Source organism: Brenneria rubrifaciens (assembly GCF_005484945.1).
Lineage (GTDB): Bacteria > Pseudomonadota > Gammaproteobacteria > Enterobacterales > Enterobacteriaceae > Brenneria > Brenneria rubrifaciens.
Genome location: NZ_CP034035.1, coordinates 3,631,871 through 3,689,541, shown reverse-complemented (window position 1 = coordinate 3,689,541; position 57,671 = coordinate 3,631,871). Strand labels below are relative to the sequence as shown.

Genomic DNA, 57,671 nt, shown 5'->3' with positions numbered 1-57,671 from the left:
ATCGCCGCACGATCACGTCCGTCCACCCAGCGGGACAAGGTCTTCATATCTTCTTTGGAGCAGGCCAAATCCATATTCTGAAACTCAGGCGGCCAGCTTTTGTCTGGCACAATAATCAGCATTCCTTTGCTGTGCAACATGTCGTGATCTTGGCCTGAGAGGTCGTCGAAACCCGTATAGCTATATTGTATAGAGAAGCATTCTGCCAGAAATTGCGCGGTGGCATCGCCTTGCTTGACGGTGGCGACCCGCTCTGGCGGCAGCGGCAGCAGGTTCTCTTTATCGTATGGCGGCTTGCCCAGCAGCAGGTCGCCGCCGCAACGTTCGAACTCGGCGCTGGTGGAGGGCGGAAGATGGAGTTTGTCATCAGCTGATGGCACCGCGCGTATGCGTTTACCGTCATAACCCCCGCTGACGGTCAATTGGTAGAGTTGCAACAGGTCTACGTCGTCAGCGGCTATTTGCCCTTCGCGCGCCAGATGCCCATATTTTTGCCTGGCCAGCGTCTGGATACGATGTTGCATAACCTCACGCGCCTCCGCCAGTGCTGCGTCGTTACGCGGGAAATGCTGTAACGCCTGCGGAGGGATAAAACAGCTATTACTTACCTGTTGGTTGTCGGGAGACCAGTTTTCGATTCTGTCGCGAATGACCGGAATACGCATCGCCACTTCCATCTTTAAGAACCCGCAGCCATCATTGGGGCACAAAGCAAGGCGTTGGCGGTTCGGGCCGAGCGGCCTAAACGGGTGTTCGGCGCCGGGAACATCAGCGAACCAGCCAGTGCGCAGCGTGCCTTCAGCCACATGGTCATGCGGTATCATCTCCAGCAGCGATCGTTGCATACGGGACCAATCTTCGCGCTGTGGCGCAAGTTTTTTTATCAGCGTCATGAGCGGGCTGCCGGGTGCGCTGTCCGAGTAGCGAATTGCGGGTAATAAGCTGGCGTCCGGATCTTTCCCCGCCAGGATATTTTTTACCTGTTTCATACGCCCGCGCGTCAGCCGACTGCCGCCGAACATATCGAACCGCCAGGGCTCCCCTTCATAATTAAACGTTCTTGCCAGCATAAACGCGCTGAGTCTTCCCGGTAGCTTAACTTCAACCAATGGAAGGCCGGTCAGCCTGGCGTACAGGGAATAGCTTTTTTCCGTATCGTTATCCGGTTTTGTGTCTTTAACCAGTTGGCCATTAACATCCACTATCTTATGGACGGTGTCGCCCACGTTTGGCGGTACTGCTCTGATTTTACCTGGCTCAGTACGCATCCCGGCAAAGGATGAGGCCAGATCAAATTGACTTGGCGGGTGACGCTGGGTGATAGGTTCCAACTCCTTGCGCATGCGTAAATCAAGTGCGCTAAGCACATCATCATCCGCTTCAATTTGTGCAATCACATTCCAACTGCTTTCCTGTAGGTCGGCCTCAACGATAGCGCGCGTTCGCTCCAAGAGTGTTTTAACCCACAGTTTTAGCTCAGCCTGACGCTCTTTTATCGTCTGATAATCACCATCAATATTGGAAGGACGCCACTGACGGCTGACCATGTTGTATGACTTAAGGAGTTGATAGAAAGTCAAGGCCGGGCAACGAGTATCACAGGCTTCACCCCTGTCCTTGTATCGTAAAACTATGCTGGGTTCCGTCTTCTGGGAACGTAGAAAACCTTGCAGCTTGCGATCAATGATCGGTTGCAATCTCAGAAATGTCTGGAGCGCCGACTGGCGAAAGCGGGTGAGTTCTTGATTGCGTAGCAGGGGCTGGAGACTGAGGCAAAGATTGCCAATTGCCTCCAGATGCTGATCGCGCAGTTGGTCTCTCTGGCAGAGCGCTTCTATACGAGTGAGGGCGATTGCGGCGAGCGGTCGCATGGTTCGCTGCAACTGGACACCGCCGAGTGACTTGAATATAACGCCTATCTGCCAAGCTTCGGCGGTGCTCAGGAGTTGCGGATGCAGCTCCAGGTGGATGGCCATATCATGCAGTACCGGTTTTATATGTGCCAGTTCATCTTCAGTGCTGCTCTGAGTTGAGCCGACCATGCGCATTAAGGCAATGCTGATCTGAGTCAAATCCATGAGATTGAAGTTTTTCCAGGCATAATTGTCTTTTCCCGGCAGCGTTGCCAAATCCCACATAATCTGCTGAACGAGCGGCTCTTTTTGCCACTTGCCCAGGTCATTGAAAATGTTTGCGAATTCTTGTGGGGTGTAGTTGCGTGATTGAGTTTCATCCTCTGTGAAATACTCAGCCAGACGGAGGGCGGCTTTATCTACCAGATCATTATCAGACCACTTGCCGATAGCGTTGAGCACGCTGCTGATGGCTTTGAAATCCATTGCGGGCACCAGTTCCTCTTCCATAACGATGCGTTCGACCAGCAGGAGGAATGCCTTTCGGATATGGGAAAGATCCAGCCATTTACTCAGCGCGTTCAGGGCGTTGGCAACCATATTTTCGGGGATGGATTGCCGTAATGGTTCATCGTTGATGATATGAGTGGCCAGCAGCAGGGCGGAGGGTTCGCTTCGCTTATCTTCGGCAAATTTGCTCAGGCCGACAAGCGTGTTGACAATCAATTTCGTCTGCGTCAATGATTGCTGCAGTGAGACATCGGTTGAGAGGCGATCGGCCAGCAGTAAGGCCGCCTCTTTGATTTGCGGCGTATTGTCCCATTTGCTCAGCGTACCCAGCGCGTTGATGACGCTGGCGATCCCTACGGGGTTCAGTGACTGTCGTAACGGTTTGTCGGCGATAAACCGTTCGATGATAGGCCGTGCCGCTGCCTGGGCTCGTGGGTTTTGCGGCCATTTGCTCATCGCATTCATCACGTTGGCGGCGTTAAGGGCGGGTAAAGTTTGCCACAGCTCGCTTTTCTGCGTGATGAGATCTCCCAACAATAAGGCGGCTTCTTTAATGCGCTCGTCATGCGGCCATTTGCTCAGTGCGGATAATATATTGGCGATAAACTGGCCTTCCATTTTTTGCCGCAATGTCCTATCCGTGGTAATGCGCTCGGTCAGTACCAGCGCTGCTTCAAAGGGGGGAGGGAGGTCGTTCCACCTACTCAGCGCATTTAATGAATTGGCCATTTCCTGGGTGGTCATTGACTGACTTATCTGCCGGTCATTTCTGATATGAATGGCAAGCTGCACGACGGCATCGTTGATCACGCTGCTTGCAGGCCATTTACTTAACGCATTGAGAGCGTTGGCGACAGATTGCGATTTCATCATTTGGCAAAATGCGACGTCTGTTACGATACGCTCGGCCACTAATTGCGTCAATTCTTCAGCCCGTGTGCTGTCGGGCCATTTACTCAATGCATTCAACAACGTGGAGACATGCCGCGTATCCATCATTTGTCGTAGGTGAGGTTGATGAATAAGGCGTTCGGCCATCAGCAAACTGGCTGCTCTGGCCTGAGAGGTATCAGCCCATTTGCTTAGCGCATTCATGCTGCCGATTAATTCCTTACAGAGCATATCCTGCCGTACTGGTTTCTCGTCAATGATACGTTCGGCCAATTTTAGAGCGGCATTTTTCATTTCACTGAATTCCGGCCATTTACTTAGCGCATTCAATGAATTGTCGATAGCTTGCGTTCTCATGGATTGTCGTAGCGGGGCATTTTGTAGAACACATACGGCGAGACTTTGCACTGTCTTTCTGGCCCTTTCGCTTTCCGGCCATTTACTGAGCGCGTTAAGAATATTGGCCACCCATTGCTCATCGACATCACTCAGAGAAACAGTATGCTTTTTAATGCCTTTGGTTAGCGTCAAAACGGCTTCTTTGGCCTCCTCACGACCCGGCCATTTGCAGAGTGCGTTAGCACAGGTGGAGATTGCAAGTTTATCCATGGCTTGTACCATGCGATTGTCTAAAATAATCCGTTCAGCCAGTTGTAAAGCCATGCCCTTGACGTCGTCATGTTCTGGCCACCGGCTTAATGCGCTCAACATGGCGGAGGTGTTGCGCGCGTGCTGTTGCAGCGATGGCGCTTGCCGGCGCATCAATTCATGTGCGGCACGCAGGGTGGCGTCCCGGCATGCTTCGCTTTGTGGGTTTCTTAAAAAACCGAATGTCATAATACAGATTTCGTGATCTTTCAGGTCTTGAAATTGCTCCTGATCTGAACGCAGGATTTGTCTGGCGACCCAGTCCAGGGCATCGATACACTCTTGGCTTTGGGTATGCTTGGCCAACTTGTTCGCCAGATGGGCGTAGTTATTGGGATGAGCATTGCTGAATAAGCCGGTATGCATCAGGTAATTGGCCGCGAGGCTGGCGCACTGACGTGTTTTCGACATCAGCAAGGGGGAATTATGCGGCGTATTGGTACTGAGTTTTTGCAGATAATTGCCGAGCAGCCTGAAGTTTATGTCTTGCCTGTCATCTGCCTGGACGAATATCAGTGCGCACCCCACGCCGTTACGTTTGGCAACAATGTTGTTAAATGCCATATCGATACATTGTTGGGCAGCATGTTGGACAGGGTAATTTTTCAGGAGAATATTTCGTTGTTGTAAACGCTGCTGTTGCAGTTCTGATCTCTCTTGCCTGCTGAGATGTTGCTCGGGAAAGTTGAGTGCTTTTCTGTGATCCACTCGAGACTCAGGGAGGGCATCGCTGTCCAGATGCTGCCGTACTGACCTACCGCTATAAGAAAACGTTGACGAGCGGCGTGAATGGCTTTCCTGGCGGGTATTGGGTTGATTTGTTCTTGTCGTGCCGCGGAAACGGCCGCTGCGCCAATTTGTGTTGTTGCGTTGCGGCTGCGAATGTGAAGATTCACCACGTTCCTGAGTATTACTAGAAGACGGCGCCATCGTCTCGTTTATCGGTTCAAAAGCATGCGGCTGTTGGCTGATGATAGAGCGATTGGGGATTCTCATGATAATTGATATTCACTGTTTTAGTTTTTAGGGCATAGGGTGGTATATCGGGAGTATCTTTTTTGAGTGGAAATATCAGGGCGGTAGTTCAATAAATTCGCTGGTTAATTTGAGCGTTGAGGGGGGGAGTGGGTTAACGATGGAAAATAATGATATTTTTTATGCCTTTTCTCCCGTCGGATCATGTTTATGGTCAGCGTATTGATTTTATGAATACCGTTTTATGTTTCCAGTTAAACAGGTGGTGTTTTAGGGGTATCCGGCGCGGTTTTATGCGCGCCGTTGCATAGCGGTGTTTCCTTACTTGAAACGAGTGATGTCATCTCGTGACAGCCCGATATCCTCTAGCCTTGTATCATCCATATTGAGTAATATCCGCCGTGTTTTCACTCTTAGCCGCCATGCTTTCCATATCCGATAAGGCAGAATAAAGATCGCACCCCATGATGATATGCCGGACGAGTGTGGTGAGCATTTTGCTTGATGTTCCATTCTTTCCCCCTTACCTGACCGTGTAGCACTATCATGCAAGGGAAAATAACTTCAATACAGATGCAAAAAATAACTTTTTCTATCATACAGATTGTGTGATATTCCATCTGAGTGGCGGTTTTTGATCTCATCTGTACTGGTTTTTTGAGTTTTTTCTCATGGGGAATGATACTGATGACACGTTATCAACATCTTGCCGCGCTGCTGGGGCAGCGAATCGAACAGGGTTTATACCGAAGCGGTGAGCGTTTGCCGTCCGTGCGTGCGTTAAGTTCGGAGCATGGCGTGAGTATCAGCACGGTACAACAGGCTTATCATCTGCTGGAAACACGCCAGCTTATTATACCGCAGCCCCGCTCGGGCTATTTCGTTGCGCCGCGCAAAGCCACGCCGCCGATCCCGGCTTTGACTCGTCCGGCTCAGCGTCCCGTTGAGATTACTCAGTGGGAGTCGGTGCTGGAACTGTTTAATGCCTGTCTCGATAACAGTGCGTTCAACTTTGGCAGCGGCACGCCGGATGTCAGTCAGTCATCGATCAAGCCCCTGTGGAAATTCATGAGCCGCTTTTGTCAGCGTCAGGATGAGCGTGTACTGAACTACGGCAATATGTATGGGGTCCGTGAGCTACGCGAACAGGTTGCGCGTCTGGCGTTGGATAGCGGCTGCCAACTGACCAGGGACGATATCGTTATTACGACGGGCTGTCAGGAAGCGCTGTTTGTCGCGGTGCGGGCGATTTGCGAATCGGGTGATATCGTTGCCGTGGAATCGCCGACGTTTCCCGGTACGTTACAACTGCTGCGTGGTTTGGGGATTAAGGTGATAGAGATCCCAACCTGCGCGATAGAGGGGATGAGTTTGGACGCGCTTAAGCTGGCGCTGGAGCAGTGGCCGATCAAGGCGGTGCTGCTGGTGCCGACTTGCAATAATCCGTTGGGGTTTTGCATGTCCGATGCGTATAAACAGGCGTTGATCACGCTGGCGCAGCAGTTTGATGTGGCGATTATTGAAGATGATGCCTATGGCGAACTGGCCTACGACTATCCGCGTCCTCGTACCGTCAAGTCATTCGATGATGATGGTCGGGTGCTGTTGTGCAGCTCTTTTTCTAAAACGATTGCGCCGGGTCTGCGGGTTGGCTGGATAGCGCCGGGACGTTATCTTGAACGGGTGTTGCACATGAAGTACGTCTGCACTGGTTATACCGTTACCCATACTCAACTGACGGTGGCCGAGTTTATCGGCCAGGGATGGTATCAGCCCCATCTGCGGCGAATGCGCATGCAGTATAAAGCGAATCTGGATGTGTTTACCTGTCAAGTGCGGGAGTATTTTCCCTGTGAGATTTGCGTGAGCCGTCCGCAAGGGGGATTTCTGATGTGGATTGAACTGCCGGAACAGTTTGATTCTTTGCGTCTTAACCGTGATGTGAGGAAGGCAGGAATTCAAATTGCAGCGGGATCGCTGTTTTCCGCTTCCGGTAAATATCGTAACTGTATGCGGCTCAATTACAGCCTGCCGTTCACGCAGGAAACGTCGCAGGGGCTACGTATTGTAGGCGAAACCGTGGCGAAAATGCTTGCTGAACGTGATGACGGCAAGTGCCGTGCGGAAAGTCCGGTTGAGCCGGGGCGAAACCCCATACCCTGAATCCCTGGCCCGTTTCAGATAGGGAAGGGCCGATACAGGTAAGGATAAAACCTGTATCGGCTAGCGTGATAGGCAGAGACGATGAGTGGCAAACGCCTCTGGCTGGCGAATCCTGAGTAATGACGGGATGTTGCCAACGAAAGATAAGGTATGCTCCGCCGCGCCAGTTGACGATGAGCAATGCTTCATACTGCGAGGCGTAATCCCGAAAGACATCTCCCTTACTACGTTTTCACGCTTTAATGCGTTCTCCTTCCCAAATAACCATCCCAATCTTTCCAGACAGGCTGTAATCCTGCCCGGATAATCGCCTGCGCAACCTCTTCCGGGCGGCGGCTATCATGCGGTGAGAATTGTTCCAGTTCGGAATGATCGTCCGCGTAGCCGCCAGGTTGAGTTTTCGAGAACGCGCTGACGTTGTTGATCGCGATAGGGATAGCGTGATCGCGAAAAAAGGGCGATTCACGGGTAGAAAGAGACAGTTCGATATCCGGCGACAGCAGTCTGAAGGCACAAATAACCTGCATAAGCTGTGCTTCATCCATCAGCGATGAGGGCTCGATACCCCCGGCACAGGGACGTAATCGCGGGAACGAAATGGAATAGCGGCTCTGCCAGTATGTTTGCTGCAAGTGCAACAGGTGCTCCGCCACCATATAGCAGTCCGTTCGCCAGCTATTGGAGAGGCCAATCAGCGCGCCCAGCCCGATCTTGTCGATCCCCGCCCGCCCGAGACGATCGGGCGTGGCCAGTCGCCAGTGAAAATCCTGTTTTTGTCCTTTCAGGTGATGCAACTGGTAGGTCGCCGGGTGATAGGTTTCCTGATAGACCATGACGCCATCCAGCCCCAGCGTTTTCAGCTCGGCATACGATTCCTGAGACAGCGGCTGCACTTCAATCATCAGTGAGCTGAAGTGCGGGCGGATAAGCGGGAAGACGCGGCGAAAATAATCCATTCCGACTTTGCGCTGGTGTTCCCCGGTGACCAGCAACAGATGATCGAACCCCATTTCCTTGATGGCTGCGCACTCACGCAGGATCTCCGCCTCATCCAGCGTTTTTCGCTTGATGCGGTTACTCATTGAGAAACCGCAGTAAGTACAGTCGTTTGAACACAGGTTGGAAAGGTAAAGCGGTACATAAAAGCTGACCGTGTTACCGAAGCGTTGACGGGTTAACTGCTGCGCGCGTTGCGCCAGCGGTTCCAGATAACGACCGGCGGCGGGAGAGAGCAGCGCCATGAAATCTTCGCGCGTCAGCCGTTGCGCACTTAGCGCGCGCTCAACCTCGCGTGAGGTTTTGCTGTTGATACGCAGCGTGAGATCGTCCCAGTCGAGCTGTTCCCAGATGTGTTGAAAATCACCGTTCATTATTTCACCTCTTCTGGTTGCTGGCACAGAAATCCGGTTAACGGGCTGGTGGCGCTGGCGGTAAACTGTTTACTACCCAGCCCGGCCTGATTAGCCAGTTCACCGGCTTGCACCGCTATTTTGAACGCCTTTGCCATGCTGACCGGATCGCGCGCCACCGCGATGGCGGTATTGACCAATACCGCATCCGCGCCCATTTCCAGCGCTTCAGTGGCGTGACTGGGGGCGCCGATGCCCGCATCAACCACAACCGGCACACGCGCCTGTTCGATGATAATGCGGAGAAAATCACGGGTCTGTAGTCCCTGGTTGGAGCCGATTGGCGCGCCCAGCGGCATCACGGCGGCGCATCCCGCTTCCTCCAGCCGTTTACAAAGCACCGGGTCGGCGCCGCAGTAGGGCAACACAACAAACCCCTCTTTGACTAAGCGCTCGGCGGCTTTGAGGGTTTCAACCGGGTCGGGGAGCAGGTACTTCATATCCGGATGGATTTCGAGCTTCACCCAATGGGTCCCCAACGCTTCACGCGCCAGACGCGCGGCGAAGATAGCCTCGTCGGCCGTTTTTGCCCCTGAGGTATTCGGCAACAGCTTGATGCCGAGTTGTCGTAACGGCGCGAGAATGCCGTCGTTGCCGCTTTTCAAATCAACGCGCTTCATGGCCATGGTCACCAGTTGTGAACCTGATGCCTGTAATGCGGCCAGCATGATGTCAGGGGCGGCAAATTTTCCGGTGCCGGTGAGCAGTCGGGATGTAAAGGTCGTGTCGGCAATGTGCAGCATGTCATCCTCCCGCGATTGCCTGAAAAAGCAAAATATTATCACCGTCCTGTACCTGATGCTGAGACCAGGCGCTGCGCGGGATAATGGTTTGGTTGATCGCGAGAGCCGTACCGGGTTGCTGACGGTTAAGTTTTGTCAGCAGGGAATCGATGGTGACAGCTTCAGCGAACTCGATCGTCTCGTCGTTGAGCGTGATTTTCATGTCGCGGCTCCGCATATCGCACAGTGGTCGGCGCGCGTCAGTTGGAGCGTGTTCCAGCTTTGCTGTTTGCCGTCAAACAGCCGCAGTTTACCGTCCAGGGCCGATGGCAGCCCTGCCAGGAGTTTGATGGCTTCCAGCGCTTGAAGCGCGCCAATGACGCCAACGACCGGGCCGAGTACGCCAGCGGTACGACAGTTGCGCTGTGGTTCGGCGGCATCAGGATACAGGCAGGCATAGCAACCGTGTTGATAGGGCGGCGTCAGCACCAGTAGCTGTCCGCTGAAGCCGACGGCGCTGCCGCTGATGAGCGGTTTGCCCGCGTCGACACAGGCGGCGTTAATTGCGTGACGGGTTTCCATATTGTCGCTGCAATCCAGAACGAGATCGGCTTTGTCGACCGCATGACGCAGCGCGCCATCAGCCAGCCTTTCCATCAGCGCGATGTACTCCGGTTGAGGATTCAATGCCTGCAATTGCTGTTGTGCCAGAACCGCTTTGGGCTTATCGGTATCGCGGGTGCGATAGAGGATCTGCCTTTGCAGGTTACTGATATGCAAAGTGTCATTGTCCGCCAGCAATAGCCTACCCACGCCCGCGGCGGCCAGATACATTGATGCCGGGGCGCCTAAACCGCCCAGTCCGACCAGCAATACGCAAGCGGATTTGAGCTTTTTCTGCCCTTCGGGACCGACATCTTCCAACAGCAGTTGACGGCTGTAGCGCAGAAACTCCCGATCGCTCAGGCTATCCTGTTCGGCTTGGTGATTATCAGGCATTTCGCGCCTCCCATTTTTCGATCGTGTCGAGCAGGGTCGCTGTAGCCTGACGCCAGTCCGCCGCCTGGGTGATTGCACTGACAACGGCAATACTGCCGACGCCGGTCGACAATACCGCCGGGACTTTATCAATGCTGATACCGCCAATGGCGACGGTGGAAAATCGCCCTTGCAGATCGGCGACGTGCCGGGCCAGTTCGGTGAGCCCCTGCGGTGAGGAGAGCATGGCTTTCGTCTGCGTTGGGAAAATGTGCCCCAGCGCAATGTATGACGGATTGACGGCGACCGCGCGCGCTAGTTCGCGATCATCGTGAGTGGAGAGACCGAGGCGCAGTCCCGCCTGTTTGATGGCCTCCAGATCGGCGGTGTCCAGATCTTCCTGTCCGAGATGAACGCCGTAGGCCTGATGCCTGATCGCCAACCGCCAGTAGTCATTGATAAACAGCCGGGCCTGATACTGACGGCCCAACGCGATCGCCTGAATCACTTCATGTTCAACCTGCTCATCGGGCCGGTTTTTGATCCGTAGCTGAATGGTTTTTACGCCGACGCCAAGTAAGCGTTCAATCCATTCCACGCTATCCACCACCGGGTAGAGACCAAGCCGCTGCACGGTCGGCGCGAAAGGCGCGGCTGTCTGAGAAGCGCTCATTTACCCTCCTCCGTTTGCAGGCTGGTGGCGCTGTGGTATAGCTCGCCGCCGCGGGAACGGAATTCCTCAGACATCTGCGCCATGCCGACCTCAATGGGCCTGGCTTCCGCTTCCTGTTTCGCGGCGTAGTCGCGCACTTCCTGCGAAATTTTCATAGAGCAGAACTTAGGCCCGCACATGGAACAGAAATGAGCGACTTTACCGGATTCTTGAGGCAGGGTTTCGTCGTGATAGGCGCGGGCGGTTTCGGGGTCCAGCGCCAGATTGAACTGGTCTTCCCAGCGGAACTCGAAACGCGCTTTCGACATGGCGTTATCGCGGATTTGCGCCCCCGGATGCCCTTTAGCAAGATCGGCGGCGTGAGCGGCGATCTTGTAGGTAATCAGTCCCTGTTTGACATCTTGTTTATTGGGTAACCCGAGGTGCTCTTTCGGGGTGACGTAACACAGCATGGCGCAGCCAAACCAGCCGATCATCGCCGCGCCGATACCGGATGTAAAATGATCGTAACCCGGTGCGATATCGGTCGTCAGCGGGCCAAGGGTATAGAACGGCGCTTCGTGGCAGTGCTCCAGTTCCTCCGTCATATTGCGGCGGATCATCTGCATCGGCACATGGCCGGGGCCTTCGATCATCACTTGTACGTCATATTCCCAGGCGATCCTGGTTAGCTCGCCCAGCGTGTGAAGTTCGGCAAATTGGGCTTCGTCGTTGGCATCCTGAATGGAGCCCGGACGCAATCCGTCTCCCAACGAAAGCGCGACGTCATAGGCGGCGCAGATTTCACAGATTTCGCGGAAGTGTTCATACAGAAAACTCTCTTTATGATGAGACAGGCACCATTTGGCCATGATGGAGCCGCCGCGCGACACGATACCGGTGAGGCGTTTGGCGGTCATGGGCACGTAGCGCAGCAGCACGCCGGCGTGGATGGTGAAATAATCGACGCCTTGTTCCGCCTGTTCCAGCAGCGTATCGCGGAACATCTCCCAGTTCAGATTTTCCGCGACGCCGTTCACTTTCTCCAGCGCCTGATAAATGGGAACGGTGCCAATCGGAACCGGGCTATTGCGCAGAATCCATTCGCGGGTTTCGTGAATATAACGGCCGGTGGAGAGATCCATCACGGTATCCGCGCCCCAGCGGGTTGACCAGACCAGTTTCTCGACTTCTTCCTCAATGGAAGACGTTACCGCGGAGTTACCGATATTGGCGTTGACCTTCACCAGAAAATTACGGCCAATGATCATCGGTTCTGATTCAGGGTGATTGATATTGGCGGGAATAATGGCCCGTCCGGCGGCGACTTCCTGTCGGACAAACTCCGGTGTGATGTTCTCTGGCAGATTCGCGCCAAAACTTTGTCCCGGATGCTGCTGGCGCAGTACGTCGCCCCGAATCCGTTCACGGCCCATATTTTCACGGATCGCGATAAACTCCATCTCCGGCGTAATGATGCCCTGACGGGCGTAATGCAACTGGGTGACGCGCTTTCCGGCTTTCGCACGCAGAGGGCGAGGCAAATGCTCGAAGCGAAGGTGATCCAGTCCGGCATCCGCCAGGCGCTGTTGGGTAAAATCAGAACTGACGCCGGGCAGTGCTTCGGTATCGTTACGCTCGGCGATCCAGGCCGCTCTGATTTTCCCCAGACCCGTCCGTACATCGGGGCGTGATGTCGGGTCACCGTAAGGGCCGGCGGTATCATAAACCGGGATAGCCTCGTTCGGTTCATATTGCGGTGTATCCTTGCCGCCGCCGACCAATGTCGGGCTCAGTTGGATTTCACGCATTGGCACACGAATATCTTCGCGTGAGCCGGTCAGATATATACGCCGCGAATTGGGGAACGCCATGCCCTCCAACGTATCTATGAATTGTTGCGCGGCAGCGCGTTGCTCACGACGACCGGTTTTGGATGATTTTGATAATGATGGTTCTGTAGACATAGCAAGTTCCTGTGAAACGTAAAGGGAAGATTGCTTGTCTGGAGCCGGAGGGAGTAATAATGGGTATCAAGTTGTCTAGACGGGCGTGTTCAAACGCAATGTCTATGGCTCAATGAGACGAATTACTCTTGTTCCCTTCGCAGGTATTAACCCGATCAGGTTCCGCGGATCCCGAATTAACGGTCTCAGCCTGTTCGCTTGAAGCACTTCCCGAATGGAAGAAACCAAAGCGTCCTAGGCACTCCGACAAGATTAGCCCGTTGTTAAACGGGCTTTAAACCCTGACACTTTATGATGATGAAACACGCATGTCAAAAAGAGTCGGGCGTATCAGCGAGAATTAATAAATTGGCGTATAACGTTATCGTCGGTCAAGACCGCATTAAGCATCGAAAATCAGCCGGATCATGGCGTCTTCCTGTGTAAAACGTTCGGCCAGAGCTTCACCAACGCTGGAGAGCGCTTGCTGAAATTCAAGGCAGTTATCTTGATCGATCAGGGTCGCCAAATAGCGGTCGTGAAATTCCATTATTTGTTGTGTATTGTTTTGCAACGCGAGCTCAAGCTGCGCCGAGCGGGCAAGTTTCTGTTCACTCAGGGTTGCCGCTTCATGCAGTATTTTTTCATAGACGTGAAAATGACCGGCCGAGAGATAATCCACCAGATTATGACAAAAGTTGTCCAGCGCCTCTTCGTCCAGACGCGAGAGTGCGTCTTTGTTGGGTTTGATGCCAACCAGATGATAGTAAGCGATCAGAAGCTGTTTGCGCGCTTGTAGCCACTGGTCGATTAACGCATTATTGCCACCAACGTATTCAGTCAGGCTTTGTAACTGGTTTAGCATGGTTGGACTCCGTGAACGATAAGGAATAACTGAAATGCTGGTTATAAATCTTATGTCATCACTCAGATGTAAAATGCCAGTGAAGTGAGAGTGGAGCAATAAAAATATGGAACAGACGTTGAAAGGTGATGAGATTGGCTGGTGGGTCGTCAGTGACGCGGGTCAGATCTGGCTTCCCGAAGGGGAGTTACCGCAGGGAACGGCGTCGTTCTGGTCATTACAGGGCGCGACCGGGCGCAAAATCGGTGAATGGCAGGATCTGCCCGTATGGTTGATCTGCCAGAGCCAAGATAAGGATATGGCTTCCGTCCGCCACCTTATCGATCAGGAGGCGGGGGTATTCCAACTGGCGGGACGCGGCGTTCAACTGGCCGAGTTTTATCGCTCCCATCGCTTTTGCGGTTACTGCGGCCATGAAATGGTCCCGAGTAAAACCGAGCTGGCGTGCCTCTGTCAACGCTGCAAGGAACGTTATTATCCGCAGATTGCGCCCTGTATCATTGTGGCGATCCGTCGCGGTGACGCGATTCTGCTGGCACAACACCATCGTCATCGGGGCAATATGTACACGGTACTGGCTGGTTTTGTCGAAGTTGGCGAAACGTTGGAGCAGACGGTGGCGCGTGAGGTAATGGAAGAGAGTCAGATTCAGATTAAGAATTTACGCTATATCAGTTCTCAACCCTGGCCTTTCCCCCACTCCCTGATGATGGCGTTCATGGCAGATTATGCGGGGGGCGATATCAGGCACGACCCGAAAGAGCTACGTGACGCCGCCTGGTTCCGGTATGATCGGCTACCGATTTTACCTCCGCCTGGAACGGTGGCCCGCCGTCTTATTGAGGATACGGTCGTGTTGTGCCGCGCCTGGCGTGAGAACGGCGGCGAATATGTAACCCCCTCACTCGGATAATCAGTAACTACAATAAGCATCATAGTGCCGAAAGGAAAATGACATGACTGATCTGAAAAATGATCGCTATTTGCGGGCGTTGCTGCGCCAGCCTGTCGACGTAACGCCAGTCTGGATGATGCGTCAGGCGGGGCGATATCTGCCAGAGTACAAAGCCACCCGCATGCAGGCTGGCGATTTCATGACGCTATGTAAAAACGCGGAGCTGGCTTGCGAAGTCACATTACAACCCCTGCGGCGTTATCCCCTTGATGCGGCTATTCTGTTTTCGGACATTCTAACCATCCCTGATGCCATGGGACTTGGGCTCTATTTTGAAGCGGGAGAAGGCCCTCGTTTTCAATTTCCGGTCACCCGCCACGCCGATATCGTCAACTTGCCCGTTCCCGATCCCGAACAAGAGTTGGGCTATGTGATGAATGCGGTACGCACCATTCGCAGCCGCCTTGCCGGAGCGGTGCCGTTGATTGGTTTTTCCGGCAGCCCCTGGACGCTGGCAACCTACATGGTTGAAGGCGGTAGCAGCAAAGCTTTTACCATCATAAAAAAAATGATGTTTGCGGAGCCGCGAACGCTGCATTTATTGCTGGATAAGCTGGCTGACAGCGTCATTCTTTATCTGAACGCTCAAATCCGGGCGGGCGCCCAGGCCCTGATGGTTTTTGATACCTGGGGCGGTGTACTGAGCGGTCGCGATTATCAGGAATTTTCCCTGCAATACATGCACAAGATCGTCGATGGACTACAGCGTGAAAACGAAGGCCGTCGTGTGCCTGTCACGCTGTTCACCAAAGGCGGCGGGCAGTGGCTGGAGGCGATAGCGGCAACCGGCTGTGAGGCTATCGGGTTGGACTGGACAAGCGAAATTGCCGATGCCCGGCGTCGGGTGGGCGATAAGGTCGCGCTACAAGGCAATATGGACCCGTCCATGTTGTATGCTCCGCCTGCTAGAATCGAACAGGAAGTGGCGTCAATTCTGGCGGAGTTTGGTCAGGGCAGCGGACATGTATTCAATCTGGGACACGGTATTCATCAGGATGTACCGCCAGAACATGCCGGCGTTTTCGTTGACGCGGTACACGCCTTGTCTCGCGCCTATCATCAGTAAATAAGCAGGAGATCCGGTGATTGATACTCAACGGTTGAAGGCCGAGCAGTTGGCCCGCGCTTCAGAGATTATTCATCAAGACGATTTGCCGTTTGAGCAGCCTGCGCTTATTGCGGGCGCGGATGTCGGTTTCGAGCAACAAGGGGCGGTGACCCGGGCCGCGATTGCAATTATGCGATATCCTTCTCTTGAACTGGTAGAGTATAAAATTGCGCGTATCAGTACGACGATGCCCTATATTCCTGGTTTTCTCTCTTTTCGCGAGTGTCCCGGACTGCTGGCTGCCTGGGGGAGTTTGGAACAGAAACCGGATTTGATTTTTGTCGATGGGCACGGGATTTCCCATCCGCGTCGTTTGGGCGTCGCCAGCCATTTCGGGTTGCTGGTTGATGTTCCTACGATTGGCGTGGCGAAAAGCCGGCTGTGCGGCCATTTTGACCCGTTGCAGGCGGCGGCGGGCAGTCAGCGGCCCCTGATGGATAAAGGCGAACAGATTGGCTGGGTATGGCGCAGCAAGGTGCGTTGTAATCCGCTATTTGTGGCCACGGGACATCGGGTCGGTATGGACAGCGCGTTGCTGTGGGTCAAACGCTGTACGCGGGGTTATCGCCTACCTGAGCCGACGCGCTGGGCTGATGCGGTGGCCTCTAACCGTCCGGCGTTTCAGCGATGGCAGCGGCTTCAATCTTTTATAGAAACTTTAGGAATTCAGGCATAGGGGGTGGCGATAATTTCAGGTACACTGCCGCCCATAGCCTTTGATGAGCATAAAAATGTTACGTAATCCCATTCATTTGCGTTTGGAAAAGCTGGGAAGCTGGCAGCATGTCACGTTTATGGCATGCCTTTGCGAACGTATGTATCCCAATTACCACGAGTTCTGCCGCCAGACAGCATTCGGTGATGCGTTGGTCTACCGCCGTATTCTCGATCTCGTTTGGGAAACGCTGGTGGTTAAAGATGCAAAGGTCAATTTTGATAATCAATTGGAAAAGCTGGAAGAGGCGATTCCGGCGTCAGACGACTTTGATATTTATGGCGTTTATCCGGCAATTGACGCCTGTATTGCGCTGGGTGAACTGATCCATTCTCGTTTAAGCGGTGAAACGTTGGAACATGCCGTCGCAATCAGTGAAGCATCAATCCGCACTGTTGCTATGCTTGAAATGACGCGCGCGGGCAAAGAGATGACGGATGAAGAACTGAACGTTTTGCCAGCCATTGAAGATGAGTGGGACATTCAGTGGGAAATTTTCCGCCTGTTGGCTGCCTGCGAAGAACGTGATATCGAATTGATTAAAGGTCTGCGTTCCGATCTGCGTGAGGCGGGAAGCAGTAATATCGGGATAAATTTGCACCAATAACGCGATAAAACGTGATTTAAGGCCTGAAATGGCGTGTCTTGAGGCTTCACATCCGCACCCTGTCTGGTCTACATTTGGGGGGCGTAAAAAAAGTGGCTATCGGTGCGTGTATGCATGAGAGTGCTATTATTGCATATCCGTCGCACTCGATGCTTAGCAAGCGATAAACACACTGTAAGGATAACTTATGAATAAGACTCAACTGATTGATGTAATTGCAGACAAAGCTGATCTGACAAAAGCACAAGCGAAAGTGGCATTAGAATCAACTCTGGCAGCGGTTACCGAGTCTCTGAAAGAAGGTGATGCAGTACAATTAGTTGGTTTTGGTACATTTAAAGTCAACCATCGTAACGAGCGCACTGGCCGCAACCCGCAAACTGGTAAAGAAATCAAAATTGCTGCCGCTAACGTGCCAGCATTTGTTGCGGGCAAAGCGCTGAAAGACGCTGTTAAGTAAGATCATGCAGGTCAAGAGTTTAAGCAGAGGGGCGATTTCGCCCCTTTTGCTTTTGCTGCGACCGCTGTGGGTTGGCGTGATAATTACCATCACCATTGCCTGTAGCAGTCGGACTGATCCGCCTTCGACGTTTGCCAGCGGTTATATCGCCGATCGCGGCGTGGTGCGTCTCTGGCGTAAAGATGACGCTCAAGATAGCACGACCTCGCTGATGACGGTCTACAGTTCGTTTCAGGGAGAGGATACCGTCATTACGCGCTATGCCTACCAGCAGGATAAGATACGGGAAATCCAGAAAACCTATCTGGGCGCGCAGAAAGATGAAATGCATATACGCTTTGCGCAAGACGGCACGGTGAGTTTTATGCAACGTCAATTGGCGAAGCGGCGGGAGCAGATCCCCGATGATGAAATTGCGTTGTATCAGTTTGATGCGAAACGGATATTGGAACTCAGTGGTGTCCTGCGGGCGGGCAACGTTCTGCTGCAACAAGGCAAATGGCAAAATGGGCAGGTCATCACCTGTGATGGCAAGCGTGTCCGCCCCGATTTTGACAGTGCGACACGTGAATGGATTGATCGGCGAAATCAGCCCGCCAATGGCACGCTAAATGTCGCATGGCTGGAAGGCCCTGAAGGTGTTCAACTGCTGCTGATGGCGGAAGAGAACGTTTGCCAGCGGGAACCGGTAGAAGTGCAGTCATAACGCTGAGTTGTTATAACCCCGAATAGTGATAATCCACTGCTGGGTTTGGGGTGATAAAAAAACCCGGATTTCTCCGGGCTTGTCGTGTATCAGGCTTGCTCACGCTCAATGGCGCGATAGCCGATGTCTTTCCGGCAAAAACTTCCTTGCCATTGAATGCCAGCCGCCAGTTCGTATGCACGTTTTTGTGCTGCTGCAACGGTATCACCCAATGCTGTCACACACAGAACGCGTCCGCCATTCGTAACAACATCCTTGCCGTTTAATTTAGTGCCCGCATGAAAAACTTTTCCGTCTTCAGCATCCTGCTGCGGCAAACCGAAAATAACGTCGCCGCTGGGGTAATCGCCAGGGTATCCGCCTGCTGCCATAACCACCCCTAATGATGGGCGATCGTCCCAGACAGAGTCTTTCTCATCCAGTTTGCCACCACAGGCCGCCAGACACAGTTCAACCAGATCTGAACGCATACGCAGCATAATAGGCTGGGTTTCCGGATCGCCAAAGCGGCAGTTAAATTCAATCACTTTAGGCTGACCATCGGCGGAAATCATCAGGCCGGCGTAAAGGAATCCGGTGTAGACATTGCCTTCGGCGGCCATCCCTTTGACCGTCGGCCAGATTACCTGATCCATCACTCGCTGATGAACGTCACCGGTCACAACCGGTGCGGGAGAATAAGCGCCCATACCACCCGTGTTTGGACCGGTATCTTTATCGCCAACTCGTTTATGATCCTGGCTGGTGGCCATCGGCAGAACATTTTCACCGTCAACCATCACAATGAAACTGGCTTCTTCACCGTCCAGAAACTCTTCCACCACGATACGATGGCCTGCGTCGCCAAACGCATTGCCTGCCAGCATATCCTGAATCGCATTTTCAGCTTCTTGCAGCGTCATCGCAACAATGACCCCCTTACCCGCAGCCAAACCATCCGCTTTGATCACGATAGGCGCGCCTTTGGCGCGCACATAGGCTAAGGCTGGTTCGACTTCGGTAAAGTTCTGGTACTCGGCTGTCGGGATTTTATGACGGGCGAGGAAATCCTTGGTAAAAGCTTTTGAGCCTTCCAATTGGGCCGCAGCTTGGGTCGGGCCAAAAATCGTCAGGCCCGCGTCACGAAATGCATCGACTACGCCAATAACCAGAGGGGCCTCAGGGCCGACAATGGTCAAGCCGATGTCGTTTGCTTGCGCAAACGCCAGCAAAGCAGGGATATCGGTCGCGGCAATATCGGCATTAATCAGTGACGGCTCCAGCGCGGTGCCGGCGTTGCCTGGCGCGACATAGACTTTATCTGCCAGCGCTGATTGCGCCGCTTTCCAGGCCAGTGCGTGTTCACGACCGCCATTGCCAATAATTAAAATATTCATATCAGTCAGCTCCAAACTTAATGACGAAAATGGCGCATGCCGGTAAAGATCATTGCGATGCCATGTTCGTTGGCGGCAGCAATAACTTCATCGTCACGGATGGAGCCACCTGGTTGGATAACGCAGGTAACGCCTATCGTTGCTGCGGCGTCAATACCATCACGAAACGGAAAAAAAGCATCGGACGCCATTGCGGAACCTTTAACTTCCAGACCTTCATCGTCTGCTTTGATACCGGCGATCTTCGCGGAATAAACGCGGCTCATCTGGCCTGCCCCTATGCCGATGGTCATATTGTCACGGGCGTAGACAATCGCATTGGATTTGACGAACTTGGCCACTTTCCAGCAGAACAGCGCGTCCCGCAATTCTTGCTCGTTGGGCTGGCGTTCGGTCACAACACGCAGTTGGGAGGCATCAACCATACCCAAGTCGCGATCCTGTACCAACAGCCCACCGTTTACACGTTTGAAGTCCAGACCGGGAATTCGTTGCTGCCATTCGCCGCAGGTAAGGACACGTATGTTTTGCTTGGCGGCGGTCACTTTTAATGCCGCTTCACTGGCTGAAGGGGCGATAATCACTTCCACAAACTGGCGGCTGATGATGGCTTGCGCGGTTGCTTCATCCAGTTCGCGGTTAAACGCGATAATGCCGCCGAAAGCCGAGGTTGGATCGGTTTTATAAGCGCGTTCGTAAGCATTAAGGATAGAGCCGCCTATCGCTACACCGCAGGGGTTGGCATGTTTCACAATCACACAGGCTGCGTCGGTAAAGGCTTTCACGCATTCCAGCGCGGCGTCGGTATCCGCGATATTGTTATAGGACAGCGCTTTGCCCTGTAATTGCTGAGAGGTTGCGACGGATGCCTCTGTCACATCCTCTTCTATATAGAAAGCCGCCTGCTGATGGCTGTTTTCCCCATAGCGCATGTCTTGTTTCTTGATGTAGTTCAGGTTCAGCGTACGGGGGAAACGGCCTGACGGCTTGTCATTCTCACCATGATAGGCAGGAACCAACGTACCGAAATAGTTGGCGATCATGCTGTCGTAGGCTGCGGTGTGTTCAAATGCTTTGATAGCCAGATCAAAGCGGGTTTCATAAGTCAGCGATCCATCGTTGGCATCAATTTCATTAATGATGGTGTGGTAATCGCTGCTCTTGACCACGATAGCCACATCTTTATGGTTCTTGGCGGCCGAACGAACCATGGTTGGGCCACCGATATCAATATTTTCGACGGCATCTTCCAGCGTACAGTTTTTGCGGGCCACCGTTTGGGCAAAGGGATAAAGGTTAACGACGACCATATCAATCGGTTTGATGTCGTGCTGCGCCATGATCGCATCATCCTGACCGCGACGCCCCAAAATGCCACCGTGGACCTTTGGGTGTAGGGTTTTAACGCGTCCATCCATCATTTCCGGGAAACCGGTATAGTCTGATACCTCTATTACCGGTATGCCTGCATCAGCCAGCAGACGCGCTGTGCCGCCGGTAGAAAGAAGCTCGACGCCACGTTGGGACAGAGCCTGAGCAAATTCGACAATGCCTGCTTTGTCAGAAACGCTGAGCAGAGCGCGGCGGATAGGACGACGTTGTTGCATGATGATTTTATCCCTTGGATTTGGGTAGTCATTAAAGAACGTTACGTGAATATCGTCTTTTTCTTCATATATTGAGCAATTATTGCGAGATAAAGAAAAAATTCAGTTAGCGTTCATAAAAATGTGGTGGTTTTTGGGCGGGAGAATTGTAGCGAAAACGTTTGCGCGATGCTCGTCTAATTTTAATTAGTATCCACTCTGTGGATAAGTTTGTGCAAAACAGGGTATAAAGCAGGGTTTTGCTGTGGAATACAGCAAACGGTCATTTTTATGCAAAATATCTATTGCGGCTGGCGCAGAAGTCCCTATAATGCGCCTCCACTGACCCGGGAACGGCGGCAACGCGGTTATCGGGAAGATAGGAAGTCGGGCATCAATCGCTTGACTTTACAGCGGAACCGCGTAGATTATGCGGCCCGCGCCGCAGGATAATGCGGCACCGCTCTTTAACAATTTAATCAGACAATCTGTGTGGGCACTCACAAGACCGTATCTCAAAGATATACCGAGTCTTGAAGAGTGACTGACAGTAAATTCATTACGAATAAACAGTTATTGATTCTTTGAGCAAAGCTATTCACTTAGCGAATCAAACCATTCTTAAATTGAAGAGTTTGATCATGGCTCAGATTGAACGCTGGCGGCAGGCCTAACACATGCAAGTCGAGCGGCAGCGGGAAGTAGCTTGCTACTTTGCCGGCGAGCGGCGGACGGGTGAGTAATGTCTGGGGATCTGCCTGATGGAGGGGGATAACCACTGGAAACGGTGGCTAATACCGCATGACGTCGCAAGACCAAAGTGGGGGACCTTCGGGCCTCACGCCATCGGATGAACCCAGATGGGATTAGCTAGTAGGCGGGGTAATGGCCCACCTAGGCGACGATCCCTAGCTGGTCTGAGAGGATGACCAGCCACACTGGAACTGAGACACGGTCCAGACTCCTACGGGAGGCAGCAGTGGGGAATATTGCACAATGGGGGAAACCCTGATGCAGCCATGCCGCGTGTGTGAAGAAGGCCTTCGGGTTGTAAAGCACTTTCAGCGGGGAGGAAGGGGAAAGGTTTAAGAGACTTTTTCATTGACGTTACCCGCAGAAGAAGCACCGGCTAACTCCGTGCCAGCAGCCGCGGTAATACGGAGGGTGCAAGCGTTAATCGGAATGACTGGGCGTAAAGCGCACGCAGGCGGTCTGTTAAGTTGGATGTGAAATCCCCGGGCTTAACCCGGGAACTGCATTCAAAACTGACAGGCTGGAGTCTCGTAGAGGGGGGTAGAATTCCAGGTGTAGCGGTGAAATGCGTAGAGATCTGGAGGAATACCGGTGGCGAAGGCGGCCCCCTGGACGAAGACTGACGCTCAGGTGCGAAAGCGTGGGGAGCAAACAGGATTAGATACCCTGGTAGTCCACGCCGTAAACGATGTCGACTTGGAGGCTGTGGTCCAGAACCGTGGCTTCCGGAGCTAACGCGTTAAGTCGACCGCCTGGGGAGTACGGCCGCAAGGTTAAAACTCAAATGAATTGACGGGGGCCCGCACAAGCGGTGGAGCATGTGGTTTAATTCGATGCAACGCGAAGAACCTTACCTACTCTTGACATCCAGAGAAGACTTCAGAGATGAGGTTGTGCCTTAGGGAGCTCTGAGACAGGTGCTGCATGGCTGTCGTCAGCTCGTGTTGTGAAATGTTGGGTTAAGTCCCGCAACGAGCGCAACCCTTATCCTTTGTTGCCAGCGATTCGGTCGGGAACTCAAAGGAGACTGCCGGTGATAAACCGGAGGAAGGTGGGGATGACGTCAAGTCATCATGGCCCTTACGAGTAGGGCTACACACGTGCTACAATGGCGCATACAAAGAGAAGCGAGCCTGCGAGGGTGAGCGGACCTCATAAAGTGCGTCGTAGTCCGGATTGGAGTCTGCAACTCGACTCCATGAAGTCGGAATCGCTAGTAATCGTAGATCAGAATGCTACGGTGAATACGTTCCCGGGCCTTGTACACACCGCCCGTCACACCATGGGAGTGGGTTGCAAAAGAAGTAGGTAGCTTAACCTTCGGGGGGGCGCTTACCACTTTGTGATTCATGACTGGGGTGAAGTCGTAACAAGGTAACCGTAGGGGAACCTGCGGTTGGATCACCTCCTTACCAGCAGAGCGGATTGAGTGAAGTGCTCACACAGATTGTCTGATGAAAATAACGAGCAAAAGCGTCAACAAAGTACGGTGTCGTGTCCCCTTCGTCTAGAGGCCCAGGACACCGCCCTTTCACGGCGGTAACAGGGGTTCGAATCCCCTAGGGGACGCCAGCGCATCCGACCATTCCGGTGAAAGCGGGGGTCTTCAGTAAGTGTTCATGCTTATCTTTTATCTTAAAACTGACTAGCGATAGTCAGGGTTTGCGATATTGCTCTTTAACAATCTGGAACAAGCTGAAAATTGAAACGATGCGGCGGCATGAGTCTTTAGCGATAAAAAGGCGGTCGCATCAGAGTCTCTCAATAATCACGGCGCGAAGAGGCTTTGAAGAATCAAAGACACCTTCGGGTTGTGAGGTTAAGCGACTAAGCGTACACGGTGGATGCCTAGGCAGTCAGAGGCGATGAAGGGCGTGCTAATCTGCGATAAGCGTCGGCAAGGCGATATGAGCCGTAATACCCGACGATACCCGAATGGGGAAACCCGGTGCACTAGTGCATCATCGTTTGATGAATCCATAGTCAAACGAGGCGAACCGGGGGAACTGAAACATCTCAGTACCCCGAGGAAAAGAAATCAACCGAGATTCCCCCAGTAGCGGCGAGCGAACGGGGAGAAGCCCAGAACCTGAATCAGTTTGTGCCTTAGTGGAAGCGTCTGGAAAGTCGCGCAACAAAGGGTGACAGCCCCGTACACGAAAAGGCACAGACGGTGAGTTCGATGAGTAGGGCGGGACACGAGACATCCTGTCTGAAGATGGGGGGACCATCCTCCAAGGCTAAATACTCCTGACTGACCGATAGTGAACCAGTACCGTGAGGGAAAGGCGAAAAGAACCCCGGCGAGGGGAGTGAAACAGAACCTGAAACCGTGTACGTACAAGCAGTGGGAGCCTCTCTTAATGGGGGGTGACTGCGTACCTTTTGTATAATGGGTCAGCGACTTATATTCTGTAGCAAGGTTAACCGAATAGGGGAGCCGCAGGGAAACCGAGTCTTAACTGGGCGTTAAGTTGCAGGGTATAGACCCGAAACCCGGTGATCTAGCCATGGGCAGGTTGAAGGTTGGGTAACACTAACTGGAGGACCGAACCGACTAATGTTGAAAAATTAGCGGATGACTTGTGGCTGGGGGTGAAAGGCCAATCAAACCGGGAGATAGCTGGTTCTCCCCGAAAGCTATTTAGGTAGCGCCTCGTGAATTCATCTTCGGGGGTAGAGCACTGTTTCGGCTAGGGGGTCATCCCGACTTACCAACCCGATGCAAACTGCGAATACCGAAGAATGTTATCACGGGAGACACACGGCGGGTGCTAACGTCCGTCGTGAAGAGGGAAACAACCCAGACCGCCAGCTAAGGTCCCAAAGTCATGGTTAAGTGGGAAACGATGTGGGAAGGCCCAGACAGCCAGGATGTTGGCTTAGAAGCAGCCATCATTTAAAGAAAGCGTAATAGCTCACTGGTCGAGTCGGCCTGCGCGGAAGATGTAACGGGGCTAAACCATGCACCGAAGCTGCGGCAGCAATAGCGATATTGTTGGGTAGGGGAGCGTTCTGTAAGCCTGCGAAGGTGGCCTGCGAGGGCTGCTGGAGGTATCAGAAGTGCGAATGCTGACATAAGTAACGATAAAGCGGGTGAAAAACCCGCTCGCCGGAAGACCAAGGGTTCCTGTCCAACGTTAATCGGGGCAGGGTGAGTCGACCCCTAAGGCGAGGCTGAAAAGCGTAGTCGATGGGAAACAGGTTAATATTCCTGTACTGGGTGTTACTGCGAAGGGGGGACGGAGAAAGCTAGGTTGGCCGGGCGACGGTAGTCCCGGTTTAAGCGTGAAGGTGGATGACCCTGGAAAATCCGGGTCGTCATTAACACTGAGGCGTGACGACGAGCCACCAAGGTGGCGAAGTAACCGATGCTACGCTTCCAGGAAAAGCCTCTAAGCACCAGGTAACACGCAATCGTACCCCAAACCGACACAGGTGGTCAGGTAGAGAATACTCAGGCGCTTGAGAGAACTCGGGTGAAGGAACTAGGCAAAATGGTGCCGTAACTTCGGGAGAAGGCACGCTGGATTTGGTGAAGTCCCTCGCGGACGGAGCTGAGACCAGTCGCAGATACCAGCTGGCTGCAACTGTTTAATAAAAACACAGCACTGTGCAAACACGAAAGTGGACGTATACGGTGTGACGCCTGCCCGGTGCCGGAAGGTTAATTGATGGGGTCAGCCGCAAGGCGAAGCTCTTGATCGAAGCCCCGGTAAACGGCGGCCGTAACTATAACGGTCCTAAGGTAGCGAAATTCCTTGTCGGGTAAGTTCCGACCTGCACGAATGGCGTAATGATGGCCAGGCTGTCTCCACCCGAGACTCAGTGAAATTGAACTCGCTGTGAAGATGCAGTGTACCCGCGGCAAGACGGAAAGACCCCGTGAACCTTTACTATAGCTTGACACTGAACCTTGAGCCTTGATGTGTAGGATAGGTGGGAGGCTGCGAAATGCGGACGCCAGTCTGCGTGGAGCCGACCTTGAAATACCACCCTTTAATGTTTGATGTTCTAACGTGGGCCCCTGAGCGGGGTCGCGGACAGTGTCTGGTGGGTAGTTTGACTGGGGCGGTCTCCTCCCAAAGCGTAACGGAGGAGCACGAAGGTCAGCTAATCCTGGTCGGACATCAGGAGGTTAGTGCAAAGGCATAAGCTGGCTTGACTGCGAGAGTGACGGCTCGAGCAGGTGCGAAAGCAGGTCTTAGTGATCCGGTGGTTCTGAATGGAAGGGCCATCGCTCAACGGATAAAAGGTACTCCGGGGATAACAGGCTGATACCGCCCAAGAGTTCATATCGACGGCGGTGTTTGGCACCTCGATGTCGGCTCATCACATCCTGGGGCTGAAGTAGGTCCCAAGGGTATGGCTGTTCGCCATTTAAAGTGGTACGCGAGCTGGGTTTAGAACGTCGTGAGACAGTTCGGTCCCTATCTGCCGTGGGCGTTGGAAGACTGAGAGGGGTTGCTCCTAGTACGAGAGGACCGGAGTGAACGCACCGCTGGTGTACGGGTTGTGATGCCAATTGCATTGCCCGGTAGCTAAGTGCGGAAGAGATAACCGCTGAAAGCATCTAAGCGGGAAACTTGCCTCGAGATGAGTCTTCCCTGGGACTTTAGGTCCCCATAAGGGCCGTTGAAGACGACGACGTGGATAGGCTGGATGTGTAAGCGTAGCGATACGTTGAGCTGACCAGTACTAATGACCCGAGAGGCTTAACCTTACAACGCCGAAGGTGTTTTGAGAGAGAAGAGATAGTCAGCTTGTTCCGTGATAGGTTCTGGTGGTTGTGCGAGAGGAAAGGCGCATGACGGTCGGGACGGAAAAGAATTTGCCTGGCGGCGATAGCGCGGTGGTCCCACCTGACCCCATGCCGAACTCAGCAGTGAAACGCCGTAGCGCCGATGGTAGTGTGGGGTCTCCCCATGTGAGAGTAGGGAACTGCCAGGCATCAAATCAAGCGGTAAACCAGAGTTGTTCTGGTGTATTAAGAAATTCGGTGGAGCGGTAGTTCAGTCGGTTAGAATACCTGCCTGTCACGCAGGGGGTCGCGGGTTCGAGTCCCGTCCGTTCCGCCACTTACCTATTCCGGGATGTTCCTATACATCTCTGGATGAATGAAAACCGTATCGCTGTCAAAGGCATACGGTTTTTTTTCGTCTCTGTGATACCCCCGGCATAGCGCTGAGGGATCCCCATAAATCAGCGCTAATAAACCAACACCATATTTCGGTAGGTTTTGGCGAGGTCGTTAAGAACGGTGCTTAGCACCGTTCTCCTTAGTATTAGCGGGGAGTGTCGTAAGACATTCTCCGCTAATGTCAGATACGAGATTACCCGCCGCGATTTAATGCTATTGGCCTGGTATCTCAGATGTAATCCTTTATTTTCAACATGATAGCCTATCAGCCACAAGACTATTGTGCTTAGTGATGCCCGCAGGCTTAGGACCAGAAGACGCCCTGCTGAACGGCTATAGCTGGCACGTAAACCGAACCCAAAACGCTCACTTTTTTCATCCCGGAAGTTTTGTTCTATCTGCATCCGACGGCTGTATAATTTCATGACTTCACGTGGCTTAAAGTCATCCGCGCTACTGAATATCAGCCAGGGTTTTTTTGCCGCTTTTTGGGCATCCCGAACCTGAGATTTACGATGGATCCGACACCGGGAATGTTTATGTTTACGCTTCCGGGATGGTTTTTTGTGAAGATAAAAGTGTCCGTTACAGCGTGCATATTCTGTACGCCCCAGAGTACCAGACCCGAGATATACCGGCCGTGTGCCTGATTTAATAAGAGAATGTCTTTCTTCTTTTATATCAGTGATATCATGCCAGCATTCACCGGTTTTCTGGAGCCTGAACTTTACCCTGCCCCGGATACGGCCAATAAAATCCCAGCCCAGCCATTTTACATGGCTGAACCAGGCATTCTGAAAGCCAGCATCAGTGACGATAAGTACTCTGGACTTCGGGTTTACTGCTTCGGCAAGCGCATCACGAAACGCTTTTTGTAGTGATGTGATGGACGCCCCTTCCTAAAGTAGTCAGTGCCATACTTTTACTGACTTCATTAATCTGGGAGTAACATCACATGAACACGATCAGAGTTGTTGGTATCGATATTGCCAAATCTGTTTTTCAGGTCTGTGTCTGGATGAATGATGGTTCTGTTGCCTGGAACAGAAAAATATCGCGTCAGAAATTGCTGGATACGCTCCGCCGGTTTGAACCGGGTACGCTAATCGCGATGGAGGCCTGTTCAACCTCTCATTACTGGGGTCGAACCCTCAGTGCTATGGGATTCAGCGTAAGGGTTATCCCCGCCCAGCATGTAAAAGCCTTTGTCAGAAGCCAGAAGAACGATGCAAACGATGCGCTGGCGATTTGTGAAACAGCATGCCGCCCGGGCATCCACTTTGTTCCGGTCAAAACCACGGAGCAGCAGGATATCAAAGCGCTGCGCAATACCCGCCAATTTATGGTTGAGCAGAGAACCGGGCTGGCTAACCAGATTCGTTCTCTGCTCGCTGAATATGACTTCACCATTCCTGTCGGGATCCAGTGTCTTCAGCAGCAACTGCCTGAACTTATTGAAGAGGCATCCAATGGCTTAACTTTCACGCTTCGCCGTTTACTTTCTTCATTGCAGGAAGATATGCAGGCATTAAATGAACGAATTGCCAGTCTGGACAGCGAAATTGCAGGGTTGTCATCACAACAAATCGCATACCGTCATTTATTAACAATCCCGGGTGTAGGTCCGCTGATTGCAGCAGCGTTTCTCAGCGAAGTTGATGCCGTAGTTCTCCAGTGGGCGGGAGTTATCGGCGTGGTGTGGCCTGGTTCCTCGCCAGCACAGTTCGGGCGGAAAACAGCGGCTATCTTCCGTGACGAAAAATGGAAACCGAAGTCTGAGAACTCTCATTATCCATGGTGCCCGGGCAGTAATGCGATGTGCAAAAAAGCGTGATGACAATCTGGGGCGATGGTTGCAAAAACTTGAAGCCCGCCGTGGATTTCTGAAAACAACTGTCGCGCTGGCAAATAAACTGACCAGGATTATATGGCGCGTACTTTTTGACTTGGTTGATTTTAATATGAATAAGGCATTTTCCATGAATTAACCCAATACGAGACTGACAGAAAAAATGTACCACTGAGTTTGCAGGCACTGATGAGAAAACGGCTACCGTCCCTGTAACAGCCTGAAGTTGACCTGGGTAACCAAATACCGGTGTAGTGATTAGGAAACAGGGCTCGGATAACATCATGGCGCAGGTCATTGAACCTACTGACGACGCCGGATATATGGTCGCAAACCGCATCGAACCAGTACTTGCATCACCCGGGGCGTCCATATATGGTCAACTAAAACTGACCACGGGTTTAGAGTTTTTCCAGAACCGATTTTCCGATTCGTTTGGGGGTAATCCACCGTTATAGTCGTGTGGTCTGATCGTACTGTAATATCCCACGATATAATCCGTTATAGATCGGGCTGCTTCGCTGAAGTTCTCGTACCCCATTACCGGCACCCATTCATTTTTCAGACTTCTGAAGAAGCGTTCCATCGGACTGTTATCCCAGCAGTTTCCGCGCCGACTCATACTCTGCTTTATCCGGTAACGCCACAGTAGCTGACGGAACTGAACCGTACCGAGTTTCCTGGAGACTAAACTCTCAGTGGAAGGCGATCCTAAATAAAATCAAAATCAGCAAACCGTTATCCGCCAGAGCTACGTGAATGAACCGCCCCGGTTTTCTTGGAGAGGGTTAAAGCAGGACGCTCAGGCTGCCAGATTGTTACATTTTCTGGAAGCATAATATGCTTTCTCGGCTTCCACTGGTGGTATGTGACCGATGCGTTCGAGCAACCGTCGATTGTTGTACCAGTCCACCCACGCCAGCGTTGCCAACTCCACTTCTGCCTGATTTTTCCAGCTTTTACGGTGTATGCAGCTTTGTAAAGGCCGTTGATACTCTCGGCCAGAGCATTATCGTAGGAGTCCACCAAAGTTGATTGGGGCACTCTGCCACGAACTGACGGTTTACCCGCTCTGCTGCCGCCGCTGTTTTGCGGCTGATCGTAGTCCTGATGACCTTGCCACGGAGTACGCCCCGCAGGCCCATCATTTTCATCAGACGCTCCACCGTACATCGTGCAACGCTGAAGCCCTCGCGGAGCAACTTTTCGTGCCCCGTAAACACGGTAATTTTCTTCATAAACGCGTTTTATCTCCAGGCTGATCTGAGCATCACGCTTTTCTCGTTAGCGACATTTTTCGGGGTGCTGCCGGCGTTGCTGATGCCAGTAATATGTCGACGGGGCAATATCTAGCTCGCGACATACCGGCCCGACCCCGTGCGTACCACTCAGAAGTTCCATAAGTGGCATTATTTTTTCCAGTGGCGGTCGAGCTCCGCCTGCGCAAAATAAGCAGAGGCCTGACGCAATATGTCATTGCTTCGGCGGAGTTCCCGATTTTCACGCTCCAGTTCTTTTAAACGCCAGCGTTCATCAACAGTCAGTCTCCCATATCGTCAAAATTTCTGGGGGAAACATCGCCATGGGTATCAGTTCTGTGCTGTCGCAGTCAGGCCCGCAAGGTATCGTAATGACAGCCAATTTTTGATGAGATGGCGCGAATGGCATCCGGCTCGGAGTCATATTCAGCGCGGTGTTCAAGAATCATCCTGACGGCACGTTCACGTAGCTCTGGCGGATAACGGTTTGCTGATTTTGATTTTATTTAGGATCGCCTTCCACTGAGAGTTTAGTCTCCAGAAAACCCGGTACGGTTCATTCCTTTTATCTGGCAGGGTCAAGCGCAGCAAGCCGATGCATAGCGAAACGGTTAATAAGGCGTTGCATCGCATGGGCCTAGGAGGAGAACTGGTATCACACGGTTTTCGGACGCTGGGCAGTAGTACGACGATGAGAGTCTGGGCTTTCGGCGGATGTGATTGAAGTTGTGTTGGCGCACTCCGTTACCAACCAGACGCGGGTTGCCTATAATCGCTCAACCTATCTGACGCAGCGCGTTGAAGTTATGGCGTGGTGGGGGGCAAAAAGTTGATGAGTCGGTACGGTCGGTAATGCTATAGCGATATTTATCCAGTTAGGGCGATCCGTTGTTGATATGGATCGCCTTTTATTTTCGAAGACAATATTTTCTTGATGCGGCAGTGTCAGCAACACTGATACAAGACCGAAAACCAGTCGGTTGAGTGTTGTCATATTTCCCCCATTGGAACGCTGGCTGTGGTAGATAGTGGGGAGAGGCTAAAATGCATCTTTAAACAACCACAACAAAGAGGGTGAGGTTTTCGGATGTCGATTCATTATTGTCTTTGTCCTTTTAACAAAAATGAAATGATATTTTGGCGATTTGATCATTTGGCCATGACTGGGTAATGACCGCTATCGACTGCGTTAGGTTGATTTTAATTCTCTATTTTAAAAGATTATTTTTTTATTTCTCTTACTTAACGACAGGCATGCATTGAAAGTCTGCTATAAAATCCCTATAACAGAAGAATACCTCTGCTTAAGTTGTTGCATTGGCATACTGAATTTATAGCAGGCGAGGCGTGCGAAAAAAAACCTATGCGATGAGATATGTTGCTGGCCAACCAGCAGAGCGTATCTTCCCACCCCGGAAAATGTTTCCTCTGGAACAGGCGCTACAAACCGGTCCGTTGCTGCTGGAACATGATGTTTTGCGTGTAATGGTGTGGAACATCTTCAAGCAGCAAAAGATGAACTGGCTTTCTGTTTTGCAGAATTTTGGTAGAAATACCCAGTTGGTTCTATTGCAGGAGGCACAGAGCACGCCAGAACTTATCCGTTTTGCAACGTCTAACTATCTTTCTACCGATCAGGTCCCCGCTGTTGTTTTGCCACAACATCCCTCTGGGGTGATGACGTTATCGGCTGCTCAGCCTATATATTGCTGCCCGCTTCGTGAAAGAGAACCGTTACTGCGCTTATCTAAGTCCGCGCTAGTGACTGTGTATTTGTTGCATGATGGCCGACAACTGATGGTTATCAATATTCATGCAGTAAATTTCAGTTTCGGTGTTGAAGTCTACAGTAAACAGCTAGAGGCTATTGGCGAGCAGCTTACGCATCATCGAGGCCCGGTTATTATGGCGGGGGATTTTAATGCCTGGAGCCAACCTCGCAGTAATGCACTTTATCGCTTTGCTAAACGTATGACATTGCAAGAAGTCGGTTTTGTTGACGATCATCGTCGCAAAGCGTTTGGGCGGCCTCTGGACTTTGTGTTCTATCGTGAGTTGGACGTTGTTCAATCTTCAATACTGGTGACGCAGGCATCAGATCATAATCCTTTGCTGGTCGAATTTCAGCTTGGATGATTTGCTGATAAGTAGCGAAAAAAAACCGCCTAAAAAAAGCGGTTTTTGTGCACGATTTAAGAGTCAGGCTTTGTGCCATTGCTGATATAAAGCGTCAGTCTGTCACCTGGCTGAATATTGGCATTCTTGTTGACAACCGTATTCCAGCGCATGACATCCTCAATATTTACACCGTGGCGCTTGGCAATGCTGGCAAGTGAATCACCTTTACGTACCTGATAGGTGATTGAATCGCCTTTATTGCTGCTGCTGACGCTGTTGTTAGACACTGTTGCAATTTGCAGCGTCTGGCCAATCTTGAGTGTGCTTGCGCTACGTAGATTATTCCAGCTTTGCAAATCCTTGGTGCTCACATTCAGCCGTGCCGCAATTGCCGATAGCGTATCGCCGGAACGAACCTTATACTGCGATCCTGACGTTGACTGCGCCAAGCGGGTTGGCTGGATCGCGGCGATGTCACCATCAGCCAGCGAAACTTTCAACTGCTCGACATGCGCTTTCGGAACCATTATGTAATGCGGGCCATTTGGCGCGGTTACACCGCGTTTGTAGCCCGGATTGTAGCTCTTTAGCGTGGTCAACGACAGCCCAGCCATTTCTGCGGCCTGCGTCAATTGCATTTGTTGGCCAACGTCTACTCTGGCCAATGCGCGGCTTTCGTTAGGTTGGGGCAGGTTAACGCCGTATTTTTTGCTATTCTTAAGAATATCGCTCAGAGCCAGCATTTTTGGAACATAGACTGATGTTTCCCGTGGTAACGCCAATGCCCAGAAATCGGTTGATTTACCTTTTGCTCTATTCGCTCTAATCGCCTGTATAACGCGGCCTTCACCACTGTTATAGGCAGCGACCGTCAATAGCCAGTTACCGTCGAACATGGTGTTAAGACGCTGCATTATATCCAGTGCTGCGGTAGTGGAAGCAACAACGTCACGACGTCCGTCATACCATTGGTTTTGTTTCAAACCATAATTACGCCCCGTGCCAGGAATTATCTGCCATAGCCCTGCGGCGTTGGCGGATGATGTGGCGTGAGGGTTAAAAGCGCTCTCCACTATGGGTAGCAGTACCAGTTCCATCGGCATATTACGCTGCTTTATCTGCTCGACAATCCAGTACATGTACGGCTCTGCCCGTAATGTTACATCGTGGAGATAGCTCTTATTCTTTAAATAACGTTTTTTTTGCTCGCGGACCCGGGCGTTATCCGGAACCTCCATCTTCAGTTCGTCGCCAATGAAGCTCCACAGATCTCGTTGCGCGAAGCTATCATCATCCAGCCATCGCGCCGAGGTCTCTCGACCACCTGTATACTTTTCTGTTTCACTTTGACTTGCCGAAGACAAACTCTGTGCATGCTGTTTTGGTTGAGAGGTATCATGAGGTGAAACCTGACAACCGACTAGCAAGACTGAGGCGAATATCATCGCTTTAGCCTTCATATATATATCAATGGTTGCTTAAAAGACGAGCAATAATACTTTGATTAGTGGATTAGCACAACCTGTACCTTTAGAAGGCGTCTTTCTTACTGCGTAACAGAGCAAAAACTTCCCAATCATCTATAGTTTCAGGTTCTGATGATATTTTTCTCTTTAAATCAATATCATGACACCTTAAGAATAGGTTTATTTTTCGCTCCACCCCCAGTGTTGTCGGTAAAGTAGATTGTAATTTTTCTCGTATCTGCCTGATTTTATAAAGAGAAGCCTTAATAGTGGGTTCTTCTGGCCAGATTGCATGAGCAAACTCTAAATTTGAGAGTGTGTATTCATGTGCGCAACAAATCAGAGTATCGTCAGGTAGGTTGGATATTTTATTAACAGATTCAAACATTTGTTTTGGCGTGCCTTCAAAGATCCTGCCGCATCCGGCGGAAAAAAGGGTATCGCCGCAGAATAAAAACGGATGACTATAGTATGCAATGTGACCAATTGTATGGCCTGGAACGCCGAGTATGGAAAATTCCGAATTTAACAATTTGATGGTTTTTCCGGCATCAACAATGGCGGTTACGCCACTTTTGACAGTTTCTGGAGGGCCAATAACGGGCAGATTTGTATACTGCTCGGCAATTCTGCTGACGCCACCAACATGATCTTTATGGTGGTGTGTGAGTAAAATGGCTTCGGGAGACAACTGGTATTCATTCAGCGCTTTCAACACCGGTTCTGCTTCGCCGGGATCGACAATCACGCAGTGTTTCTCTTTATTACTCAATAGCCAAATGTAGTTGTCCTGAAGGGCAGGAATACTGATAAGATTCATTGATGACCTCGTTTTGATATCAGCCTGAGGAAGATAATAGAACATGAAGCCAGCGCAAACACCTCAGACTCTGATTACTCCTAGTTCATGGGATAATATCACCTGTGGTCAATACTATCGTGAATCACTCGAACAGGCATTATTACCCTGGTGGCCGAAACTATTTGGTTTCCATCTGCTCAAGATAGGGCAATTGAGTGCAGAAATTACGGTGAGCGAATGTTCGATTTCGCATCAGGTCAACGTTGGGCCCTGTGGTAATAATTTGCAGATTATTGCCGACCCTCATCAGTTACCCTTTTCTGAGAAGTCAGTTGATGTGTGTTTACTGGCTCAAACGCTGTCTTATTCCTCGGATCCGCACCGAGTATTACGCGAAGTCGATCGGGTGTTGATCGATGATGGTTGGATAATATTGAGCGGTTTCAATCCGATCAGTTTTGTGGGGCTGGGTAAACTGATACCAGGACTAAACAAACGGGAGCCTTATTGCAGTCGGATGTTTACGCAAATGCGGATAATGGACTGGCTTAGTTTACTGAACTACGAGGTAGTACACCAAACCAGCTTTCAAGTGACGCCGTGGCGAAGAAATAAGGGAAAATTGAATAAGCATTTTCCGGTCTTTGGCTGCATGACATTGTTTGTGGCGCGCAAAAGGACGATTCCGCTGATTGCTACGCCGATGCGCGCCAAATTACGTAAGGCACCTCTGCGCCACACGGTCGGCGCAACGAAAATCTATCGGCGTTGAAGGAAGAGTGTTATTCGGGTTTATAACCAGCGTCATCGAGTGTTGGCGCACTGGCGGCGCTACGTGCAAGTTCGTCACAGCGTTCATTTTCAGGGTGTCCGGCATGTCCCTTTACCCACTCCCAGCGCAGCGTATGGTGTTGAATCGCCAGATCAAGACGCTGCCAGAGATCAACATTTTTTACCGGTTTTTTATCTGCGGTTTTCCAGCCGCGTTTTTTCCAGTTATGAATCCAACTGGTGATCCCTTGCCGGACATACTGGCTGTCGGTACTCAGCATCACTTCACACGGAGAGGTTAACGTTTCAAGTGCAACGATGGCCGCCATCAGTTCCATCCTGTTGTTGGTGGTTAATCGATAGCCTGCACTTAATGTTTTTTCGTGCTGCTTATAACGCAACAGAACACCATAACCGCCTGGGCCCGGATTCCCCAGACAAGAACCATCGGTGAAAATTTCTACCTGTTTAAGCATCTCTGGTAGACTCTCCCTTATGTTAAAATGGGAAGTCTGACATAAACGAAAACGATGAGCACTGAAATTACGCGACAAATCGTCCTGGATACTGAAACCACCGGTATGAACAAACTGGGGGTTCACTATGAAGGACACAAAATTATCGAGATTGGCGCCGTTGAGGTTATCAACCGTCGTCTAACCGGCCGCCATTTTCACGTTTATATCAAACCCGATCGGTTAGTCGATCCCGAAGCCTATAACGTACACGGTATCAGTGATGAGTTTCTGGCGGACAAGCCAACTTACGCCGACATTGCCGATGATTTTCTCGATTTTATCCGTGGTGCCGAACTCGTTATCCACAACGCGATGTTTGATATCGGCTTTATGGACTACGAGTTCCGAATGTTGAATCGGGATATTGCAAAGACGGAAACGTTCTGTAAGATCACTGATAGCCTATTGATGGCGCGTAAGATATTCCCAGGTAAACGCAACAGCTTGGATGCGCTATGCGATCGTTATCAGATAGATAACAGCAAACGAACGCTGCACGGCGCATTACTCGATGCCGAAATACTGGCGGAAGTCTATCTGGCGATGACCGGTGGCCAAACGTCACTGGCATTTTTAGTGGAAGGCGAAACGCAGCGACAGGAAAATGAGAACGAATCGATACAGCGCATAACGCGTCCCGCATCAGTATTGAAAGTGCTTTATGCGAATGAAGAAGAATTATATGCACATGAACAGCGTTTGGATCTGATCACGAAGAAGGGGGGCAACTGCCTGTGGCGCAGCGAGTAGCTCTCCAGCGGTAACGGAATCATCGTCAAGATGAAATTATGAGCAGACAGAATTGGTTAGTTATAAAAATCATTGACGTATTAGCATCGTCATCTTAGTATTCACCGCGCTTAACGAGCACAGAGTGGAGCGGTAGTTCAGTCGGTTAGAATACCTGCCTGTCACGCAGGGGGTCGCGGGTTCGAGTCCCGTCCGTTCCGCCACCTTAATTATAGGGGCGTAGTTCAATTGGTAGAGCACCGGTCTCCAAAACCGGGTGTTGGGAGTTCGAGTCTCTCCGCCCCTGCCAGATAAAAACCCTTCACTTTCTCGTGAAGGGTTTTTTTCATCTCTGTTGTCTCTTTTCTCAATTTTTACTCACACTTCTGCCCTGTAATCAAATACTCGACAGTGTTAATGCGCCATCCTTTGACCATGTGTACGAAGGCAAGGTGCCGGGATTAAATCCGGGTTCACAGATAAAAGTCGCGTTTCTATTGATGGAGTTCCTGATATTTCCTATAGCGGGTATTGTCACCCGCTCTAGCCGTGATCATCGAAGATACTTGATTTTATGTATTTAAGGAGATCATGCTTTCCAGCATGAAAATATTTATCACTGATGAGCAAAAAATCGAACTTGAACGCCTGCACGACACCACGCGTAGTAATGGCCGTGTTCGTGACGCATCAAAGCCGTTCTTCTCGCATCTGAAGGCTGGAGTTCGGCCATGATAGCGCAGGCTCTGCGGCTTTTTGAAACCTCCATAAACCGCCATATCAGTGATTACCTTAACGACCGCAGGCTGAAATCCGAAAACGGCGGCTCTGACGGCATGCTCAGTGCTGAACAGACAGAAAGTTTACTCACGCATTTGTCTCTGAATTTGTTGTCAACGCCAAGATTTATGACCGTTTTTCGCCATTTTAATGCACGCTTCATGCCCTGAGACATTCGACAAGCTTGTTTAAGGCTTCAGTCAGGGCGAATTTCGCTCTTTAAGTGGCAGTAAATATTTCTTTTCGTCGTAGCGAGTTCTGGTCTTCTAGCAGCAGTAAATGATCCTTATCCACTTGAACGCCAGAGCCCGGATCGATGCGATTTTCCTTTTTCTCGCTGTCCCTGATAATACAGTTTGGTCCAGTATGATGAGTTAACCGTTTAGGCAGTCCATTCCGCGAACGTCTGTCTGACAAACTTGGCAGGATAACGGTTTCACCTACAAGAAACCGTCAGGCATTCCTCATAAATTCAGGGAGGGAAAACATAAGCAGTTCATTGAATATTATGCGAATTTAAAAAAACGCTGGTGATGAACCGATTCTGTTTCTGGATGCTGTCCATTCGACACAGGCGACCAAACTCAATTATGGATGGATAGCAAAAGATCATAAAAAGGCAGTAGAAACAACGGGAAGCCGTACCCGCCTGAATATTCCGGGCGCGATGAATCTGAACGATATCGTCGGTACGGTCATTCATGCCTATAAAACCATTAATGACTACAATGTTGCTCATTTTTTCAATGAGATACGAAAAATAACCCAAACTACCGAGATAAAGTCCACGTCATTCTGGACGGAGCGGGTTATCACCGACCCCGTTGATTAAAGACTGTGCCTTTGGAGTGAATATAGAACTTCACTATTTACCGTTCTACAGTCCGAGTCTGAACGCGATAGAGCGCTTGTCGAAAGTGATGAATGAGCATGCGCGGAATAATCGCTATTTTGAAAACACTCGCGAATTACGAGATGCGATATTCAATTTTTTCTCAACCACGCTGCCAGAAATAGCAGGTTCCCTAACGTCCCGAATTCACGATCGTGTTCAGGTGCTTAAACCTGCATCTTAATGTTTATTGGGTAGATGACTTTTATGTTAATAGCTATTCTGGCCTATAGGTTGGCCCAGGCCGGATGAAAGCATTTGCAAGCGTTTATCGTCGTTCAGCGGGAGAAATATATTTTTTTAGGGGGCAATTAATACAACCGATGCCGCACACGTATAATTATTAGGTATTGGTACGGTTTATCAGGAAGTGAATTTATTACCAAATTTGTCTATCGCAGCGAGTTTATTTATTGGCTGTAAACCAACCCGATTTAATTATTGTCAATTAAAAAACATGATCAGGATTGTTTCCATTGCAAAGGCAATAGATCTTTTTGCCAAAGTGCCTTTTGGGGACTATCTATAATAGTTACGCCATCGAATGACGGTATTACTCAGTGGCAAGCTAGTTCGATCTTGCTGTATTTCCTAAGAAGATCGTTGGTTTAACTGGCTACTTGGACAATTATCAGGTTTGATTATGGTGGACATAGGTTGTCATCGGACTCCTTATCGGTTTACAAAAGGCATTAAGCACGTCCTGGTTAGCCAAACGTGCCTAAGCGAAGTGCTGTCTACGTCGATATGGCAATCGGTGTTTTGAGCAACTGTCGGATCAGCGTCTGCTGATCACTATTTTGCAGCCAGACGGCATAAAATGGCCGCACCACGGGCGGTGTATCGTTTAATGCTTTCAGATGAGGATAGGTTTGTAGCCAGTGGCTGGGCAGAAACGCGCAGCCCCCCGTGGTCAGCAGTAACTGGCGTGTAAGATGCGCAGACGTGGTGGTGAGCACGGGAAGTTGATCGCTGGGTAACAGTCGACTTTCTTGCTGATGAAAATCAGCGCCCCATTCCAGCTTGATATAGGGTAACTCCTGAGTGCTCTCGTTTTCTGCGGATATGAAGAGAGAGAGTGAAAAATTTCCCAAAAGTTGGCTAGCCAGCTCTTCCATTTTTGGTTGTTCTGTCGTGATCAACAGGTCCAACTGCCGTTCATGAAGCTGCTTTACCAACGAATGACGCAGTGCGATACGTGCTTCCAACTGTAACAAAGGCCGTTGCTGATAAAGTGACTGTAACCACGGTGTCAGATATGCCTCCCACAGTGAGGCAGTGGCGCCGACTGAGAGGAGGCTGTGCTGTTGCGAACGCGCGACCTCTTTTTTGGCAATCTGCCAGGTGCCTATCAGACTTTCCGCATAGGGTAGAAGCCGCTCTCCCGCTGGCGTTAAACGGATATTGTTACGATGACGGGTAAATAAATTTGCACCAAGCTGTGTCTCTAACTGACGAATACGGAAACTCACCGCCGACTGTGTTAGATAAAGTGATTCTGCGGCGCGGCCAAAGTGTCTTGTCCTGCTGACTTCCAGAAAGGTTTTGAGTAATTCGGTATCCACGCCTATCTCCAAAAAATTTTGTCGTAATGATTTAAATGTTTTGTTTTACACAATGTCAAGCCTATCTAATACTCCGCGCCATAAACAACGCGACCATAGAAGAATTAGGAGCGTGTAAGATGGCGGAAAGCTTCTCTACCAATAATCGTTTTTTTGATAACAAGTTTTACCCACGTGGTTTTTCCCGGCACGGCGACTTTACAATTAAAGAAGCACAATTGTTGGAACGCCACGGCCATGCTTTTAACGAACTTGATCTGGGTAAACGCGAACCTATTACCGAGGAAGAAGTACAGTTTGTTGAGATGTGCCGTGGCGAGCGTAAGGCTGAGACGGACATGGAAAAAATATGGTCTAAATATCTGGATCGAATCCGTCGTCCTAAACGTTTTCATACATTGTCCGGCGGTAAACCGCAAATGGACGCGGTCGAAGAATATACCGAAAGTGACGATTAATCGGAGTAGGGTAAAAAGCCCCATTTTTTACGCCTTTTTGTAGGGGTAGCTATTTTACCCGACTTAAGTCTGCCCGCGGTGTCGATTTCTTATTCAAGATTCTTGTGTAGTTGTATGAGCAACCGATCCATACATCGGTAGCTAAGCGCTTCGGCGAGATGCCTTTTATGAATATTTTCCTGATCGCTGAGGTCGGCAATGGTACGAGCAACTCTTAATATTCTGTGCCAGGCACGTACTGATAGCCCCAACTTGCTCATCACGTCTTCCAGATAAGCGGCGTCTTCCGCTTTCAAACGACAGTATTTCTCAATTTCATTTGGTTTCAGCCTTGCGTTGATTGTGTTTGCCCGGAGGATTTGTTTCTGCCTTGCAACCCGCACCCGTTCCCTGACGATGGTGCTGCTTTCCCCCTGAGCGCTTTGCTGCCGTAAGATGCCAGGCGGCAAGAGTGGCACTTCAATGGAGATATCAAAGCGATCCAGAAACGGGCCGGAGAGTTTGCTGAGATAGCGTAAAATCTGCTGTGCCGGAAGACGATTATGTACCCCTTGGTAATGGCCTGAAGGACTTGGGTTCATGGCGGCAACAAGCTGAACCCGCGCGGGGTAGCAAACTTTGGCACGCGTACGGGAAATAATGATTTCCCCCGACTCCAGCGGTTCTCGCAATGAATCTAAAACCCGTCTCTCGAACTCTGGAAGTTCATCCAGAAACAGGACGCCATTGTGCGCAAGAGAAATCTCTCCCGGTTTAGGGAGCGATCCGCCACCGACGAGCGCTGCCATTGAGGTGCTATGATGCGGCGCCCTGAACGGTCGGGCACGCCAGTGCTTCATGGCCGCATCGATATTGATCAAACTGTTTATCGCTGCGCTTTCCAGTGCTTCTTCATCGCTCAGGGGCGGCATCAGGTTGCCTAATCGGCTGGCCAGCATGGTTTTTCCCGTACCGGGTGGGCCAAGCAACAACAGGTTGTGGCCACCAGCTGCGGCGATCTCCAACGCCCGTTTTGCTTGTTCTTGACCAATAATATCTTTCAGATCCGATGTGTCATCCTCGGTCACCGTCTCCAATGGAGTGTCACGGCCGTCGAGTAACACGTCTTTGCCCTGCAAGAAAGCGCAAACCTGTAGCAGATGCCCGGCCATCAGCGACTCCCCCTGGGGGATCAGGGCCATTTCCTGTTTATTGTCTTCAGGTAAAATCAACTGACGACCAGATTTTATGGCTTCCAGCGCTGCCGGAATAGCGCCGTTTACTCCACGTAATGTGCCTGAGAGGCCCAACTCGCCAAGAAACTCATACTGGCTGAGTTTCGCCCCATCAATCTGTTCTGAGGCCGCCAGAATAGCCAGAGCAATAGGGAGATCATAACGCCCGCCTTCTTTGGGAAGATCGGCTGGCGCAAGATTCACTGTTATTCGCTTGGCGGGAAACGTAAAGCCACAGTTAATCAGCGCGCTGCGTACACGGTCACGCGCCTCTTTCACGGTGGTTTCCGGCAACCCCACAAGGGTTAACGCGGGTAATCCACTGCTGAGGTGCACTTCAATGCACACATCGGGTGCCTCTACGCCTATCATTGCCCGTGTATAGGTAACCGCCAGTGACATGTTCTTCTCTCCTTGTGAATGGCGGCATGATGCGCCATCGTTGTTCCTGAGGGGAGTGTGACGTGATGAATTTGCGAAGTGGATGCGAGGAAAAGTGTCTTGTCTCATTGACTTGCTACATTAGTACGAGCCACTTTGCGATTTTCGATGGTAAGGGGAAGCGCTTCGCGGGTTTTTGCCGGGCTTCGGTGAAAATAAGCGGATGTCTGTTTACTCTATGATTAGGCTATACATTTTTAATGTTTATCCGCCGCTGATTAGCATTAATCATGTAAAAATGGTTGTCATCCTATACCTGACTGTGATAACTCTGTAGGCATCCGTTCGACAGTAGATTATTGAACAACCTAATTTATGAAATCCTTCTCCTTGGTGATTAGCCTAGTCGTGATTAGCGTGGTGGTGATTATTATCCCACCGTGCGGGGCAGCACTTGGACGAAGAATGGCTTAAAAATCAAGCCCGAATTCAAGAAAACCCCCGCACCGCAAGGTCGGGGGTTTTTTTGTTGGGTGCAAATATACAACGTAAGGGAACAGCGAATGATTGGCAGCATAAAATTCTGTTATTTCAATAAGAGCTCGGAGAAATAACTATGAATGGAGCTCAGTGGGTGGTACAAGCATTGCGAGCGCAGGGAGTGGAAACTGTCTTTGGTTATCCAGGGGGCGCAATAATGCCTGTCTATGATGCGCTTTATGACGGCGGCGTAAAACACCTGCTGTGTCGCCATGAGCAGGGCGCGGCAATGGCGGCGATCGGCTATGCCCGTGCAACCGGAAAGGTTGGCGTCTGTATCGCCACATCAGGTCCTGGAGCAACCAATCTGATCACCGGTCTGGCTGATGCTTTGCTGGATTCTGTTCCCGTCGTGGCTATCACCGGTCAGGTTGGTTCGGCGCTGATTGGTACGGATGCTTTTCAGGAGATCGATGTTTTAGGTTTGTCTCTGGCCTGTACGAAGCACAGCTTTTTGGTTGAGTCACTGGCGTCGTTGCCTGAAGTCATGGCCGAGGCGTTTGCCATTGCCAGCAGCGGTCGTCCCGGCCCGGTGTTGGTGGATATTCCAAAGGACATACAACTGGCCATCGGGGATTTCACACCGAACTTTGCCCCTGTCGATAACGATATTGATTTTCCGGATCAGGATATCGCGTCGGCCCGCGACATGCTGTCGCGGGCGAAAAAGCCGGTTCTGTATATCGGCGGCGGGGTCGGTATGGCGCAGGCGGTGCCCGCCCTGCGTGAGTTCCTGGCGGTGACCGGTATGCCTTCGGCCGTTACGTTGAAGGGACTGGGCGCGGTTGACGCTGATCATCCTTACTACCTGGGCATGATCGGGATGCACGGCACGAAAGCCGCTAACCTGATGGTGCAGCAATGTGATCTGTTGGTTGCCGTCGGCGCGCGTTTTGACGACCGTGTCACCGGTAAGTTGAGCGCCTTTGCGCCCCAAGCCAGGGTGATTCACATGGATATCGACCCGGCCGAACTGAGTAAATTGCGTCAAGCTAATGTGGCGTTGCAGGGTGACCTGAACGCGCTGTTACCCGCGCTGCAACAATCCCTGAATATTGCCGAATGGCAACAGCACGCGTCGATGATGAAATCGGAGTATCCGTGGCGTTATGACCATCCAGGGCAGTCTATTTATGCGCCGGCTTTGCTGAAGGCTATTTCCGATCGTATGGATAAAGAAACCGTGGTGACGACAGATGTGGGCCAGCATCAGATGTGGGCGGCTCAGCATATGACATTCAGCCGGCCGGAAAATTTCATCACCTCCAGCGGTCTGGGCACCATGGGGTTCGGAGTGCCTGCCGCCGTCGGCGCGCAGGTTGCCCGTCCTGAAGACAAGGTGATCTGTATCTCGGGCGACGGTTCATTTATGATGAATGTTCAGGAACTGGGCACCATCAAGCGAAAACGCCTGCCGCTGAAAATCGTTTTGCTGGATAACCAACGGTTAGGCATGGTGAGACAGTGGCAGCAGTTGTTTTTTGATGAGCGCTATAGTGAAACCGACCTCTCCGATAACCCTGATTTCCTGACGTTGGCAAGTGCGTTTGATATCCCCGGCCAACGTATCACCCGTAAAGATCAGATTGATGTTGCATTGGGTGCCCTGTTCAACAGCGAAGGGCCTTACTTACTGCATGTCTCCATTGATGAATACGAAAATGTCTGGCCTCTCGTTCCACCCGGTGCCGGTAATGAAACGATGTTGGATAAAACCGAGTAATTGCGGGCTAATAAATAAGTGCTGGAGAAAACAGAATGACACACCATCAACTTTCTATTCAGGCGCGCTTCCGTCCTGAGGTTCTGGAGCGTGTATTACGCGTTACCCGCCATCGCGGTTTTAAAGTCTGCGCCATGAACATGGTGCACACGACGAATAACGAACATATTAATATTGAACTGACCGTTGCCAGCCATCGTCCGGTAGATCTATTGTCGGCACAATTGAGTAAATTACTCGATATTTCCTGTGTCGACATCCAACCAATGACAGCGACACAGCAGATCAGTGCTTAACGTGCAAGGTAAGGAAAATAAAAAATGACGAAGAAAGCTGACTATATTTGGTTCAACGGCGAGATGGTTCCGTGGGCGGAAGCGAAAGTACATGTGATGTCTCACGCCTTGCATTATGGTACTTCGGTGTTTGAAGGCGTGCGTTGCTATAGCTCGCACAGAGGCCCGGTGGTGTTCCGCCACCGCGAGCATATGCAGCGTTTGCACGATTCGGCAAAAATCTATCGGATGCCGGTACAGCAAAGCGTAGATGAACTGATGGAAGCCTGTCGTGAAACGCTACGTAAAAATAACCTGACCAGCGCGTACATTCGTCCGCTGATATTTGTCGGTGATGTCGGCATGGGCGTTAACCCGCCAGACGACTATAAAACCGACGTTATCATTGCCGCTTTCCCGTGGGGGGCTTATCTGGGTGAGGACGCCCTGGATCAGGGGATTGATGCCATGGTGTCGTCCTGGCACCGTGTGGCGGCGAATACCATTCCTACCGCTGCGAAAGCGGGCGGTAATTACCTTTCCTCGTTGCTGGTAGGAAGCGAAGCCCGTCGGCACGGCTATCAGGAAGGGATTGCGCTGGACGTGCATGGCTATGTGTCAGAGGGCGCGGGTGAAAACCTGTTTGAAGTGAAAGACGGCATCATCTTCACGCCGCCGTTTACCTCTTCCGCACTGCCGGGTATTACGCGTGACGCCATCATCAAACTGGCAAAAGATTTAGGCTTTGAAATTCGTGAGCAGGTGCTGTCACGTGAATCGCTCTATCTGGCCGATGAAGTGTTTATGTCCGGCACCGCGGCGGAAATCACGCCAGTCCGCAGCGTTGACGGTATTCAGGTGGGTATTGGTAAATGTGGCCCGGTCACGAAAAAATTACAGCAGGCGTTCTTTGGCCTGTTCACCGGTGAGACGGAAGATAAATGGGGCTGGCTTGATCCAGTAACCCGTTAATTAATACAAATAAAATCAGGCGATGGTTCGTTGCGTCATCGCCCATTAAGCGATTATTGGAGTAATAAGAGCATGCCTAAGTACCGTTCAGCCACAACCACGCACGGCCGTAATATGGCGGGTGCCCGAGCTTTGTGGCGCGCCACCGGGATGACCGATAACGATTTCGGCAAACCTATTATCGCGGTGGTTAATTCATTCACCCAGTTTGTTCCCGGCCATGTGCATTTACGCGATCTGGGAAAACTGGTTGCCGACCAAATTGAAGCGTCCGGCGGCGTAGCAAAAGAATTCAATACGATAGCGGTTGATGATGGTATCGCCATGGGGCATGGCGGTATGCTCTATTCTCTGCCTTCACGTGAGTTAATCGCTGATTCAGTGGAATACATGGTGAATGCGCACTGCGCCGATGCAATGGTGTGCATTTCCAATTGCGACAAAATCACCCCGGGCATGCTGATGGCGTCACTACGCCTGAATATTCCGGTGATTTTCGTTTCCGGCGGGCCGATGGAAGCCGGAAAAACCAAACTGTCCGATCAACTGATCAAACTGGATTTGGTCGATGCGATGATCCAGGGCGCCAATCCGAATGTCAGCGATGCCGACAGCGATCAGATTGAACGTTCCGCCTGTCCGACCTGCGGTTCCTGTTCCGGGATGTTTACCGCCAACTCCATGAATTGCCTGACCGAAGCGTTGGGGTTGTCGCAGCCGGGGAACGGGTCGCTGCTGGCGACGCATACCGATCGTAAGGAACTGTTCCTGAATGCGGGTAAACGCATTGTCAGTCTGGCGAAACGTTATTACGAGCAGGATGACGAAAGCGTGTTGCCGCGCAACATCGCCAATAAAGCCGCATTTGAAAACGCCATGATCCTGGATATTGCGATGGGCGGCTCCACCAATACCGTGCTGCACCTGCTGGCGGCGGCGCAGGAAGGTGACGTCGATTTTACCATGACTGATATTGATCGCCTGTCTCGTCAGGTGCCGCATCTGTGTAAAGTTGCGCCGAGCACGCAGAAATACCATATGGAAGATGTTCACCGCGCAGGCGGGGTGATTGGTATTCTGGGCGAACTGGACAGAGCCGGTCTGTTGAACCGGGATGTGAATAACGTGCTGGGTAAAACCCTGCCGCAAACGCTGGAAGCCTATGACGTCATGTTGACGCAGGACGACGGCGTGAAAAGCATGTATTCCGCTGGCCCTGCGGGGATTCGTACGACTAAGGCGTTTTCGCAAAGCTGCCGTTGGGATTCGTTGGATACCGATCGTCAGGCTGGTTGCATTCGTTCCCGCGAGTTCGCCTACAGTCAGGACGGCGGCCTGGCCGTGCTGTACGGTAACCTGGCGGAAAACGGCTGTATCGTGAAGACGGCGGGTGTGGATGAAGGCAGCTTGGTGTTCCGCGGGCCGGCCAAAGTCTATGAAAGCCAGGATGACGCGGTTGAAGCGATTCTGGGCGGCAAAGTCGTCGCGGGCGATGTCGTTGTGATCCGTTACGAGGGGCCGAAAGGCGGGCCGGGAATGCAGGAAATGCTTTATCCGACTAGTTTTCTGAAGTCGATGGGATTAGGTAAACAGTGCGCGCTGATTACGGATGGCCGTTTTTCCGGCGGAACCTCTGGCTTGTCCATCGGCCACGCGTCGCCGGAAGCGGCAAGCGGCGGTACTATTGGTCTGGTACAAAACGGTGACATGATTGCCATCGATATTCCGAATCGTAGCATTGTGCTGGACGTTGCCGACAATGAGCTCGCCAGCCGTCGCGAAGTGGAAGAGGCAAGGGGCGAACAGGCCTGGACGCCGCATAATCGTGATCGTCAGGTGTCGTTTGCTCTGCGCGCCTATGCGAGTCTGGCGACCAGCGCCGATAAAGGCGCGGTACGAGATAAGAGTAAGCTGGGAGGCTGATTTTAATGGCAGTGTCACAACCACTACCTTCCGCGCCCTGTGGCGCGGAGTACCTGCGGGCAATCCTGCGCTCGCCGGTTTACGAGGTTACACAGGTTACGCCGCTGGAGAAAATGGACAAGCTTTCTTCCCGGCTGGGGAATGTCATTCTGGTCAAACGTGAAGACCGTCATGCGGTGCACAGTTTTAAGCTGCGCGGCGCTTACGCCATGATGACCGGGCTGAGCGATGAGCAGAAGTCGCACGGCGTGGTGACGGCATCGGCGGGCAACCACGCGCAGGGCGTGGCGCTCTCTTCCAGTAAGCTGGGTATCAAATCGTTGATCGTGATGCCGGTGGCGACCGCCGACATCAAGGTTGACGCGGTGCGCGGCTTCGGTGGCGAAGTGTTGTTGCACGGGGCCAACTTTGATGAAGCGAAAGCCAAAGCCATTGAATTGTCGCAGCAGCAGAAAATGACCTTCCTGCCCCCATTCGATCATCCTGCGGTCATCGCCGGGCAGGGCACGTTGGCGATGGAGCTGTTGCAGCAGGACGCGCATCTGGATCGGGTGTTTGTGCCGGTCGGCGGCGGCGGTCTGGCGGCGGGCGTGGCGGTGTTGATTAAACAACTGATGCCGCAGATTCAGGTCATTGGCGTGGAAGCCGAAGATTCCGCCTGTCTGCGGGCGGCGCTGGACGCGGGCCATCCTGTGGATTTGGCGCGTGTAGGTCTGTTTGCCGAAGGCGTGGCTGTTAAACGCATCGGTGATGAAACCTTCCGTCTGTGCCGGGAATATCTGGACGATGTGATCACGGTTGACAGCGATGCGATTTGCGCGGCGGTCAAGGATCTGTTCGAAGATGTGCGCGCGATTGCTGAACCATCTGGTGCGCTGGCGCTGGCGGGGATGAAAAAATACATCCAGCAGCATCAGATTCAGGGCGAACGTCTGGCGCATGTGCTCTCGGGCGCCAATGTTAACTTCCACGGCTTGCGTTACGTTTCCGAACGTTGTGAGTTGGGCGAGCAGCGTGAAGCGTTGCTGGCGGTCACCATTCCAGAGGAAAAAGGCAGCTTCCTGAAATTTTGCCGTCTGCTGGGTGGTCGTGCAGTGACCGAATTCAACTATCGTTATGCTAATGCCAAAGACGCCTGCATTTTTGTCGGCGTACGCCTCACGCGTGGCTATGCCGAGCGTGAGGAAATCATTGCCGAGCTGTTTGCCGGCGGTTATGACGTAGTGGATTTGTCTGATGATGAGATGGCGAAGCTGCATGTTCGCTATATGGTCGGCGGCCGGCCCTCAAAAGCATTACAGGAAAGGCTCTATAGCTTTGAATTCCCTGAGTCGCCGGGCGCGTTGCTGAAGTTCCTGAATACGCTGGGCACGCACTGGAATATCTCGCTTTTCCATTATCGCAGCCACGGTACGGATTTTGGTCGCGTATTGGCGGCATTCGAACTGGACGAGCGCGACCCTGAGTTTGAGCAACATCTGCACGCGCTGGGCTATGAGTGCCATGATGAAACCGATAATCCGTCATTCCGTTTCTTTCTGGCGGGCTAGCGGTAGGGCCTGTTCCCATAACGCGCCCGGTGGTGTTTCACCGCCGGGCGCGTTATCTTTAATGCCATCAGACAGACAATGTGGATGACAGATAACGATGGCGCCGCGCTTCCAGGGGTTTTCTCAGCAGGGGCTGATCTTTCTTCAGCAGGTTCGTCAACACAATGATAAAAACTGGTTTGATAAACATCGTGGTATTTACGATGAGCAATTAGTCGCACCCTTTCGGGCATTGGTTGATGAACTCAGCCTGACCATGTTGCAGATTGACGATCATTTTGAAACGCGTCCGGCAATCGGAAAAACGCTTTCCCGCATTCATCGCGACACCCGGTTTTCCCACGATAAATCACGTTACCGCAGCCAGATGTGGCTGACCTTCAAACGTCCCCGTAAAGACTGGACGGACGCGCCGGTCTATTTTTTTGAAATTGCCCCGGATGCCTGGCGTTACGGACTGGGATATTACAGCGCGACGCGTCAGACCATGGAACTTTTCCGCCAGACGATGCGCGGTAATCCACAAACGTTTCTTAAGGTGGCGAACTGCCTGCGGGATACCTTCATGCTGGAAGGCGAGAGTTATCGACGTCCGTTGGTGAAAGATCAACCGGCGGCGCTGGCCGACTGGTACAACCGTAAATCTTTTGCGGCGATTTGTACCCGCCACGATAGGGAAGCGCTGTTTTCCGGTGAACTGGTGACGATGCTTGCGCATGGGTTTACCCAGCTTGAACCGCTTTATCGCTATCTGATGAAAATCGAAACCATGAAAAAGCCGCTCAGAAAACGCAATCGCCAGATTCAGGCGCACTTCCTGTCGGCAAAGAAAGGGGTTGAACGGTAGGCGGGAAGGCGGTCTGTGCTGTCAGTGTGTCCGGCGGTATACCCAGGGGGATTGAGGATAGGTCTGCCGCCACAGGCCCAGCCGTTGCCGGCGAGCCGCGTTTTCATGGCGCATTAACTCACGGTTGTTACGATTATATTTGTATACCCACGCCTGACCGGTACGCAGCAGCGCCAGATTGATATTGTTATTCCAGTAATAGACCGTGCCCAGGTAGCGAGCGTACCGATCCTTCGCCTCATATCGTACCGTCACCCATTTCCCGCCAATTTTCCTCTCCAGCGTCCGACGGGCGTTCTTGCCGTAAGGCTGGCGATATTCCGGCGCATCGATACCCAACAGGCGGATGCGATGATTGATTCCGCTTTGACGCACAATAAGGGTGTCGCCGTCAACGACTTTCACTACCTTGCCATTGAGCGTCGCCGCCAGACCGGGGAGGGAGAACAGCAATATCACGGCCAGTAAATACGATTTCATCAACACTTTCCCTTAATATCACGCTTTATCCTGCAATGTTTCCCAGAAGGCGGCGATGAGCGGTTCGCTGAGCCGTTTTTTCTGTACGCAGACACCCAGTTCAAAGGGTTCCATGGCTTGTTCGGTAAATACGGAAACGCGGTTGCGCACCGGTTCCGGGCTGTTTTCCAGCACTACATCCGGGATAAGCGCAATGCCGCAGCCCAGTGCGACCATCGATACCATAGCTTCATGGCCGGAGACAGTGGCATAAATTTGAGGATTGGTGATGTGGTGGCGGCGAAACCACAGGTCGATGCGCTTACGCACCGGGCCGTGCTCCGGTAGAATAAATGGGATCTGCGCCCAGTCAGGATTGGGGATTTTAACCTGCGCCTGAACCGGACACGGCAACGCGGGAATTATCAGCACCAACGGAATTTTACCGATGGGCATAAAATCCACGCTGGCGGGCAAGGTTTCCGGGTGTCCGGCGATGCTTAGATCGGCTTCGTTCGACTGGACTTTTTCAACGGCGTCGGCGGCATCACCCGTCGTCAGTTTAATCTCCACCAGCGGATGTTCTGCCCGGAAGCGATCCAGAATAGGCGGTAAATGGCTGTAAGCGGCGGTGACGGAGCAAAAAATACGCAGCTCGCCGCTGAGCGACGGCCCGCGTTGGCCGATGGCGTACCGGAGTTGCTGATATTGCAACAGCGTTTGTTGCGCGAACAGTTTCAGATGCTCCCCGGCATCGGTAAGCTGCACGGTGCGGTTATCGCGCTGGAACAGCATCTGACCCAGGTCTTCCTCCAGGCGTTGAATTTGCCGCGACAGCGTGGAAGGGCTGATGTGCATCGCTTTGGCGGTGCGGCTAAAGTGCCGGCTTTCCGCCAAATGCAGAAATAATTTGAGATCACGTAAATCCATGCGATGCGAGCCTCGCTTTTACCTTGCAGATCTTGCAATATGACGTTGTTAATATATCAATTTAAGCAACGAATTTCCTGTCATATGATGAGCGCCATACAGGTTTTCCCGCCGGGCGGGAAACCGTTCCTGAACAACAGACAAACAAAACAGTATACGGAGCATGAAATGGCTAACTATTTCAACACATTGAACCTGCGTCAGCAGTTGGCGCAATTGGGCAAGTGTCGTTTTATGGAACGTGATGAATTCGCCGATGAAGCGAGCTACCTGAAAGGTAAAAAAGTGGTGATTGTGGGCTGTGGCGCACAAGGTCTGAACCAGGGGCTGAACATGCGTGACTCCGGTCTGGATATCGCTTATGCGCTGCGTCAGGAAGCCATCGCCGAGAAGCGCGCGTCATGGCGTAAAGCCACTGAAAACGGTTTTACCGTTGGCACGTACGAAGAACTGATCCCGCAAGCCGATCTGGTGGTTAACCTGACGCCGGACAAACAGCACTCCGCCGTGGTTCAGGCCGTTCAACCGCTGATGAAGCAGGGCGCGGCGCTGGGCTACTCCCACGGTTTCAACATTGTGGAAGTTGGCGAGCAGATCCGTAAAGACATCACGGTCGTAATGGTGGCGCCGAAGTGTCCGGGTACGGAAGTACGGGAAGAATACAAACGTGGTTTTGGCGTGCCGACGCTCATTGCGGTTCACCCGGAAAACGATCCGAAAGGCGAAGGCTTGGCGATTGCCAAAGCCTGGGCCGCGGCGACCGGCGGTCATCGTGCCGGGGTGCTGCAATCCTCTTTCGTTGCCGAAGTAAAATCCGACCTGATGGGCGAGCAGACTATCCTGTGCGGGATGTTGCAGGCGGGCTCTCTGTTGAGCTTTGACAAACTGGTTGCTGACGGCGTTGATGCGGCCTATGCGGAAAAACTGATTCAGTTTGGCTGGGAAACCATTACCGAAGCGCTGAAACAGGGCGGTATCACGCTGATGATGGACAGGCTGTCCAACCCGGCGAAACTGCGCGCCTATGCGCTGTCTGAGCAACTGAAAGAGATTATGGCGCCGTTGTTCCAGAAACACATGGACGACATCATCTCTGGCGAATTCTCCAGCGGCATGATGGCGGACTGGGCGAACGACGACGTTAAACTGCTGACCTGGCGTGAAGAGACCGGAAAAACCGCGTTCGAAAATGCGCCGCAATTTGACGGTAAAATCGCCGAGCAGGAATATTTTGATAACGGCGTGCTGATGGTCGCGATGGTGAAAGCCGGCGTTGAACTGGCATTCGAAACCATGGTGAGCGCGGGCATTATTGAAGAGTCCGCTTACTACGAATCGCTGCATGAGTTGCCGCTGATTGCCAACACCATCGCGCGTAAGCGTCTGTATGAAATGAACGTGGTGATCTCCGATACGGCGGAATACGGTAACTACCTGTTCGCTAACGCCGCCGTGCCGTTGCTGAAAGAAAAATTCATGGCGTCACTGCAACCGGGTGATTTAGGTAAAACCGTTGCGGCGGCAGCGGTGGATAACGCGCAACTGCGCGACGTTAACGAAGCGATTCGCAACCACCCGATCGAAACCGTAGGCCGCAAATTGCGTGGCTATATGACGGATATGAAACGCATCGCCGTCGCGGGTTAACCTTCTGTTGTAATACGCTAAAAAGGCACAGTGCGACGCTGTGCCTTTTTTTCTGGATTAAACCGACCTGAATTCCGCTTCCGCCTTATTGAAGCGATCGGTAATCACCTGAGAGGGTGCACGACCCATCAGACTGACGATAAAGATGGTCAGGCAACTGAACAGGAAGCCGGGGATGATTTCATATAGCCCCAGCCAGGCATACTGTTTCCAGACAATCACGGTTACCGCGCCGACAATCATCCCGAGCAGCGCCCCGTTGCGGGTCATTCGCGGCCACAGCAAGGAAATCAGTATCACCGGACCGAATGCCGCGCCGAAACCAGCCCAGGCATAGCTCACCAGCCCCAGTACACGGTTCTCTGGATTTGCCGACAGCGCGATGGCGATGGCCGATACCAGCAGCACCATTGCTCTCCCTACCCACACCAACTCTTTCTGGGTAGCTTTTGGGCGAAAAAAGGGGCGATATAAATCTTCCGTGATCGCGCTGGAACAGACCAGAAGCTGGCAGCTTAGGGTACTCATGACCGCTGCCAGGATCGCCGACAGCAGAACCCCGGCAATCCACGGATTGAACAGCAGCATGGACAGCTCAATAAATACGCGCTCGCTGTTTTGTGAGACGTTGCCCGCCTGATCGGGATGGTTGGTAAAGTAAGCAATGCCAAAGAAGCCAACGGCCACCGCGCCCGCCAGACACAGAATCATCCAGGTCATACTGATACGACGTGCGCTGCGAATGGTGTGGTGGGAGTCCGCAGCCATAAAACGCGCCAGGATATGCGGCTGTCCAAAATAGCCCAAGCCCCAGCCCATGAGTGAAATGATGGCGACGAAATTCAGACCTTTAAACATATCCAGATCGGCCGGATTTTTCGCTTCAATCACCATCAGCGAAGCATCAACCCCATTCAGCGACAGGATCACCATCACCGGCGTCAGAATCAAGGCAAAAATCATCAGGCTGGCCTGTACGGTATCGGTCCAGCTTACCGCCAGAAACCCGCCGATAAACGTATAGGCAATGGTGGCGGCGGCGCCGGCCCATAGCGCTGCGCCATAGCTCATGCCGAAAGTGCTTTCAAACAGGCGGGCGCCGGCGACCACGCCGGATGCGCAATAAATGGTGAAAAATACCAGAATAATCAATGCGGAAATTACGCGCAGCAGCTTGCTGCTATCTTCAAAGCGATGCGTAAAGTAGTCTGGCAGCGTCAGCGCATTGTGGTTGACCTCGGTATGAACGCGTAGGCGACCAGCTACCCATTTCCAGTTAAGGTAGGCGCCGATCATCAGGCCGATGGCGATCCAGCTTTCCGAAATACCGGAAATAAAGATGGCGCCCGGCAATCCCATCAGGAGCCAGCCGCTCATGTCTGAGGCACCGGCGGAGAGCGCCGTCACCATGCTCCCCATTCTGCGTCCGCCCAGAATGTAATCGCCAAAACTATTGGTCGCGCGATAGGCATACAGCCCAATGAGTACCATCCCGAAAATATACACCAGAAAAGTCACCAACATGGGTGTGCTCATCATCATTTGATTCTCCATTTTCATTAAAATTCCCGCCGCTTTTTGGCTGCGATGAATCTTTGTATTTGCCACTCTGTCCATATCGGGCGCAGAGACGAGATATTGTTGGTTGCAACAAGCGCCACCTTTTTCATTTCAGGCGGCTGAAGGCTATCCTAATTGAGTGAGTGATTTATCAACAATATTTTTTAACATAGGAATTGCATATTTCCCATGCCATGTTAATTTTTAAAACCGTTTATCTCCTAATAAACCGGATAAGTGCTCTGCTAAAATGATATAAGCTATCCTTTTTATGTTGATTTATCCTCGCTTTCCCTCTTGCTGGGCACCCAGCCTTCGCGCTTGAAATAGCTGAATGTTTGTTTACTTTTTCACGTCCCGATCTAACAAGGTTGCACAAAGTTGCAACATGATCAATATTGATGCGGACTAAATGTACTTTTCTGTCTAAGGAGTGGAGAGAATGGGTTTTACTACGATGGGTGTCAAACTCGACGAGGCAACGCGCGAGCGTCTCAAGGCCGCTGCACAGCGAATCGATCGCACGCCGCATTGGCTGATCAAACAGGCTATTTTTAACTATCTCGAACGTCTCGAAAGTGGCATCGACACACCTGAAATTCCGCAATCGGTTATGCCCGGCAACATTGAAGGGGAAGAGATTACGCCGCAATTTCAGGAAGAAGGAACTTATCAGCCTTTTCTTGAATTTGCGGAGCAGATACAACCCCAATCCGTTATTCGAGCAGCCATCACCTCCGCCTACCGTCGTCCTGAAACCGAACTGGTGCCAATGTTGCTTGAACAGGCGAAACTTCCTGGCGAGATGGCGCAATTGTCGCAGAAAATGGCTTATCGTCTGGCGGAACGCCTGCGCGGGCATAATGGGGCGACTGGTCGGGCCGGCATGGTACAGGGGTTATTGCAGGAGTTCTCCCTCTCTTCGCAGGAGGGCGTGGCGTTGATGTGTTTGGCCGAGGCATTGCTGCGCATTCCCGATAGACCCACGCGTGATGCGTTGATTCGCGACAAAATCAGCGCGGGCGACTGGCATGCGCATCTCGGACACAGCCCGTCGCTGTTTGTAAACGCGGCGACCTGGGGACTGTTAATCACCGGTAAGCTGGTTGCCACGCACAATGAGGCGAGCTTGTCGCATTCGCTGAACCGGATCGTCGGCAAAAGCGGTGAACCGTTGATTCGTAAAGGCGTGGACATGGCGATGCGGCTGATGGGGGAGCAGTTTGTGACCGGCGAAACCATCGCTGAGGCGCTGGCCAATGCCGGCAAACGGGAAGCGCAGGGATTCTGCTACTCCTATGACATGCTGGGGGAAGCGGCGCTGACGGAGCAAGATGCCGCCGCTTATCTGGCGTCTTACAGTCAATCCATTCATGCCATTGGGAAAGCCTCCAATGGACGGGGCATTTATGAAGGACCGGGTATTTCCATCAAGCTGTCCGCGCTGCATCCCCGCTATAGCCGGGCGCAATATGAGCGGGTGATGGAAGAGTTGTACCCGCGTCTGCTTTCGCTGGTATTACAAGCGCGCCAGTATGACATTGGGATCAATATTGATGCGGAAGAGGCGGATCGGCTGGAGATTTCCCTCGATCTACTGGAAAAACTCTGCTTTGAGCCACAACTGGCCGGATGGAACGGCATCGGCTTTGTTATTCAGGCTTATCAGAAGCGTTGCCCATTCGTCATTGACGCCATCATCGATCTGGCTCAGCGCAGTCATCGGCGTCTGATGATTCGTCTGGTGAAGGGCGCCTATTGGGACAGCGAAATCAAACGTGCCCAGGTCGACGGACTCGAAGGCTATCCGGTCTATACGCGCAAGGTTTACACCGATGTCTCCTATCTGGCTTGCGCGCGTAAATTATTGGCGGCGCCCAACCTGATTTATCCCCAGTTCGCCACCCACAATGCACAGACCTTAAGTGCGGTTTACCATCTGGCCGGGAATAACTACTACCCCGGCCAATACGAATTTCAGTGTCTGCACGGCATGGGTGAACCCCTGTATGAACAGGTGGTGGGCAATGTCGCCGAGGGAAAACTGAATCGCCCGTGCCGCATCTATGCGCCGGTCGGAACACATGAAACGCTACTGGCCTATCTGGTTCGCCGTCTGCTGGAGAATGGCGCCAATACCTCTTTTGTGAACCGCATTGCCGATATGAGCCTGCCGCTTGAGAAGCTGGTGGCTGACCCGGTCAGCGATGTGGAAATGCTGGCGGAATCGGAAGGGCGAATCGGTTTGCCGCATCCCCGTATTGCGCTGCCGCGCTGCCTGTATGGTGATTCACGCTATAATTCCAGCGGGCTGGATCTGTCCAATGAACATCGTCTTGCCTCCTTATCCAGCGCGTTGCTAACCGGCGCGGCGCAGCCGTGGTACGCCGGGCCGCTTATTGACGCTGAATCTTCACCGCAAGCGGCAAAACCGGTGCGCAATCCTGCTGATTCCCGCGATATCGTGGGATATGTCCGTGAAGCCAGTGAACGGGACGTTGCAGGTGCGCTGGATGCGGCAGTCGGCGCGGCGGCGATCTGGTTTGCAACGCCGCCGGCAGAGCGCGCGGCCGTGCTGAACAACGCGGCTGATATGATGGAAAGCCAGTTGCAGCAACTGCTGGGATTATTGGTTCGCGAAGCGGGTAAAACGTTCGCGAATGCGATTGCCGAAGTGCGTGAGGCAGTTGATTTCCTGCGCTATTACGCCGCTCAGGTAGACGAGGAGTTTGCGAATGACTCACACCGACCGCTGGGGCCGGTGGTCTGTATCAGTCCGTGGAATTTCCCGCTGGCGATTTTTACCGGGCAGATAGCGGCCGCGCTAGCGGCGGGTAACAGCGTTTTGGCGAAGCCCGCCGAACAGACCCCGCTGATTGCCGCTCAGTCCGTGCAAATCCTGCTGGAAGCCGGTATTCCGGCGGGTGTTCTGCAACTGTTGCCGGGGCAGGGAGACACTGTGGGGGCCGCACTGGTCAATGACAACCGGGTACGCGGCGTCATGTTCACCGGATCGACGGACGTCGCCAGTTTGTTGCAGCGCAGTATCGCCGATCGGCTGGACCCGCAGGGGCGACTGACGCCGCTGATTGCCGAAACGGGCGGGCTGAACGCCATGATCGTCGATTCTTCCGCGCTGACAGAGCAGGTGGTTAACGATGTGATCGCTTCCGCTTTCGACAGTGCCGGCCAGCGCTGCTCGGCGTTGCGCATTCTGTGTGTTCAGGAGGATATCGCGGATCATACGCTGCAAATGCTGCGCGGTGCGATGGCCGAATGCCGAATGGGGAACCCGGAGCGCTTAACCACCGATATCGGTCCGCTGATTGATACGGATGCGAAAAACGCCATTGAACGCCATATTCAGACGATGCGCTCGAAAGGCCGCAAGGTGTTTCAGGCAGAGTCGCAGCCGCAGGATGAGC

Annotated in this window: 39 protein-coding genes, 4 tRNA genes, 3 rRNA genes, 7 pseudogenes, 1 riboswitch and 1 other annotated feature (2 of these 55 running past the window's edge); of the genes and pseudogenes, 30 read left to right on the top strand and 23 right to left on the bottom strand. The window is 52.1% G+C overall.

Annotated features, from left to right (window positions below; genetic code table 11):
- Both xopAD and EH207_RS16445 read right to left on the bottom strand, forming a co-directional pair.
- Positions 1-4,832, bottom strand: partial view of a XopAD/skwp family type III secretion system effector gene (gene xopAD, locus EH207_RS16450; protein ID WP_246048900.1) — the 5' portion only. Its footprint begins 2,437 nt before the window's first position; the window shows 4,832 of its 7,269 coding nt (coding positions 1-4,832); its start codon is at positions 4,830-4,832; its stop codon lies beyond the left edge, outside the window.
- Between the two features lie 366 nt (positions 4,833-5,198).
- On the bottom strand, positions 5,199-5,390 hold the full coding sequence (locus tag EH207_RS16445; protein ID WP_137714951.1) for a DUF1127 domain-containing protein: 192 nt from the start codon (positions 5,388-5,390) through the stop codon (positions 5,199-5,201).
- A gap of 174 nt (positions 5,391-5,564) precedes the next feature.
- Here EH207_RS16445 and EH207_RS16440 point away from each other — a divergent pair, with 174 nt between their 5' ends.
- The gene (locus EH207_RS16440) at positions 5,565-7,040 is read left to right on the top strand and encodes an aminotransferase-like domain-containing protein (RefSeq protein WP_137714950.1); all 1,476 of its coding nucleotides are present in this window, start codon (positions 5,565-5,567) and stop codon (positions 7,038-7,040) included.
- A 239-nt stretch (positions 7,041-7,279) separates the two neighbouring features.
- Here EH207_RS16440 and thiH read toward each other — a convergent pair whose 3' ends face one another.
- The 7 genes from thiH to rsd all read right to left on the bottom strand — a co-directional run bounded on the left by thiH (position 7,280) and on the right by rsd (position 13,612).
- Positions 7,280-8,410 carry a 2-iminoacetate synthase ThiH gene (thiH, locus tag EH207_RS16435; RefSeq protein ID WP_137714949.1) on the bottom strand — a complete coding sequence of 377 codons (1,131 nt, stop codon included), beginning with the start codon at positions 8,408-8,410 and terminating at the stop codon, positions 7,280-7,282.
- On the bottom strand, positions 8,410-9,192 hold the full coding sequence (locus EH207_RS16430) for a thiazole synthase (protein ID WP_137714948.1): 783 nt from the start codon (positions 9,190-9,192) through the stop codon (positions 8,410-8,412). The genes thiH and EH207_RS16430 overlap by 1 nt, the downstream gene beginning before the upstream one ends.
- A gap of 1 nt (position 9,193) precedes the next feature.
- A complete protein-coding gene (gene thiS, locus EH207_RS16425; protein WP_137714947.1) occupies positions 9,194-9,394 on the bottom strand; it encodes a sulfur carrier protein ThiS in 201 nt (66 codons plus the stop codon).
- On the bottom strand, positions 9,391-10,170 hold the full coding sequence (locus EH207_RS16420; protein ID WP_137714946.1) for a HesA/MoeB/ThiF family protein: 780 nt from the start codon (positions 10,168-10,170) through the stop codon (positions 9,391-9,393). Before EH207_RS16420 ends, thiS begins: the two co-directional genes overlap by 4 nt.
- On the bottom strand, positions 10,163-10,822 hold the full coding sequence (thiE, locus tag EH207_RS16415; RefSeq protein ID WP_137714945.1) for a thiamine phosphate synthase: 660 nt from the start codon (positions 10,820-10,822) through the stop codon (positions 10,163-10,165). Before thiE ends, EH207_RS16420 begins: the two co-directional genes overlap by 8 nt.
- The gene (gene thiC / locus EH207_RS16410) at positions 10,819-12,768 is read right to left on the bottom strand and encodes a phosphomethylpyrimidine synthase ThiC (RefSeq protein WP_137714944.1); all 1,950 of its coding nucleotides are present in this window, start codon (positions 12,766-12,768) and stop codon (positions 10,819-10,821) included. The genes thiE and thiC overlap by 4 nt, the downstream gene beginning before the upstream one ends.
- 115 nt (positions 12,769-12,883) lie before the next feature.
- A riboswitch (TPP riboswitch) is annotated at positions 12,884-13,024 on the bottom strand.
- 126 nt (positions 13,025-13,150) lie between these two features.
- On the bottom strand, positions 13,151-13,612 hold the full coding sequence (gene rsd / locus EH207_RS16405; protein ID WP_137714943.1) for a sigma D regulator: 462 nt from the start codon (positions 13,610-13,612) through the stop codon (positions 13,151-13,153).
- A gap of 106 nt (positions 13,613-13,718) precedes the next feature.
- On the opposite strand from rsd, the gene nudC reads away from it, so the two are divergent.
- The 6 genes from nudC to EH207_RS16375 all read left to right on the top strand — a co-directional run bounded on the left by nudC (position 13,719) and on the right by EH207_RS16375 (position 18,163).
- Positions 13,719-14,525 (top strand): NAD(+) diphosphatase, encoded by an 807-nt coding sequence (gene nudC, locus EH207_RS16400; RefSeq protein ID WP_137714942.1) that lies wholly within the window; start codon positions 13,719-13,721, stop codon positions 14,523-14,525.
- 43 nt (positions 14,526-14,568) lie between these two features.
- The gene (hemE, locus tag EH207_RS16395) at positions 14,569-15,633 is read left to right on the top strand and encodes a uroporphyrinogen decarboxylase (protein WP_137714941.1); all 1,065 of its coding nucleotides are present in this window, start codon (positions 14,569-14,571) and stop codon (positions 15,631-15,633) included.
- Between the two features lie 16 nt (positions 15,634-15,649).
- The gene (nfi, locus tag EH207_RS16390; protein ID WP_137714940.1) at positions 15,650-16,351 is read left to right on the top strand and encodes a deoxyribonuclease V; all 702 of its coding nucleotides are present in this window, start codon (positions 15,650-15,652) and stop codon (positions 16,349-16,351) included.
- 55 nt (positions 16,352-16,406) lie between these two features.
- The gene (locus EH207_RS16385; protein ID WP_137714939.1) at positions 16,407-16,997 is read left to right on the top strand and encodes a YjaG family protein; all 591 of its coding nucleotides are present in this window, start codon (positions 16,407-16,409) and stop codon (positions 16,995-16,997) included.
- 187 nt (positions 16,998-17,184) lie between these two features.
- A complete protein-coding gene (gene hupA, locus EH207_RS16380) occupies positions 17,185-17,457 on the top strand; it encodes a nucleoid-associated protein HU-alpha (protein ID WP_137714938.1) in 273 nt (90 codons plus the stop codon).
- A gap of 4 nt (positions 17,458-17,461) precedes the next feature.
- Positions 17,462-18,163, top strand: coding sequence for a DUF1481 domain-containing protein (locus EH207_RS16375; RefSeq protein WP_137714937.1), 702 nt, complete (start codon positions 17,462-17,464; stop codon positions 18,161-18,163).
- 89 nt (positions 18,164-18,252) lie between these two features.
- Here EH207_RS16375 and purD read toward each other — a convergent pair whose 3' ends face one another.
- Positions 18,253-19,539: a phosphoribosylamine--glycine ligase gene (purD, locus tag EH207_RS16370; protein WP_137714936.1), complete on the bottom strand. Its 1,287-nt coding sequence runs from the start codon at positions 19,537-19,539 to the stop codon at positions 18,253-18,255.
- A 17-nt stretch (positions 19,540-19,556) separates the two neighbouring features.
- Positions 19,557-21,146: a bifunctional phosphoribosylaminoimidazolecarboxamide formyltransferase/IMP cyclohydrolase gene (purH, locus tag EH207_RS16365; protein ID WP_137714935.1), complete on the bottom strand. Its 1,590-nt coding sequence runs from the start codon at positions 21,144-21,146 to the stop codon at positions 19,557-19,559.
- A gap of 602 nt (positions 21,147-21,748) precedes the next feature.
- On the opposite strand from purH, the gene EH207_RS16360 reads away from it, so the two are divergent.
- The 5 genes from EH207_RS16360 (at position 21,749) to EH207_RS16340 (ending at position 26,956) form a co-directional block, all read left to right on the top strand.
- Positions 21,749-23,290: ribosomal RNA gene (locus EH207_RS16360) — 16S ribosomal RNA — on the top strand.
- An 84-nt stretch (positions 23,291-23,374) separates the two neighbouring features.
- Positions 23,375-23,450 (top strand) — tRNA-Glu (locus EH207_RS16355).
- 245 nt (positions 23,451-23,695) lie between these two features.
- Positions 23,696-26,601 (top strand): 23S ribosomal RNA (locus tag EH207_RS16350).
- A gap of 111 nt (positions 26,602-26,712) precedes the next feature.
- Positions 26,713-26,828: ribosomal RNA gene (rrf, locus tag EH207_RS16345) — 5S ribosomal RNA — on the top strand.
- Together the 16S, 23S and 5S rRNA genes with 2 tRNA genes alongside form the textbook arrangement of a ribosomal RNA operon.
- A gap of 51 nt (positions 26,829-26,879) precedes the next feature.
- A tRNA-Asp gene (locus EH207_RS16340) sits at positions 26,880-26,956 on the top strand.
- Positions 26,957-27,086: 130 nt separating this feature from the next.
- On the opposite strand, the pseudogene EH207_RS16335 reads toward EH207_RS16340, so the two are convergent.
- Positions 27,087-27,896 (bottom strand): annotated as a pseudogene (locus EH207_RS16335) (IS4 family transposase); the annotation flags it as partial.
- 77 nt (positions 27,897-27,973) lie between these two features.
- Between EH207_RS16335 and EH207_RS16330 the strand changes: the two are divergent.
- Positions 27,974-29,006 (top strand): annotated as a pseudogene (locus EH207_RS16330) (IS110 family RNA-guided transposase).
- A 240-nt stretch (positions 29,007-29,246) separates the two neighbouring features.
- On the opposite strand, the pseudogene EH207_RS16325 reads toward EH207_RS16330, so the two are convergent.
- A pseudogene (locus tag EH207_RS16325) lies at positions 29,247-29,531 on the bottom strand (integrase core domain-containing protein); the annotation flags it as partial.
- A 138-nt stretch (positions 29,532-29,669) separates the two neighbouring features.
- Positions 29,670-30,575, bottom strand: a pseudogene (locus tag EH207_RS16315) (transposase).
- Positions 30,206-30,322 (bottom strand) — a sequence feature (AL1L pseudoknot). (Overlaps the previous pseudogene by 117 nt.)
- A gap of 898 nt (positions 30,576-31,473) precedes the next feature.
- Between EH207_RS16315 and EH207_RS16310 the strand changes: the two are divergent.
- Positions 31,474-32,262 carry an endonuclease/exonuclease/phosphatase family protein gene (locus EH207_RS16310; RefSeq protein WP_137714933.1) on the top strand — a complete coding sequence of 263 codons (789 nt, stop codon included), beginning with the start codon at positions 31,474-31,476 and terminating at the stop codon, positions 32,260-32,262.
- Between the two features lie 56 nt (positions 32,263-32,318).
- On the opposite strand, the gene mltD is transcribed toward EH207_RS16310, so the two are convergent.
- A complete protein-coding gene (mltD, locus tag EH207_RS16305) occupies positions 32,319-33,704 on the bottom strand; it encodes a murein transglycosylase D (RefSeq protein ID WP_137714932.1) in 1,386 nt (461 codons plus the stop codon).
- Between the two features lie 70 nt (positions 33,705-33,774).
- The gene (gene gloB / locus EH207_RS16300) at positions 33,775-34,530 is read right to left on the bottom strand and encodes a hydroxyacylglutathione hydrolase (protein ID WP_137714931.1); all 756 of its coding nucleotides are present in this window, start codon (positions 34,528-34,530) and stop codon (positions 33,775-33,777) included.
- 43 nt (positions 34,531-34,573) lie between these two features.
- Here gloB and EH207_RS16295 point away from each other — a divergent pair, with 43 nt between their 5' ends.
- Positions 34,574-35,284, top strand: a complete 711-nt coding sequence (locus EH207_RS16295) for a class I SAM-dependent methyltransferase (RefSeq protein ID WP_137714930.1) — start codon at positions 34,574-34,576, stop codon at positions 35,282-35,284.
- 10 nt (positions 35,285-35,294) lie between these two features.
- Here the strand turns inward: EH207_RS16295 and rnhA are convergent, their stop codons facing one another.
- A complete protein-coding gene (gene rnhA, locus EH207_RS16290; RefSeq protein WP_137714929.1) occupies positions 35,295-35,759 on the bottom strand; it encodes a ribonuclease HI in 465 nt (154 codons plus the stop codon).
- A 54-nt stretch (positions 35,760-35,813) separates the two neighbouring features.
- Between rnhA and dnaQ the strand changes: the two genes are divergently transcribed.
- From dnaQ to EH207_RS16270, 4 genes and pseudogenes are all read left to right on the top strand, one after another.
- On the top strand, positions 35,814-36,551 hold the full coding sequence (gene dnaQ / locus EH207_RS16285; RefSeq protein WP_137714928.1) for a DNA polymerase III subunit epsilon: 738 nt from the start codon (positions 35,814-35,816) through the stop codon (positions 36,549-36,551).
- Between the two features lie 126 nt (positions 36,552-36,677).
- Positions 36,678-36,754, top strand: a tRNA-Asp gene (locus EH207_RS16280).
- Positions 36,755-36,764: 10 nt separating this feature from the next.
- Positions 36,765-36,840, top strand: a tRNA-Trp gene (locus EH207_RS16275).
- Positions 36,841-37,133: 293 nt separating this feature from the next.
- Positions 37,134-37,420: pseudogene (locus EH207_RS16270) on the top strand (helix-turn-helix domain-containing protein); the annotation flags it as partial.
- Between the two features lie 90 nt (positions 37,421-37,510).
- On the opposite strand, the pseudogene EH207_RS16265 reads toward EH207_RS16270, so the two are convergent.
- A pseudogene (locus EH207_RS16265) lies at positions 37,511-37,734 on the bottom strand (IS110 family transposase); the annotation flags it as partial.
- Positions 37,735-37,742: 8 nt separating this feature from the next.
- Here EH207_RS16265 and EH207_RS16260 point away from each other — a divergent pair.
- A pseudogene (locus EH207_RS16260) lies at positions 37,743-38,386 on the top strand (IS630 family transposase); the annotation flags it as partial.
- Between the two features lie 553 nt (positions 38,387-38,939).
- On the opposite strand, the gene hdfR reads toward EH207_RS16260, so the two are convergent.
- Positions 38,940-39,767 (bottom strand): HTH-type transcriptional regulator HdfR, encoded by an 828-nt coding sequence (hdfR, locus tag EH207_RS16255; RefSeq protein ID WP_137714927.1) that lies wholly within the window; start codon positions 39,765-39,767, stop codon positions 38,940-38,942.
- Positions 39,768-39,886: 119 nt separating this feature from the next.
- On the opposite strand from hdfR, the gene EH207_RS16250 reads away from it, so the two are divergent.
- Positions 39,887-40,225, top strand: a complete 339-nt coding sequence (locus tag EH207_RS16250) for a MaoP family protein (RefSeq protein ID WP_137714926.1) — start codon at positions 39,887-39,889, stop codon at positions 40,223-40,225.
- Between the two features lie 89 nt (positions 40,226-40,314).
- On the opposite strand, the gene EH207_RS16245 is transcribed toward EH207_RS16250, so the two are convergent.
- Positions 40,315-41,841 carry a YifB family Mg chelatase-like AAA ATPase gene (locus EH207_RS16245; protein WP_137714925.1) on the bottom strand — a complete coding sequence of 509 codons (1,527 nt, stop codon included), beginning with the start codon at positions 41,839-41,841 and terminating at the stop codon, positions 40,315-40,317.
- A gap of 354 nt (positions 41,842-42,195) precedes the next feature.
- Between EH207_RS16245 and ilvL the strand changes: the two genes are divergently transcribed.
- The 7 genes from ilvL (at position 42,196) to EH207_RS16210 (ending at position 49,650) form a co-directional block, all read left to right on the top strand.
- Positions 42,196-42,294, top strand: a complete 99-nt coding sequence (gene ilvL / locus EH207_RS16240; protein WP_137714924.1) for an ilv operon leader peptide — start codon at positions 42,196-42,198, stop codon at positions 42,292-42,294.
- Between the two features lie 142 nt (positions 42,295-42,436).
- On the top strand, positions 42,437-44,083 hold the full coding sequence (gene ilvG / locus EH207_RS16235) for an acetolactate synthase 2 catalytic subunit (RefSeq protein ID WP_137714923.1): 1,647 nt from the start codon (positions 42,437-42,439) through the stop codon (positions 44,081-44,083).
- 35 nt (positions 44,084-44,118) lie between these two features.
- Positions 44,119-44,379, top strand: coding sequence for an acetolactate synthase 2 small subunit (gene ilvM / locus EH207_RS16230; protein WP_137714922.1), 261 nt, complete (start codon positions 44,119-44,121; stop codon positions 44,377-44,379).
- Between the two features lie 24 nt (positions 44,380-44,403).
- Complete coding sequence (locus tag EH207_RS16225) at positions 44,404-45,330, top strand: branched-chain amino acid transaminase (RefSeq protein ID WP_137714921.1); 927 nt, start codon at positions 44,404-44,406, stop codon at positions 45,328-45,330.
- A 72-nt stretch (positions 45,331-45,402) separates the two neighbouring features.
- On the top strand, positions 45,403-47,253 hold the full coding sequence (gene ilvD / locus EH207_RS16220) for a dihydroxy-acid dehydratase (RefSeq protein WP_137714920.1): 1,851 nt from the start codon (positions 45,403-45,405) through the stop codon (positions 47,251-47,253).
- A gap of 5 nt (positions 47,254-47,258) precedes the next feature.
- Positions 47,259-48,803, top strand: a complete 1,545-nt coding sequence (gene ilvA, locus EH207_RS16215) for a threonine ammonia-lyase, biosynthetic (protein WP_137714919.1) — start codon at positions 47,259-47,261, stop codon at positions 48,801-48,803.
- Positions 48,804-48,900: 97 nt separating this feature from the next.
- Positions 48,901-49,650, top strand: a complete 750-nt coding sequence (locus EH207_RS16210) for a DUF2461 domain-containing protein (protein WP_137714918.1) — start codon at positions 48,901-48,903, stop codon at positions 49,648-49,650.
- A gap of 21 nt (positions 49,651-49,671) precedes the next feature.
- On the opposite strand, the gene EH207_RS16205 is transcribed toward EH207_RS16210, so the two are convergent.
- Both EH207_RS16205 and ilvY read right to left on the bottom strand, forming a co-directional pair.
- Positions 49,672-50,130, bottom strand: coding sequence for a thermonuclease family protein (locus EH207_RS16205; RefSeq protein WP_137714917.1), 459 nt, complete (start codon positions 50,128-50,130; stop codon positions 49,672-49,674).
- Positions 50,131-50,148: 18 nt separating this feature from the next.
- Positions 50,149-51,039 carry an HTH-type transcriptional activator IlvY gene (ilvY, locus tag EH207_RS16200; RefSeq protein WP_137714916.1) on the bottom strand — a complete coding sequence of 297 codons (891 nt, stop codon included), beginning with the start codon at positions 51,037-51,039 and terminating at the stop codon, positions 50,149-50,151.
- Between the two features lie 168 nt (positions 51,040-51,207).
- Between ilvY and ilvC the strand changes: the two genes are divergently transcribed.
- Entirely contained in the window at positions 51,208-52,686 is a 1,479-nt protein-coding gene (ilvC, locus tag EH207_RS16195; protein WP_137714915.1) for a ketol-acid reductoisomerase, read from the top strand.
- Between the two features lie 57 nt (positions 52,687-52,743).
- Here the strand turns inward: ilvC and putP are convergent, their stop codons facing one another.
- Positions 52,744-54,228: a sodium/proline symporter PutP gene (gene putP / locus EH207_RS16190; protein ID WP_137714914.1), complete on the bottom strand. Its 1,485-nt coding sequence runs from the start codon at positions 54,226-54,228 to the stop codon at positions 52,744-52,746.
- 460 nt (positions 54,229-54,688) lie between these two features.
- Here putP and putA point away from each other — a divergent pair, with 460 nt between their 5' ends.
- On the top strand, positions 54,689-57,671 hold the 5' portion of the coding sequence (gene putA, locus EH207_RS16185) for a trifunctional transcriptional regulator/proline dehydrogenase/L-glutamate gamma-semialdehyde dehydrogenase (RefSeq protein WP_137714913.1). It continues 989 nt past the right edge of the window; 2,983 of the gene's 3,972 nt are visible here — the first part of the coding sequence; it begins with the start codon at positions 54,689-54,691; the stop codon falls past the right edge of the window.

Bases quoted from the DNA above. Each gene is read 5' to 3' on its own strand.
- EH207_RS16445 (WP_137714951.1), bottom strand. From the start codon at position 5,390: ATGGAACATCAAGCAAAATGCTCACCACACTCGTCCGGCATATCATCA.
- EH207_RS16440 (WP_137714950.1), top strand. From the start codon at position 5,565: ATGACACGTTATCAACATCTTGCCGCGCTGCTGGGGCAGCGAATCGAA.
- thiH (WP_137714949.1), bottom strand. From the start codon at position 8,410: ATGAACGGTGATTTTCAACACATCTGGGAACAGCTCGACTGGGACGAT.
- EH207_RS16430 (WP_137714948.1), bottom strand. From the start codon at position 9,192: ATGCTGCACATTGCCGACACGACCTTTACATCCCGACTGCTCACCGGC.
- thiS (WP_137714947.1), bottom strand. From the start codon at position 9,394: ATGAAAATCACGCTCAACGACGAGACGATCGAGTTCGCTGAAGCTGTC.
- EH207_RS16420 (WP_137714946.1), bottom strand. From the start codon at position 10,170: ATGCCTGATAATCACCAAGCCGAACAGGATAGCCTGAGCGATCGGGAG.
- thiE (WP_137714945.1), bottom strand. From the start codon at position 10,822: ATGAGCGCTTCTCAGACAGCCGCGCCTTTCGCGCCGACCGTGCAGCGG.
- thiC (WP_137714944.1), bottom strand. From the start codon at position 12,768: ATGTCTACAGAACCATCATTATCAAAATCATCCAAAACCGGTCGTCGT.
- rsd (WP_137714943.1), bottom strand. From the start codon at position 13,612: ATGCTAAACCAGTTACAAAGCCTGACTGAATACGTTGGTGGCAATAAT.
- nudC (WP_137714942.1), top strand. From the start codon at position 13,719: ATGGAACAGACGTTGAAAGGTGATGAGATTGGCTGGTGGGTCGTCAGT.
- hemE (WP_137714941.1), top strand. From the start codon at position 14,569: ATGACTGATCTGAAAAATGATCGCTATTTGCGGGCGTTGCTGCGCCAG.
- EH207_RS16385 (WP_137714939.1), top strand. From the start codon at position 16,407: ATGTTACGTAATCCCATTCATTTGCGTTTGGAAAAGCTGGGAAGCTGG.
- hupA (WP_137714938.1), top strand. From the start codon at position 17,185: ATGAATAAGACTCAACTGATTGATGTAATTGCAGACAAAGCTGATCTG.
- EH207_RS16375 (WP_137714937.1), top strand. From the start codon at position 17,462: ATGCAGGTCAAGAGTTTAAGCAGAGGGGCGATTTCGCCCCTTTTGCTT.
- purD (WP_137714936.1), bottom strand. From the start codon at position 19,539: ATGAATATTTTAATTATTGGCAATGGCGGTCGTGAACACGCACTGGCC.
- purH (WP_137714935.1), bottom strand. From the start codon at position 21,146: ATGCAACAACGTCGTCCTATCCGCCGCGCTCTGCTCAGCGTTTCTGAC.
- mltD (WP_137714932.1), bottom strand. From the start codon at position 33,704: ATGAAGGCTAAAGCGATGATATTCGCCTCAGTCTTGCTAGTCGGTTGT.
- gloB (WP_137714931.1), bottom strand. From the start codon at position 34,530: ATGAATCTTATCAGTATTCCTGCCCTTCAGGACAACTACATTTGGCTA.
- EH207_RS16295 (WP_137714930.1), top strand. From the start codon at position 34,574: ATGAAGCCAGCGCAAACACCTCAGACTCTGATTACTCCTAGTTCATGG.
- rnhA (WP_137714929.1), bottom strand. From the start codon at position 35,759: ATGCTTAAACAGGTAGAAATTTTCACCGATGGTTCTTGTCTGGGGAAT.
- dnaQ (WP_137714928.1), top strand. From the start codon at position 35,814: ATGAGCACTGAAATTACGCGACAAATCGTCCTGGATACTGAAACCACC.
- EH207_RS16250 (WP_137714926.1), top strand. From the start codon at position 39,887: ATGGCGGAAAGCTTCTCTACCAATAATCGTTTTTTTGATAACAAGTTT.
- EH207_RS16245 (WP_137714925.1), bottom strand. From the start codon at position 41,841: ATGTCACTGGCGGTTACCTATACACGGGCAATGATAGGCGTAGAGGCA.
- ilvL (WP_137714924.1), top strand. From the start codon at position 42,196: ATGAAATCCTTCTCCTTGGTGATTAGCCTAGTCGTGATTAGCGTGGTG.
- ilvG (WP_137714923.1), top strand. From the start codon at position 42,437: ATGAATGGAGCTCAGTGGGTGGTACAAGCATTGCGAGCGCAGGGAGTG.
- ilvM (WP_137714922.1), top strand. From the start codon at position 44,119: ATGACACACCATCAACTTTCTATTCAGGCGCGCTTCCGTCCTGAGGTT.
- EH207_RS16225 (WP_137714921.1), top strand. From the start codon at position 44,404: ATGACGAAGAAAGCTGACTATATTTGGTTCAACGGCGAGATGGTTCCG.
- ilvD (WP_137714920.1), top strand. From the start codon at position 45,403: ATGCCTAAGTACCGTTCAGCCACAACCACGCACGGCCGTAATATGGCG.
- ilvA (WP_137714919.1), top strand. From the start codon at position 47,259: ATGGCAGTGTCACAACCACTACCTTCCGCGCCCTGTGGCGCGGAGTAC.
- EH207_RS16210 (WP_137714918.1), top strand. From the start codon at position 48,901: ATGGCGCCGCGCTTCCAGGGGTTTTCTCAGCAGGGGCTGATCTTTCTT.
- EH207_RS16205 (WP_137714917.1), bottom strand. From the start codon at position 50,130: ATGAAATCGTATTTACTGGCCGTGATATTGCTGTTCTCCCTCCCCGGT.
- ilvY (WP_137714916.1), bottom strand. From the start codon at position 51,039: ATGGATTTACGTGATCTCAAATTATTTCTGCATTTGGCGGAAAGCCGG.
- ilvC (WP_137714915.1), top strand. From the start codon at position 51,208: ATGGCTAACTATTTCAACACATTGAACCTGCGTCAGCAGTTGGCGCAA.
- putP (WP_137714914.1), bottom strand. From the start codon at position 54,228: ATGATGATGAGCACACCCATGTTGGTGACTTTTCTGGTGTATATTTTC.